The following is a 57,671-nucleotide window of genomic DNA, read 5'->3' on the forward strand; positions in this document are numbered from 1 at the left end:
ATCAACTGCGTCAGCGCATGATTTAACCACATCGAATTTACCAACAGGAATCGACCATGTTTGAAATGAACAACTGGCATATTCGCAATGAAAACCCCGCCAATTGGAAAATCGAAGATCAGAAGCTTCTTGTCCAAGTCTCTGAAGGGAATATTTGGGGAGCCGGATCACCGGAAGTGGATAATATGTTTATCTATCCACTCGGGCAAGATAACGCTACTGCGGGAAACTATACCGCCCAAGTTGCTATCAATCTGATCCCGAAACGGACTTTTGAGCAAGGCGGACTGGGTATTATCTGGGATACCGATAACTACATCAAAGTCAGCAAAGAGATGTTCAATGGTAAGCTTTCGCTGGTGTTTGTTATCGAGAAAAATGGACAACCTTCCATACTGCAGATTATTGATTACCCTGCAGATGATGTCGTTGTAAAAATTGAAAAGCATGATGGCTTGGTAACCGCTTCATATGCTGAGTCCTTCGGTGGTTTTTGGACAGTCGTTGGTACAGCTAACGCCCTTGATGGTAAAGAGGAAGGACTCATGCTGTACACTTTCGGTGGCTCGCAGATAAACCCTTCTACCGCTAGCTTTTCAAACTTTGTGTTAACACTGAAGTAGGAGCCTATACTAGAAGCCCCAAACTCAAGGTATTAAAGATAGCGAGTAAGGTTCAAGCGACAAGCCTAGAGGCGATTTTCAGCCTCTAGCCTCTGATATTGATGCAAGCTACACTATGCTGCATCTGAGCCGTAATGATTAATACAGAAATGAACAAACCCACTTCCCTTTGGCAACGTTTCAAATCAGCCGCCGCTGATGTCCTTGATTTCCAATCTCGTGTGTGGGTTGTCAATATTCGCAGTAGTACCCTTCAAGATGAGTCATTTGTCGTCAGCGAGGACAATTTCAAACAGCCATTACAATGGATGAAGAAGAAACAGTTTGATGAAGAGATGCTAGAAAAGGTTGAGGTGATGAAAGTCTCTCAGGTATTGGTATTTCATATTGAGGGCGTAAGATACCGGCTACTTCGGGTGAAATAGCCGAGTTAATTGATATTTCACTCATTCCTTCTTGCCGCAAACACTAAGGCAATACCGCCTAAAATAAGCAAGGTAGAGATCGTTGTGGCAAGCGTAATTTGCTCGCTGAGAACTAGCCAGCCCCCAATGCTGGCAATTGCCGGCACCGAGAGCTGAACGACGGAAGCTCGCAATATTGAAGCCTTGGTAGGACTGCATACCAAATCGCATAGCCGATACCTGAGGCGACCGCGCCTGAAAGCACAGCCAGCAAGAGACCGTGTGGTGAGATATCCACAATTTCAGGCGATAAAGGAATGATAATTCCCCCTGCCACTGCAATACCTCCGCCCAGCAATGAGGCCAATAGAAAACTGATTGACATGGTTAATAATGAAGGACGATCACTCACACGCTTGCCCAAAATAGTGAAAGCAGCCCAGCATATCCCGGCTAACACCATCAACACGGCAGAGCCAATATCAGGCCGGGTAGCATTCGGGATAAGCAAATAACCAAAACCAGCCAGTGACACAACCAGCCCGCCCCACTCCCAAAGGCTCATTTTATTGCCACTGAAAAGATGAAACCCAATCATGGTGAACTGGACTGACGCAAATAAGATTAACGCCCCCGTGCCAGTCGCCATATTCACATAAGAAAAGGAAAAGGCTGCCGCATAACCAAATAACATGAGTGCCCCAAGAAGGTCGGATTTTCTCCAATTAGAAGGGCTGAATAATGAATTGGAATGCAGGACTAGGGTCAACACAGCTAGGGTTATTGCGCCTGATATCAATCGAACTAGGGTGAAACTAGCGGCATCAATGGCTCCTTCAGCTAATGCCAAGCGACACAATATTGAGTTGCCCGCAAAGGCCAGCATAGCGCAGGTTACATATAGCGCCGTTTTTAGTGGAGAATTGTTCACTGCCGAGTTCCGCCTATTGAGTGTTCGATTAACATCATAGCGGATTTGCGATGCCCAAATAAAACAACCGGCATTGCGCCGGTTGTTTTTTACTTACCTAGATAAGGTTATTTTTTGCCGTTCTTGTGTTTGTACTCCAGCGTCACAATAATTGGGTCGTGATCAGACGACGAGTAAATGTTGTCTGATTTTTCCAGGTCACCGGTGTACTTGCTGCTGTACTCAAACAAGTTACTTTCAGCGGCATTAATATGCCAAGCTTCAACTGCTAGTACCTTATTCGCCAGTGATGGACTCGCCAACGCGTGATCCAAACTACCTAGCTCACCTTCATAGCTGTAGCTATAGTCTGTTTTGTGCTTTAGGTTAACCAGGCCATAGCCTTGTTCGACTAACTGCCCTTCTTGCTCGAACACTTTTCCATCCAGTGTGGTGTAAGAAGCTGTGTAGATTTTGCCGCCACGGTCAGCTTCATCGAATGAAGTTAGCGTCAAGATTGGGTCTTCCATGCCATAAGAGTTCAAATCGCCCATCACCAGAACATCACCTTTGATGTCTTGAACAGCTTCACCCAAAACTTTAGCTGCTGAAACGCGGAAGTTATTACAGCTACCCTGTACGTCTTCATCTTCACCGAAAATGAAATCATCTTCCCAACACGTCGAGCCTTTTGATTTAAAGTGATTCACAATTACGGTTAGGTCATCTTTAGCACCAGGGATATTGAACTTTTGCATCATGGCATGACGCTGATAAGCACTTTTCACACCACCTTCATCCAGTGGTGCATGCTGCTCAGGAAGCATTATCTGGCGTGCTTTATTCTTCGCCTTAACTTTATGATGGCGGTAGATAATACCCACAGTGATTGCGTCAGTACCAAAGTACTCAACGCCTTCAAAGCCAGGTTCATCTTTAAACGTCAGGTCTGATTTATGCACTTTTACCGCGCGGTAGTGATCTTTTTTATCCGCTTGCACATCGTTTAATGCATTCACTAATGACTCAAGTGCACTGTTCTCATCAAAACCGTTATTTTCCAGCTCCATCAAGGTAACAATGTCAGCATCCATCGCGACGATTGCATTAACAAGCTTGGCCTGTTGAAGGGCAAATTCATCCACTGAAGGCGCACCACGGTAACAGTTATCGTTAGGCCCAACCGATGCTTCAGTACACATCGGGTTCGGGTTGCCCGATACCGCATATGAGGTGAAGTAGTTGAGAACGTTAAAGCCTGCTACCTTCAAACCCTCTTCATATGACGTAGCTGGCTTACCTGTCCTTTCATTTTCTGGCTCGCGCCCCAAGTAACCGCTGTTGATAGTATTGGTTGTCACCAATCGGTATTCACCGTAGCTGTAACCCACCATTGCAGTCAGGCCGTTGAGCTTATCGCCCATACGAAGATATCCATCTACAGGGTTAAAATTATCGAACCATGGCACTTCACCATCCTTGGCTTTGTAATCCGACTCAACATAAACACGGCTGATCGCATTTTCGGCAGCCACCTGCTCGGCAGCGTCTGTCTCTGCAGCATAAAGATGCGTCGGGTTATATAGCGGGGTGTTGTGAGCCAACATCAGGTTATTACGGTATGAGGCATAATCGAAACTGAAGTTACGCGTAATCACCAGTGGGCTATCAGCATCAAGCAATACCTGCATACCCTCATGGCGCTCCAAAGCGGTATGAAGGTCTTCCTCTTCCTTCACTCGAAAAGCGGTCGGCTCTGGGATTGGGTTATTAGTGCTAACGACATTGAATGCATTATCACGAACATCTAGCTGGGTATTGCCGTAGTATTCTTTAACGGTCGCTTCAACACAGACCTCGGCTCCTGGCTGAATATCATTTGGTGTTGTACCGCCACCCAAGAAAACAAACACACCGTCAGACGTATTTTCATTGCCATCGCCATAAAGATCTTGGAAGTAGAAGCCTTTGTATATACTTTCACCTCTTGCGGTAACAACACCACGGACAAAATATTTTTCTGGGCTTTCAAAGCTACCTTCCGGCACGAGTGGGCTTCTGTCACCATCACCTTGTACGTCATAAATTGGCACAAGATTGTCGGTATCACACACAAACGGGTTCGGTGGCGGCGTTGAGCCATCACAGGCTTCAAGACCACTGCAGCCTAAGCCATCAAAGGTATCGGTTGGAAACGTCACCCATTCAGCGTTGACATCAAAATCACTCTCGACATCTGTTCTGCCTGAAGTGACAGCAGGCTCCCTGCGCAGCGTGACATCTTTGGCAAAGTCTTCACGAACACCAAGTTGCCCTAGGCTATCTATCAGCGCTTCACCATCGAACAAGGCGACAACATCATCACCATTAAAACCTAGGCTTCCTGAGGACTGATCACCGACGTCCTTAATATCCGGTGCCGCTGAACTGTGGTACAGCACATAGCTTTCACCACCCGCTAAGCTCACATCATTGAGGTTGATGGTTGTACCAAATGAACTCGCACCATTCATCGCCAGCCGAATGCTATATTCTGAGAGGTTAATTCCAGCATCAGATAAATTAGTGACTTCGATCGCTTTATTATAACTTTTGCCTTCAACGTATTCTGTTATTAACAATTGCGCAGAAACAGAAGATGACATCAAAGCCAGGGCAACCGCACCAGCTAATGTGTTGATTCGTGTCATGTGTGAACTCCAATATAAATAAAACCCTAGGCTACTAAAACCATAGATTTTCCAACTGATAGTGTTATGCTCAGTGAATAATTATTTAATTAGGATAAATTTGAATTAAATATCAAAAATATCATTTTGAGCGAGCCTATTTTTATATATCAATGTTACAAATAACAATTTTAATGAATTAAAAATGTAGTTTTTATTCAACTTCTGACTCAGGTGCACAAGGTTACATAGATGTACAAATACTGCTCGCAAAATCAGAAGGATACTATTGATATGTCACATAAAAAATGCCAGGAAGGAATTAGAATTATCATCGGTACAGAAAACAGGGAGGCAACCTGGTTACACTGTCACAGAAAAAGCATACTACTAAACTATATACTCAGTAATATGCTTTATACATGGGGAGCAAAGCCGCCAGTAATTTTATGTAGACGGCCTTTTCACAAATAATGGAAGTACTATTTATAGGGCTTTTTCAATAGCATCTATCATCACAGCATCAGTTGGATTAGTTTGGCTTGAGAAAACAGCGACTACCTCACCCTGCCTGTCGACAATATATTTATAGAAATTCCATTTTGGTGAAATACCTGTTTCTTTTGCAAGATGTTGAAACACAGGATTCGCCTTTTCACCTTTAATATGGGTTCTCTCAACCATAGGGAATGTCACCCCATAATCGAGATAACAGACCTTGGCAGTATTTTCTTCGCTGCCACGGTCTTGATTGAAGTCGTTAGATGGAAAACCAATAACAGAGAAACCTTGCTCCTTGTAGTCCTGATACACCGCCTCAAGTTGTTCAAACTGTGGCGTGAAGCCACACTGGCTGGCAGTATTGACAACAACAAGTACCTGCCCCGCAAATTGCTCACACAGTTTGACTGATTCATTTGAGTTCAATTTATTAAATTGCTGGTCAAACCAAGCACCACATTCTGCTTGCGACGCTGACTTTGCCTCTGCCCGGACTGTTTGTGAATAAAAGGCACCCGCCGCAAGGCATACACCCAAGATACACGCTGTCATTGATAGTCGGCGGGACTGATTAACAGGTTGCTTCTGTTCGATACAACGGCTCTGATTCATAACTCGCTCCAAAATCTCCCTGATGGAAAATGTGACAGTAAAACATGTATTTGAGTACGACAATTCCTTACTGCATGATCACTATCCGTTCAATAATTAATCATATACCCTGTAATCCCTTTAACCCTACCGCAACCTCCATTACACTTGCCCTGTTAAAAATGCAGTTACACGCCGAAGGACAGTTCGAATGCCTCAAGTAAACATTGTTCCAAACCCTCAAATTGCCATCATCTTCAAAGGTTGGGCAGAAGACTGGGCCAAAGAAGGTCAGACTAACCAAAAAGACATGGCCAACAAGTTCCACACTGTCTATAAAATTGCGGCAGACATGTTCATCAAAGGCGGTGAAGTGGATATGGAGTTCTTGTCGGCGCTGTTCGAAGATTGCAAGCAGAAGCTTGAGAATGCCCAGGCAATGAATGAGAAAGTGAAATCAGCGCTGAGCGAAGACGATGAGCGCGCACAAGCAATCATCCAGAAGATCACCCATACCGCGCAAGATGCGGCCCATGTCGTTCGCTACCTTGGCCAACTTCTTAAACCAACTGCTTAAACCTATTGCTTAAGACAGGGCTCCGCCTCCCGGTTTAAAATTAAAAAGCGATACCAGCACAATGCCAGTGTCGCTTTTTAATCGCCTCAATAAAGTGAATCTCTCCACTTAGCCAACACGTTTATGTGCTCTGGGCCAATACCACAGCAACCACCAATGGTTGTCGCTCCCGCGTCTTGCCAGCGCTTGGCAAAGACTAGGTAGTCTTCAGGTGATAGCTCACGCATTGCCTGCAATGTATCGTTAGCCTCATGATCTGACTTTATCGGGGTAAAGTTATTGGCATAAGCCCCTATCTCCAAATCCATGCCATGTGCCTCTATTACCGCTTTGGTATCAATGATCGCCTGCTCCATCACTTCTGGAACAGAGCAATTGAAAAAGATACCTTCGCCACCCGCTTGGCATACATGTTCAGCGGCAAGTTTTACTGGCTCGCCAGAACGCAGTCTCGCTTCACCTTCCGCATCATCAAGGGTAAATGCGTAGTAGCAAGGTTTATGGGTTTGACTGAGAACCTTTTGGATAGTTTTAAGCTCTTCGACGCTGGAAATTGTCTCAGCGATCCAAAGATCAACATGCGGTTCTTGTGCTTGGAAAAGAGAACTAAAAATATCTTCGGCTTCAGAAGGCTTGAATAGATCTGGCCGATAACTGCCAAATGCAGGCGGAAGACACCCCGCGACCTGCACGGCCTTTTTACTGTCTACTGCAGCAGATTTGGCAATCTCAGCAGCCTCACCCGCCAAGCGAGGGCCATCAGATGCGTACAGTTCTCCGCCCAAGTGGAAAGGGACACACGCGTAGCTGTTAGCTATGATAATTTCAGCCCCACTTTCGATAAATCGATGGTGTGCCTGAAGGACATGTTCTGGTGACTCAATAAGTGCCTGGGCACTCCAAAGCGGCTGAGAAAATGGCGCGCCAATGCGTTTGAGCTCCCTGCCCATTCCGCCATCAAGTATGGTTAGTTTCTTCATCATCAGCCCTATACAACTTAGCTATTCCTATATGCTGTATTGAACCACAATATCCACCAAATGTGTTTTGAATCTTGTTCACAGCCAACATGAGGTAGTTACAACGAGCATAAAAAAACCGAGCAGGTCAATTAGACGTACTCGGTTCTATTATTTTAGTTATCCAATACAAACGCTTATGTTTGCCGGGCTATTTGTTACATTATTTGCTGCACTATTTACTGTTAAGGGCGTAAGCAGTGTTCAACTCTTCCGCCAAACGGTAGCCCGCTTGAGTTAAGCGCTGTTTTACCAGCTCAGTCCCTTTCTGGTAGTAAGCCTCTGAAGGCTTGGCGTCTTTTTCGACACTGTAACCAAAGTCGGCTAACGCGTAGCTTTCCTTAACCCACAAATCAACACCAGCCACCTGACCTAATTCCATCTTCCCCTTCGGGAAATCTTGCTGCAGAGAAGCTGCAAAGTCGTGGATGTTATGGGCTTCATCTAGCATCCCCATACCGCTATCCCATAGGTGATGGAGATCTTTTTGCGGCACATCCAAGGTATGCTTGTTGGCACCCAAATCCGTAACGCATTCACTCTCGCTCAAGCTTTGCGAAATAGAGTGCATTGGCTGGTGTGAGTCACCAGCTACATGGCTCATGAACATTAAGCTCGCCGCTTGCGGATTATGCTTGAAGTCTTCGAACAGGTATCTTGCCACCAGCTTGATGTTCGGGGTATGAACAAAATCACACTGGCTGCTCGCTGGGTATGCCTGGTTAATGTAATGCCATGCACCTGTTTCTTTCTCTTCCCACTGGTTCAACGTGGCAGGGATTGTCTCTCCCATTTGCTGCCATACCTGCTCGGCAGGCACTTTGCGGATTAAGTCCGGCACCATGGCGAGTTTGGCAAACTGACTCGCCCCCTCAAAGCTGTCCATTTTCTGCTGAACATCCTTTGGCATTGACTGGTAAGCCTTACCCGCTAGCTCATCCACCTGCACTTTCACCGCATCATCTAGGTTCTGGTAAGCGATTTCCGCAACAGTGACATGCCCTTGGTAGTTCCAGGCCAATGCTGATGTCGGAGCTAGCGCCAACGCTGCCATTGCAGAGGCAACAAGAGTGATATTTTTCATAGCTGACCACATTTACATTTTGTTACATTCGGCGCTACTTTGCTCCTCAGCGAAGTGATGGTCAAGCAAATATCCGCAATAAGCATTTAATTGAGCACGTAATCGATTAACACCCCTCAAAACGCTCACCCCTTAACCAAAATGATCTTGCTAACATCAACTAGGATTATTCTGATAATCACAAATGACTGTAGGCAAGGCATGCAACTGGATAACTTCGATTTAAATTTACTCAAAGTGTTAGTCGTCCTGTTACAGGAAAAGAACACCCGCAAGGCTGCCGAACGCTTAGGGATCAGCCAGCCAGCAGTAAGCCGTGCACTGGTCAAAATTCGCAGCCACTTTGATGACCCATTGTTTATCCGCCAGCCAAGAGGCTTAAAACTGACACCCAAAGCACAAGGGTTAGAACAAGAATTGCCAAGGGTGTTATCCCTACTTGCTAGCACGCTAGAAGGCGATGATTTTAAACCCAGTGAACTAACTGGCACGTTTCGTATTGCTCTGCACAGTTACTTATCCGAGAGTCACGGTTATGCACTCTTTCAAGCCTTGACTAAAGACGCGCCAGAGCTTGATATCGAGATCCACAATTACAGCGCCGCCACAGTGAACCAGCTTATCAACCAGGAGCTAGATGCCGGGCTAAGCTTCTACCCTACTGGCGTCCCCAAGGCACTCAGGCAAATCCCAATTGCTGAAACCTTGATCGGCGCGATATGTAAAAGCAGCCATGAACAGGCAGGGAAAGCCGTCCCTATTGCCTCGATGTTGGACTACCCTATTACCGGATTGATTTTGCCGGATTTGAACAACCAGTACATGCTCATCCAGCAGCTGTTTCCTGAAGGTTCGATTCTTAAACCGAAGTTACGTAGCCAGTATCTCAATAATGTATTGAGTTATATTGAAGAGAGAAATGCAGTTTGTATCTGCCCGAAAACGTCATTGGCGAGCCTTTCAGCAGACGATTTCTCATTTATCGAGTTTGCGGGATTAGAAGAAACATTAACGATGAAAATATCCCTGACGTTTAACAACAACCAATTCCGAAGTGCCAAGTATCTGTGGCTGGAGGCGTTGGTAAAGTCGGTATTTGAAGACTCAGGCGCGGCTGGGTAACCAGATATATAAACAAAAAAGGAAGCACATAGTACTTCCTTCCCTAATTACGTTTTTCATCTTTGGGCGTTGTTCATCTTTGGCCTTTCTTCTCGTCATCCCATCAATCTTGTTTCAGGAAACCAATGTGACCATACCATCCAGAACACACCATTTTGCGTCGGCACTTGGTCAAGACGTCCCCATTCGGAGTCTGTTTCGCCCTTGAAGTTAACCTCATTGAAATCCACCCGCTGACCGTCTTTCTCCAAGCTAAAGAGGCTCACGATGTCATACTCACTGCTGTATACAAGTACATAGGGCTTACCTGCCATTTCAAACTCATAGATGGGGTTTTGTTTGGCAAAATCATGGGTAAACGCAATTTGCTCACCATCGTTATCAAAACCCCACACCTGCTCTTTGGCATTCAACCTATCATCTGCCAAGTCCAAGGTTGGGAAAATAGGCCCCCGCTCTGGATCGAACTGCTTTTGCAGCGGTTTATCAAAGGCTTTGACCAGTAACTTATCCATCCAGCGCTCATAAGGGTAAACAAAAACCTCTGCATCTGGGTAAATTTCCTGGAACGCCTCCCATGTCATCATGGTATTCGGGTATTGCTTGATATTTGATTCACCAAACTCGGTTTCCATGGTTATTTGCTGGATAAGATCCCCCGAGTTACGGTCGACCATCACCAGGTTGTTATGGGTTTGGATAAGAATGCCCAAATCTGATTTTTCACCATGGCCAATATCTTGGTCGATAACCACTGGCAGGTTACTCAACCCACAGAAGGTCATTGCGACATCTTTGCCGCCAATATTGTCCCCAGCGATATGGGGGATACCCATGTACTCGCGTGGGTATCCGCGCACGTCTCCATTGATCTCAACCGCATAGATAATATCTTCTTTGCGTAACTGGTTATTGGCCTCGGCAACGGTTACATAAATCGCATCGGTTTGCTTAGGCGGAAACAACAGGCTCAATAAGAAGTTTGCTGCAATGATACAGACCAGTACCCCTTTGCTTGCCCAACGCATCTTACGGTTGGTCCACAGCCTTGCTTTCGAGTGGATATACCAAAGGTAGCCAAGCAGTATCAAGTTCGCGGCGACGAAGTACTCGCTGTGCTCATAGTACGCCACGGTCCAACTACGCGGTAAGTTCAAGCTCTGCCCTGGCTCTGTCATCACAATTGCAGAGAAGATGGAAAAGAACGCTGTCACAACTGCAACAACATAAAAATGGATTTTGTTCATCTTTCGAGAATCACTCATGTATCGTCTCCAACAGCCTGAAGTGAAGTAATGAGTGCATTCTAAGGGAGGTGAAAAAAGCAGCAATTACGCTACCTGTATCGCTGATATACCAAACTTGATATATCAAAATGGAAATTTGAATAGCCAAAAAAAAGCGCTACAACTGTAGCGCTTTATCAATATGAATTAGATCTTGTCAACTAGACTAGCTTTTCGGAAGCCTAGCTAGTTGTTTTACAGAGCTTAACCGCATTACCCAATACGTTAAGGCAAGTCAGGCGACCTACACCGCCCGGTACTGGCGTGATGGCGGCAGCTGATAGGTGGCCATCATGATGCTTGATGTCTCCCACCAGCTTGCCATCAATGCGGTTGATACCGACATCAATGATCAGCTGACCTTCGATAAACTGGGTATTGTCCAACGTACCGTGATAACCCGTTGCCACCACAATGACATCGAACTTATTCCAGTCTACCGCTGCCAAATCTGAGCGGCTGTTGAAACTAGACACCGTGCTCTGGCGGTTAATCAACTCGATTGCCAACGGTTTACCCACGATATTACTGCGACCAAGAATAGCCACCTTCAATCCAGGGAAACTGAACTCCCCGCAATGAAGTTCAATGATATCGATAGCCGCTTGAACGGTACAAGGTAGAACAGGGTTCTGACCCAACACCAGTTGACCAAGCGCTTCAGAGCCAAAACCATCCACATCGACTGCTGCCGGTAGGTCTGGTGCGACTAATCCATTTGGAAGAGGCAGTTGGAATAAAATCGGATGATCCGCCTTAGCGGCCAAGCCATCGAGATCTGCCTGTGTTGTCCCCTCTTCATGAAGGACAATGTGATGGCAAGGCAATTCCAGCGCTTCAAAAAGGCGTACCTTGTTTCTCACATAGACCTTACTTGCTGGATCATCACCGACAGTAACGATAGTCAGTTGAACGGGAATGCTCTCTGCGTCGATTTTCTCTTTAAGCTCAGCCATTTTGGCTTCGTAAAGTGTATTAATTACTGCTTTCATACTACTTACTGTTTGTGACGAATCTTTTGTTTATAACCAACTGATTCTACTTCAACATTGAGATAGGACAATTAAAATGTGTTTCTCATCACATAATTGCCCTATCTCTGTAGATTATGCAGTCGCTGGCTGTGCTTCCAGAGCTTCTTGCTCTTTTGCGCGCAGTACTTTGGCAACGTGTGCTTTCATCACAACAGAAATCACTAAAGCTACAGACAAGATACCCACGAAGATATACATGGTCATGGTGTAGCTGCCTGTCAGGTTACGAACGAATGCAGCCAGTGATGAACCAGACAGACCCGCTAGTGCCCATGCAGTCAGTACGTAACCGTGGATAGCGCCTAGCTGCTTAGTACCGAACAGGTCGCCAATGTAAGCAGGAAGCGTTGAGAAACCACCGCCGTAACAAGTCATAATGATGAACACGACAATCTGGAATGCAATAGCGTTAGACAGCGAAGGCAGCATGAAGAATGCGCCAATCTGGATAACGAAGAACAGCATAAATGTGTTCGGACGCGTTAGGTAGTCAGAAGCCGCAGACCATAGTAGACGGCCAAGCCCATTAAGAAGACCCATCACACCAACCATAGTTGCCGCTTCCATTGCTGTCAGACCAGCAATTTCCTGAGCCATTGGTGATGCTGCAGAGATAATCGCGATACCACAAGTGATGTTGATGAAAATCATCACCCATAGGCCCCAGAACGTTGGAGTACGTACTGCATCGTTAGCACTTGATTGGTTCAAGTCTGCTGCTGGTTTCTTAGCTGGCGTACCGCTTTCTTTGGTTTCAACCATAGATGCTGGTTTCCAACCTTCTGGCGGACGTTCTAGGTACAGGGATGCAGAAAGCATAACAACAAAATAGGTTGCACCCATGATGTAGAAAGTCGAAGACAAGCCAAACGCACTGATCAGCGTTTGAATTACCGGGCTAGCAATCATAGAGGCAAAGCCGAAGCCCATAATCGCAAGGCCTGTTGCTAGACCACGGCGGTCTGGGAACCACTTAATAAGGGTTGATACCGGCGTAACATAACCCATACCAAGGCCGATACCCGCTAGAACACCGTAGCTAAAGTACAGCATGTATAGGCTTTCCATCGCTACTGCGATACCGGCACCAGCAATACCTGTACCGAAGAAAGTTGCTGCAATCATACCAGTGAAGCGTGGTCCTTTTTTCTCAACCACATGGCCCATAACGGCAGCCGACGCGCCCAAGAAGAAAATAGCGATACCAAAGGTCAAGGAAATTTGCTGCAAATCCCAACCAAACGCTTCATGAAGCGGATTAGAGAATACGCTCCACGCATATACAGAACCGATGGAAATATGAATACCTACCGCCGCGAGTGCAATAAGCCAGCGGTTTTTCACTTGTGCTGTTTTCATTTTTGAGTTACCTAAAATTCGAAGACAGACATACCCTATATGAAATGATTTGTGAGAAAAATAATGGCAAAATAACGTCCTCATTTCTAAAAGTTAATGCTGAAATAAAGATTTTCAATGCCATACAAAATGAAATTGGGCGATTTTTTAAGAATAAAAAACACATCGAAACACCCACCATAAAACATTGATAAAATTGACAATTAATGATTTTTTTATGATTTAACACACTTAGAACAACTCGGTTAAACCGCAGTGTTAGATCGCCTGCACTTACATAGTGCAATCTAACTTTTCATTCTTGGAATGATTGATATCCTGAATTTAACCTGAAGTTTGTCTAAATATTAATCATGATTCCTGATTATAAAAAATATAATTTTAAAATAAATTGATAGTGAATTGACAAAACCCTGAAAAACGAACGCTATTTTGCTGGTTAAATATTTACAGCCCCCTAATAACGAACAAAGAGTTCCGAACAAAGCAAAATAATGAGGTGAGTGTATGGATCAGGCAGAAGGGTTACGCAGCATTTTTCAGCGTCAGCAATGTATCCAGCGTGTTCGCGGATACCACAAACAAATTCGAGAAGCGGTTGCCCATGGTAAAACGCAACAAGTCAGCCAGTTGCTCAAAGGGCTTGAAGCAGCCCAACTTCAACTTGAAGCGACTTATGATCAAGCACCACGACTAGTTCACTGATGGGTAAGGATGAAGGGACAGTTTTGTGCTCCCCTTCACCTTACTGATAATGAGATTCTTATATGCTTAACCTCTTTACCCAAACCAAGAGAATATATGATGGATCTCTTACTACTTAGTAACGGCAAAATTGCTGGCAACACCAAGGTGATGGAATTCGCCCTACCTGCGATTACAGACGTCTTCACCCGCAAACAAGTCAAAAACGTACTTGTTATCCCTTACGCGGTTATTCGCAGTAGCCACGACGACCGCACCGCTATGGTCGCAGAGTCACTAAGCCACCTTAATGTGAATGTCACAGGTATTCATCGTGCAGAAGACCCTGTAGAAGCCGTTCGCCAAGCAGACGCCATTGTTTGTAGTGGCGGTAATACTTGGGTATTGAATAAGACGTTGCATGATCTTGGCTTGATTGGCCCTATTCAGCAAGCAGTTACTCAGCGCGGTGTGCCTTATGTTGGCTGGAGTGCGGGTGCCGTTATTAGTGCCCCAACAATCCGTACAACCAATGATATGTGTATCGTATCAGCAGCTATCACCCCTTCCCTTGGCTTTGTGCCATTCCAAATCAATGCCCACTACATTGATGCGACGATTGAAGGCCACATGGGTGAAACCCGTGATGAGCGTATTGAAGAATTCCTAGTAGTGAACCCTCACCAGTCTGTTATCGGTATTCCTGAAGGTTCATGGCTAGCGGTATCTGGCGATACCATGGCTTATGAAGCCGCTAACGGCAAACCACTGCACTGGTTCAAGCTCAACCAAGAACGACAGTTGATTCAGGTTGGCTCTGATGTCACTGAGCTTATGGGCTTAGACGGCTAATTGCTATCTTAGGCTATTATGTGGCACATAAACTAAAGCACAGAATACAGGAACATCTCTTCCTTTATCCCTGTGCTTTTTTGTTTTTCAGCGCTAATCTAAAACAAGGGATTAGACCCCAAATACACTTGCTTTCGACACATCCACCACATAGTGACATGACAACAGGTTGCGACCGATGAGCAATTTATCGGACATCAGGCTTCTGTCTTTTAAATTAACTTCAACCTTGTAGTCGCGATCATCCAAGGTTAAATCGAGCTGGATGCTATAACGCAACTCGGAGCCAAGAGAGTTCTGTATCTGTCGAACATGGGTGATTTTTTCACGCATGTGAACCGTTTCCCCTCGTTCATTCGCCGTGATGAAATTCACCATCTTGCCAATGTTTTCTTCGGCATCCGGCGAGAAGTCTTCTATTTCAACGTTTGTTGCATGAATCGAGGTACGCGTTGCACCCGTATCGATGCGAGAGCGGAAATTCAAATTAGCGGCTGGAGAATAAAAGTTTTCCTTCTGGCCGATGACCAGTTTGTTCGTTTGTTCATAACCTAATCCATCGATACTGCACGATTGTGTGTAGTCATTTGCTAATACCGCTGGCGATAGCATTAGCGTTGAGACCAATACCGCTCCCAAAGCGATACCCTTGCCTGTTTTCAACGTTTCGACCTTGCATCCTTTCTTTATTAACATGACAACTCCCTTCCATGTTTTTCGTTATCCTGTAGCCATCATTACAAAGCTGTTTGACAGCAACAAGTACACGAAAAAACCATTTACAATTATCCAAACGCAAAAAAACGCAGCTATTGCTAGCTGCGTTTTTTACTATTGCTGAGTCTTATTCTTTTTTAGGCTCTATTTATCTTCCTGACTTATTTACCTGTTACCTATTTACCTGTTACCTTTAGCCTTACTCGTCATCCAACTTAACAAACAGCGTTGTTAGCACGAAAGACAGAGCGAACACACCACACACACCCATTACTGCCTGGATGAAGTTCTGTGTACCGGCAAACAAGTAAGCTGGCAGACTAAATACTGATGACAGGATGTAGCTCGTTAGGTGCGTATCAAGCGTTACAGAGATTGCACCGAACACACCCGCAGCCAAACTCGCTGTGAACATCGCCTTGGTGTACTTGGTTAGAACACCGAACAATGCTGGTTCAGTAATACCTAGGATGGCCGTTACACCTGAGCCCGCTGTGATTGAAGATTGCTCTTTAGATACGTTCTTGCGCTGCTTGTACCAGATAGCCAGTGTTGCACCCGCGATAGCCAAGTTACCCAGACACATGATAGGCATCAGTAAGTCCTTGCCGTATAAAGCGAAGTTGTTCAGGCTGATTGGCGTCATGCTGTGGTGGATACCAAATACGATAGTAATTGGACGTGTCAGGCCAAAGATGAAACCTGTCAGTGTTGGCGAAATCTCAAGTAGAGAGCTAACTACCCAGCCAGCGCCGTTACTTAGCCACATGCCTAGAGGGCCAACAGCAGATAGCGTCGCAGTTGCGGTTACAGCAAAGGCAAGCAGTGGTGTAAATACCGGCTTAGCAACGGTTGGAACAATGCTGTCTACCAGCGGTGTGACTTTTGATAGCAACCACACTGCCAAGATAGCCGGAACGATGGCACCGCCGTAGTTCATTAGCTCAATTGGCACCACGCCCAGAACTGTCAGTTCAGCTGCATCGCTCGCAGCTTTAAGCGCAGCCGCTTTATCAGCAAGCTGAGGCGATAGCATCGCAGCAGCAACGGCCAGCGCGATGTACTCATTGACGCGGAACATTTTAGCTGCCGAGAATGACACCAGCATTGGCAAGAAGAAGAACACAGCCACAGAGATTGAGCGGAAGAAGTAAACCGTGTCAGAAGTTTCAGAAATAACATTGGTTGCGATAAGGCCAGATAGCAGGCCCATCAACATACCCGCACCGGCAATAGCAGGTACAACTGGACCGAAGATACCCGCCACGACGCGCATGACGTTCTGGAACAGCTTGCCGTCATCTTTGCTCTTTGGCTTGTCTTCATCGCTGACTGCAGCGCCGCTACCAGCCATAATGGCTTGCAGTGCTTTGTGCCACTTCTCAACTTCTACACCAATGATGATTTGGATTTGGCCTTCGGCAAATACGACACCCTGAACCCCTTTAATGGATTTCAACGTCTCTTCCGATGCCTTCGACTGGTCGGCAATTTTCAGCCTCAGTCGTGTCATACAGTGCGTAGCATCAGTAATATTGCTGATGCCACCCAATGCATCAATCATTAGCGATAGTTTTTCCGTCATTGCATCTTGTTTAGATGATGCAGATGTCTTTTTTCCAAAACCACCCATCGACTCACTAATTTGCATATTTAAATAACTCTCTTTAAGAAAAGAAATCTAGTGGAATAGCTATCTTTTATAAAACAAAGATATTCACACTTAAGATATGTCTTATAAATTAATCACTCATGATTTCATTTATTTTGAGTTAAACACTCATATTTGAATATCACGCCGTACGAATTTATTTTCTTTTCCTCCTGGCCCTGAGACAGTGCATCAGCTTGCACATTTAAAGCTCTGTTCAACACCTGAAGTTCCATTTGATGAAGCAAATGATATAGAACCAATTCGAAAATCCAACGGACGAAACTGAGAGTTAAATCACGAAAATTAGGACATTTAGCGCTAAATCAATTAATTTTCTGCGATTGGTCTGTTTTTGGGTCCTGTTTAGCTAAGTTACCGTACCAATTAAATTTATTAAAAAAATAGGGGTTGAAATAACGGTTTTTCAATTGGTATATATAAAAATAGATTCCGGCTCAGATGAGAAATTCATTGTGAAAAAAACATTAATCACAGATGTTGAATGCATTATTACTAAACCTGATCGTCATAATTTAATTACTGTTATCGTCCATACTGATCAAGACGTTACAGGTTATGGCTGTGCCACTTTCCAACAGCGTCCATTAGCTGTCAAAACCATGGTAGATGAATACCTCAAACCACTGCTAGTCGGTAAAGATGCGAACAACATCGAAGACCTGTGGCAGATGATGATGGTCAATGCTTACTGGCGAAATGGTCCGGTGATCAACAATGCGGTATCCGGTGTAGATATGGCCCTGTGGGATATCAAAGCGAAGCTGGCCCTAATGCCGCTTCACCAACTGTTTGGTGGTAAATCTCGTGATGCGATTCCTGTTTACACTCACGCGACTAGCGACACAATGGAAGGGATTTACGAGCTTGTTGATGGCTTCTTAGAGCAAGGATACAAACATATCCGCTGCCAGCTTGGTTTCTACGGCGGTGTTCCTGAGAATATCCATGCTACCGAGAATCCAACCGAAGGCTCATACTACGACCAGGATCAATACACTGAAAACACCCTGAAAATGTTCAAGGAGTTACGCGAGAAGTATGGTAACCAGTTCCATATTCTCCACGATGTGCACGAACGCCTGTTCCCGAACCAAGCGGTTCAGTTCGCTAAAGAAGTCGAGCAATACAAGCCGTACTTTATTGAAGATATTCTGCCGCCAAACCAAACCGAGTGGCTTGATAATATCCGAAGCCAAACCTCAGTATCACTGGGCCTGGGTGAGCTATTCAACAACCCAGAAGAATGGAAGCAGCTAATCATCAACCGTCGCATTGATTTCATTCGCTGTCACGTATCGCAGATCGGTGGTATCACCCCAGCCCTTAAGCTAGCACACCTCTGCCAAACGTTCGGTGTTCGCCTTGCGTGGCACTGCCCGCCAGATATGACACCGATTGGTGCCGCAGTGAACACACATATGAACGTTCACCTGCATAACGCTGCAATTCAGGAGCATGTGGAGTACAAAGAAAACACCCAGCGTGTTTTCCCTAATGCCCAAGAGCCACGCAACGGCTACCTGTATGCATCAGAAGAGATTGGTATCGGTGTAGAAATGGATGTTGCAGCAGCAAGAGATTTCCCGGTAACTTACCGCCCGCACGAGTGGACCCAGAGCCGCCTGCCTGACGGAACTATTCATACGCCGTAAACGGGTTTTCAGATCCTAGATTTTAGATTTTAGATTTTAGATTTTAGATTTTAGATTTTAGGATCTAGGTTCTAGGTTCTCTTAAACAAATAGCTGGTTATTTCTTCCTGAAATAACCAGCTATTCTTTTTTACCCCTGAACTTAATATTCTCGCGATTAAACGGGATCACATAAGTACATTGGTAATCAATATCTATCACCTCACTGACAATAAACACCTCACCCGTTGATAAAAATCCCCGGTTAGTGATCTTCATTGCCGCAATCCCCTTTTTACAGCCCAATAATTCCGCTTCTTCTTTAGAAATATTGATCGCTTTATAGCTGGTTAAATACCTGTCGATTTGCAGGCCAAGATCCAAGGTATGGTTTTGCAACGAACTTTCGATAATATCATCGTTCATTTTGGGAAAAAGTTTTACTGGCAGCTTGGTACTCTCAAGCTGGACAATTTTCCCATTGACCAAACGCAGGCGCTTAATGCTCCAGATATAATCATTTTCATCGCTCAAGAATGAGTTTTTGTCGTGATAGTCAGTGATCTTCTTGTTCAGGCTGACTTTCTTGTACGACATCTCCTCGAAGCTGTTTTCAGTAATTGAGTTATAAACCAGCGGGTTATTGCGGTTAGCCTCTTTGACAAAATGCCCTGCCCCCTGGCGGACAAACACCGCACCGATGGCCTCAAGCTTATTCAGTGCTTTGCGTACAGTAAACCGAGACACCGCATAGCTTTCTGCCAGCTCCCTTTCGGCAGGCAATTTATCGGTGATCACACCTTGGTAAATCTTGCTCAGGATATCTTGAACGACAAATTCAAATTTCTTCATAGACGGAATAGCTAATACCAGAAAGCTTAGAGGGCTTATCTCTATTTTATTCAAAGCCCTTAGACTATTCAATTTAGGCAGGTAATCAAGCCAAAGGAGATCGAAGCATCGGGATCATTACAGGGAAATCTCCAGCATATACATGCTCCATTACTTCAAACCCATGCCGCTGGTAGAAACGTATGTTCGATGGGTTTGAGCACACCAGATAAGCCATGTCACCCTGCCTATCGCACTCCTCAGTCACTTCATTCATTAGCAATGTTCCCGCCCCCTTCCCCCTTGCCGTCAAATCAGCGCCAATTAGCGGTAGATACCAATGCGGTGAATCTGGCTCGAACGGTGACAGTTTTTCGTATAGCAAGGCAACCGTCTCCTGCTGTTGAGCTGACATTGACTCTTTAACTAGTGCATCTAACCGCTCTTCATCCGAGCTCACACCTGGCGGTAACCATAAAGCACCACAGCCTTGGCTGAACATCGCCGTCCCCATATCAAATGCTTTATCACCACAAGCCATCGACCAATCGGGCATTACACTCAAATAGGTATCGGCATCAGGCCAGCACCAACGAGCTGTAGGATCGTCTGCAAACCCCATTACAATTGACGCAATTACTTTAGACTGCTGCTGAGGTGCAACACTATAAGGGAACATCCATGTTTGCTTACTCATTCTTCGCCTCTAACCAATTGATAGTATTGGAGCATGTATCACTAGACTACTGTGTATCGGCAACGAAAAACAAGCAATAAAAAACGGCCTCAAACCAAGTTTGAGGCCGTTTCCCTACATTCATTATTGCTATTAATCGCTACGTTCAGTTCTTAGTCCTTTCACCAAACTCACGCACATTAGCAGCAATACAAAACTAAACGGCAAGGCGGTAGTCACCACACCAGACTGGAAAGCCTGAAGCGCTTCCGAGCCACCAATCCATAACATAGAAGCAGCAATTGCCCCTTCTACCGTCGCCCAGAAGATACGCTGAGGAACCGGCGCATCGACTTTACCGCCCGCAGTAATACTGTCGATTACCAGCGAACCCGAGTCAGAAGAGGTAATGAAGAAGATCAATACCAAGGCAATCGACAACACTGAAATCACCGAGCTGAACGGCAATGCATCGTAAACATGGAACAGGGTTAGCGAAATATCGTTAAGGCCATTGGCACCCAACTCGCCCACTTTGTTCACCACCTGATCGATAGCAATACCACCGAAAATCGACATCCAGATAATCGTCATCAGTGTTGGTACAAAGATCACCGCGAACAGGAACTCACGCACTGTACGCCCCTTAGATACGCGGGCAATGAACATACCGACAAATGGCGACCATGAAATCCACCAAGCCCAGTAGAACACAGTCCAACCATGCATCCACGTTGTGTCATCACGGCCATGCGGGTTACTCAGCTCAACAATATTACCAAAGTAGGCCATGATGGTTTCTGGCAAAGCGACAGTCACCACATCAAAGCCAACATATGCCACAAACACCAAGAGTACAAAAGCACATATCATATTGATGTTACTGAGCAGCTTGACCCCGCCATCAATACCGCGGATCACCGAGAAGATCGCAATCGCTGTAACAAAAGCGATAACGCCCATCTGCATGCCGATACCGCCTTCGGTACCGAACACATGGTTGATACCACTGGTTGCCTGCTGCGCACCAAGGCCCAGCGAGGTTGCCAGGCCAAACAATGTCGCCAATACCGCCAGGATATCGATAACATGACCTAGCCAACCCCAAGCCCTGTCACCAAAGATTGGATAAAACACAGAACGAATCGACAGTGGTAAGCCTTTGTTGAATGCGAAGAACGCTAGCGACAAGCCGACAATGGCATAAATCGCCCAGCCATGAACACCCCAGTGGAAAATGGTTGCGCCCATTGCGAGAGCTTTGGCATCTTCGGTATACGGCTCGACATTAAATGGCGTGCCAAACCAGTTGGTAAAGTAAGCCGTCGGCTCTGCTACCCCCCAGAAAAGCAAGCCAATACCCATGCCTGCTGCAAACAGCATTGCTAGCCATGAAACTCTTGAGTGCTCCGGCTTGGCATCTTTACCACCAATACGGATTTTACCCAACGGTGACACCATCAACCCCAGAGTGAATACAAGGAAGAAGTTAGTCAGCCACATGAAGAACGCATCAAAATCGTTGAGGATCCCATTTTTTACGCTGTTAAGCGCACCTTGGGCTGTTTCTGGGTCGATGAAAAAGAGTGCGGCAAGGAAAAGTAAGATCAGTCCTGCACTGGTGCCGAAGACAGGGTTATGTATATCAAAACCCCACTTTTGAATGTTGTCCTGACCTACCTGATAGTCGGTGGTCTCGATACTATATTTCTTTAGTACACTATCCATAATGCTCTTTAAACGCTTTGTTTTTGATGCTTTCCTATCCACGAAAAACATCTTTGAATTGTCAGTGATAAAAAAACAATTTAGACCACTAAACAATTTTTAATGTCGGCACAGGTTAACAGCAATTGATAAACAATTCAAATACAGCAATATGATGGTTTTTTGTACTAAATGTTTCATTTTGGGTGATAACGATTGGTACGGACACTAAACATTGGACAAAAAAGCATGCTTTCAGGCGCTTGTTTAGCGTTCGAAAGGTTTTGGGTTATAGCTAAGTTTTTAGAGTGGAAAACCTTGGCTATTTGTACGAGCCAAACAGCCTCAATTGTTACTTTAAATAATTGCTTAGAGGTTTGATTAAATAAGGGAATTGAATTGTAGAGGTATTAATACATTTGGAAAAAACAGATTAATTGAGGCCTGTATTAACCGACAAAAATATCGTTTATTTTCAAGCCATTAGTTTTAGTGACATGATGTTAAGCGAGGAGATACATCACCACTCCCCCACCAGCAAGCGACTCTTAACGCCTTTTATCTGCAATCCCATCGCTTCAAACACATCTTCGAAATTGCGGCATTGTGGTGGTAAGTTAGGAAGAGAGAGCACTGCTTCATCGAAGAAACGCGTTTGCTCTTGTTCTGTTTGCCAGGCTGCTTGCCACCAGTCCAAGATGCGTTCTTTTGAGCTGTGCAAGCGTTTGGATTTAGGCACCCTATCTTTTTTATTTAGATTTTCTGTTGTGGTTGTTGGTAGCAAGTTCCAGCGGTCATTGTTTGGCCAATATGCGAACGGAAGGCAGTGATCGACATGGTACTGTTCGCGAAGCTTAGTACCACTCCAGACACTTTGGATTTCGGTGCCGCACTGGAGAAGGGCATCGACTTTTTTGCGCACTTCTCGGGTGTCGTGATCTTTATCGACCCAAATCAAGCAATCGTAATAGGTTTGCAGGTTAATGTTTCTCAGCCGATTATTCTCAAACCGCTTCATTTCAGTAACCCACTGATTAACCACCAAAGGTTCAATCCAGCTACTATAGAGTCGCAGACAATCCCATAGGCTCTCGTCGAGCACAAATGTACCGAAACTGGCCAAGAATTCACTATCAATAAATAGAGAGCTTAATGATTTCCGTTTCTGGCTTGGTGCAACCATCTCGAATAAACGATTATCTTTCGGGCCTTGATAGATAAATTTAACCGGACCACTTTTAATAGTTGCGATTGTTGCTATGAGTGTTTTCTGAAGGGCTTTGGCATCTTCCCCGGTAAACAGTGCCCCTATAGCAAGGTCATCCGCAGACAAATGGCGCAGTTTATGCCAGCCATCATCTTTCACAAAACCTAAACCTTTGCTGGTATTACTGTTTTGCTGGATGCCTTGAATACCTTCAATTTCAATATCAATAAGGCGTTTGAATTGGCGAATCCAATAAAGAGCAACCAACCCTTGAGGTAAAGCAACCTTGCCATCTGTTCGATCTAGAACAGCTCCAGGGTGAGCATCTGCAATTCGCAATAAAGTACGTAGTAATGCCAACTTATATGTTGCCGCTTTTGCATCATTGACAATGATGTGGCGCACTTTGGTGAGATCACCCGAACCATCGTCCGGCAGGTTTAACACTAACGTTTGCCACTGGACGCTATTACGCCCCATCGCATCTTTATTGAGGTCAGTTTTCAGGCAAACATGCAAAGCGCGCTCTTTCGCCAGCTTTTCGATTTCCTCAGCTGAAACACCATAGTTTTTACGACCATCATCAAAGTCACCGTGGCGGAGTGTGATGATCAGCTTACCGTTGGATGCAAGCAGATTACTGAGTTTTCTGAAGGTGCGTTCACGTTCAGATGGAGGAATATGCATCCAAACCGCTGAAAGCAGAATGAAGTCGAAACGGATCCCAAGAGAAATCACTTTTTTCAGTTCAGGAAGACTGTCGTCCAGCCAAGCAACTTCCTTTGATTGTGTGTGCGCTTTTCCTATGTCACGCAGTGCTTCAGCAGGCTCAACCGCGTATACTTCACAGCCTTGTTCTGCAAACCACAGTGCATCTCGGCCACTTCCAGCACCGATATCTAATACACATGGGGATTTGCTATCTACATCAGCAATAGGCCAGAAACGCTGCCAGCTAGAGTGAACATTCTCGAAAGCTAACCCTTGGTAATCATTCGCGAGACGGGCAGCATTGTTGTGATAAAAACTGTGATTCATGGAGTCAGCTTGGAAATTATTTTCATCACTTTAATTTAATACTCAATAAGTTAAAGTGATTGAAGTCATTGTTAGAATAGCTTCCATGCTACAGGTTGTTTATTTTATGCAAACTGAAGAGATTCAGTTGTAAGATGCTGGTATTCGTTAAGCTGAGCCAACATCCCCGCAGGTACACAATCGCCAGCACAGTAGTCTTCAATAGTGGACAATTCACTGATCACCAGCAGCAAGACTTCCATCGCTACTGCGATATCGATCTGTGCAAAATTTGCCAGCGTTTTCCAGCTACGACGGTATTGGCCGTCTGCTGTTAAGACGAGTTCGCACACTTTAAGGCTGATTGGCTTGAAGTTGTCATCACCGCAAGACGTTTCATTCACGCCGAAAAAGTCTATTGGCATCACTGAACCCATGCGAACCTTGGCGCTGACTTTGGTAAGCGTATCTAGGCTCAAGTAACAGTCGCGTTCGATCCCTTCACTGATCATCAATCCTTCAACATACACCAACACGCCTTGAGCAAGGTGGTCGTCCAAGCATACCGCCCCATTGTTCAGCGAGACATAAGCTTGTTTTAATTGATGTTTTGTCAAGTTCACGGTTGAGCACCTTTATTTATATTGTCAGAACCAGCTAGCCCTAGGGCTTATCAACTTGTTTCAGTGAATCAGAGCCTTTATTCACATGGAAAATTATGTTTCAGCGCAGTATTGTCCACATAAATAGCAAAATTTCACCACTAATTTTTTGTGGACTATAGAGCAAATAATCGTTCGCTGTTAATTCACTCAAAGCAAAGCATTTTTACGCCTTCAAGTGATGCTTTATACCACTAAGAGGCTAAGTACCACAAATTTATACACCTACTCAAAACAAGTACAATCACTTTATCTACTGATTTTAATTATGTAAACCTGTTAATTTAGACAGCTTATTACTGCTTTTGATTATGTAATTGTTTTTCTTCAGCTTACTTTCTTCAATCAACTGTCATCTTTATAAATAGTCTTGCTTCTACTGATTTTCGGTATATATTATTGGCAAGCCAAAGTACTGGATAAATACACATGACCTCATACAACACTGCTGGAGTATCACACATGGATGTCGAGACGAAGCTCAATGCCGTTGGCTCGGCGCAACGTGAACGGCTTGCTTTTATAGACTTCGCCCTTTACTTCCTTGGTGAGGTCACGCGTAAAGACTTGATTGACCGCTTTGCTGTCGGCCATGCTGCGACCACTCGTGACTTTGCGCTGTACAAAGAGATCATGCCGGACAACCTGAAGCTGGATATGCGCTCTAAGAAGTACTACAAACAGCCAGGGTTCGAGCCGATGTTTAATCTGGACCTGAAGAAAACGCTGGCCACCATTTCTTTAGGTTATGGTGATGGCTTCTCTGGCCATCAAGATTTCCCTATCCAGTGTGAATCCCCGACTTCGCTAACTGTTCCGCGCACGCCTATCATGGCAGCATTGTGTGAGGGTATTTACCGCAATAAGCTATTAGAGATTGAATACATCTCTACCTCTAGTGGTAAAGGTACACGCGTGATTGCGCCTCACAGCCTTGTTGACTCTGGTAACCGTTGGCATGTCCGTTCTTTTGACCGTAAGAACGAGCAATTCATGGATGTGGTATGTAACCGCGTGACTTCGGTAACGATTTTGGATGAAGAGCCTACCGCTGATGAGCGTGTTGAAGCTGACCGCCAATGGCAGAAGTATATTGAAGTCGAGTTGATCCCCCACCCGCACCAGGGCAACCCGGAAGCGATCGAACTGGATTACGAAATGGAAAACGGCAAGCTCGTGATTGAAGTACGTGCTGCGCTTGCTGGCTACCTGCTGCGCAAATGGGAAGTCGATTGCAGCGAAGATGGCCGTTTACATGAATATGTCGGTTACCAGTTGGCACTGGCTAACCCTCAGGCGCTATACCAAGTTAATAGCGCCACGCTTGCGCCGGGGTACCGCTCGTCGATGAGCTAACAGGCCAATCTGAGTCATAATAACAAACCGTCCGAATGGGCGGTTTTTTGTTTGGCTAACTAATACGTCTAACTAATACATTTGGATACCTACCATGAACACAAGTTACAAAAGCATTAGATAGTTACATAAACACCCCCTTCAATTTTCCTGCTTGTACATATTGCTAGACTACGCCCAAACCACAACAACACGTACAACAGGTGAAATATGTTTTCCAATAGCACCATGACTCAAAGCGACAAGCGCATGATGAATGTGATTTTTGCGCTATCTGCAGCCGTGATCCTGCTGGCTACCGCGCAAAACCATATGCCAACTGGCATCATCGGCGCGATTGGCGTAATGGCCGTTGTCGGCTACATCTTGAATGTCGCCGGTGATAAAACCCCTATCGTGAACCAGTTCTTCGGTGGCGGTGCCATTGTTATCATTTTTGGCTCTTCCTACATTTTCCACAGTGGCCTACTTCCCCAAGAAACCACCGAGGCGATTACTACCTTTGTTAAAGGCGGTGGCTTCCTGTCTTTCTTCATTGCCAGCTTGGTAACCGGCTCTATCTTGGGTATGGACACCAATGTATTGAAAAAAGCAGCGCTTAAATACATTCCGGTTATCTTAGGCGGTGTGGCATGTGCGTTCTTGTTCGCCGGCATTGTCGGTGCTGCGCTAGGCCATGGCTTTATGGAATCTGTGATGCTGATTGCCCTGCCAATCATGGGCGGCGGTATGGGCGCGGGTGCGGTACCTTTGGTTGAGATTATGTCGGGCAACACTGGTATGTCTGCGGAAATGCTACTGTCAAAGATGGTTCCAGCACTGGCTATTGGTAACGCGATCGCGATTGTGATGGCGGGCCTTTTGGATAAAGTCGGCAAGTTCTTCCCGTCTCTGACTGGTAACGGCCAGTTGATGCGCGGTAAAGCCGAAGAAAAACAGGAAGAAACAGAAGAGCAGCCAATTTCTATTAATGTGCTCGGTGTCGGCGCCCTACTGGCGATCACTATGTACTTTGTCGGCTCAATGCTCAGCAGCGTGATCAGCATGCACACCTACGCGCTAATGATTATCTTCGTTGCCTTAGTCAAAGTGGCTGGCTTCATGCCTCGCGAGCTTGAGCGTGCAGCACACGGTTGGTACAAATTCGTGGTCGATAACCTCACCCCAGCCCTGCTTGTAGGTATCGGTGTGGCATATACCGACCTTAACCAAATCATCGAGTCCCTGAGCCTGGTTTACTTTCTTATGGTTTTCGCCACTGTTCTAGGTGCTATTGTTGGTACCGCGATCATTGGCCGTCTTATGGGCTTCAACCCAATCGAAGCGTCTATTACCGCGGGGCTTTGTATGGCGAACATGGGTGGTACGGGTGATGTGGCAGTACTGGCGGCCAGTAAGCGCATGGAGCTAATGCCATTTGCTCAGATCTCTTCCCGAATTGGTGGTGCGTTTATGCTGATATTGGCCACCATGATTATCGAGTTACTCAAGTAATTCCAAATCATCACAATGAAATGCCGGGTGAGTGAAGCTCCCCGGCATTTTCCATTTCTTCAATATTTGTTTTGAGCTATTTGTCGATGATCACCTTAGATAAAAGATATCTAGCACAGTATTCTCTCCGCCATTACAGTTATAATCCGTGCCAAATCCTGTGCTTAGTCAAACTACCCGTTCAATGAAACTCAAAAGCTACCTTGCCCTCACCACACTTGCGACAACTTCTTCCATTGTTGTGGTGGTGACAACCTTTATCTTCTACCTGCTGCAGAACGCACACATAAACGGCATTGAAGAAAGAGGGCTGGAGCTGGCTCGGGTACTTGCCCATGATCCGGTCGTGATTGAAGCCGTCAAAGCCAAAAACAATCAGCAGCCGTTCGAACTGCAGCAATATATCGAAGATATTCGGGGCAAAACTGATGCCTCGTTTATTGTGGTGACAGACCAGCAAGCCCTGCGACTCACCCACCCAGATACAGCTAAAATTGGCCTGCACTTTAACGGTGATGATATCTACCCTTCTCTTAACCAAGGGGTCGATCACACCAATGTCGCTTCTGGCACATTGGGCAAGGCGATTCGTAACTTTTCACCTATCACCGATAACGGTCAGATCATCGGTGTGGTGAATATCGGCTATATGTACGATCGCAGTATCGGCATCTTGATGGAGCAATTTGGCAAGATTGGCGGGCTGATAGCAATTGTTTACCTGCTTGGTGTCACTATCACAGGCGCCTTCGTGTTCAAGATGAAGCGGACATTTCTCGATTACGAGCCTGAGATCATCGTCCATAAGTTCCGCGAGCGCGAGATGATCCTCAACAGCATTCGTGATGGGATCATTGCGATAGATAACAACCACTGTATTTCTACCATGAACCACAGTGCCAGCAAAATGATTTCAATGGGAAAGCTGGGGCCGCATGATTACATCAACCAGCCGTTATCTTCATTCTCGACGACCTTGAGCCATTTGGTGTTATCAGATAAAGACAGCTTTCACCAAGGGCACTTCAGCATTGGCAAGCATGCCTACCGTGCCGATATCTACCCTATCAAGCACAACAAAGGAATACGCGGCCATGTAATTGTGTTCTATGCCAATCTCAACCAGGATGAGCTCGAACGCGAAATTGTCTACCTGAAAAACTATGCTGAGTTACTGCGTAGCAAAACCCATGAGTATTCCAACAAGCTTAATGTTTTGTCCGGCATGCTACAGCTTGGTAACTTCGATAAAGCCGTCGATTTTATCCAGCAAGAAACCGACAGCTATCAGTCGATTATCCGCAGTATTGTGACCTCAGTGAATGACAGTGCCATCGCCGGACTATTAATGGCCAAGTTCAACAAAGCCTCGGATCTCGGGGTCACCTTCACCCTTGATGAAGATACCTGTCTGTCGAGTTATGAAAAGGCGGTATCTGAAAAGCTGGTGACCATCATCGGTAATCTTATCGACAATGCCCTGCTTGCTGCCTGGCAGAACCGCAACCAAAAGCCTGCAGAGATCCAGCTCTACCTCAGTGATCGTAACCAGCATATTATTATCGAGGTGCAGGATACAGGTGATGGTGTACCAGACGAGATCTGTGACTCGATTCTCGAGTTCGGGGTCAGCAGCAAGCACGATGACCAACAAAATGGGGTTGGGCTATACCTTGTAAACCAACTGGTTGATTACTTCCATGGTAGTATCGACTGGGAACGGACAGAACAAGATACCACCTTGTTTAGCCTGTACTTAGACAAACAAATAACGACACGTATATGACAAAGACGACGGTGATGGTGCTAGAAGACGACATCCGCGCCAGCTATACCCTTGAATCCACCATTAACCAGCACCCACAGTTTTCTGTGGTAGCGGTTAGTGAAAGCTATGCTGAAGCCATCATGCAGTTCGAGGCTTTCAAGCCTGATTTGATATTTGTGGATATCACCCTGCCTGATGGTAATGGGCTAGCCTTCATTCGCCAGCTTCGCAGCCAAAACGTTGCTAGTAGCTTTATTATGACGACGGCCGAGCGAGAGGCTGCAACGGTTGAACAAGCCGTTCAGCTTGGTGTGATGGATTATTTGGTAAAGCCAATCCGCATGTCGCGGGTCAATCAGGCTTTGGAAGATTACCTCAAATACCGCCAGACCCTGACGACAACAGCCACTGTCGATCAAAACGATATCGACCAACTATTTCGCAAATCAACTGCTGCCCCTGTACGAAATACGCCCAAAGGCATTGATGCGACAACTTTAGCCAACTTGAAGCAATTATTGTTATCAGAACAGCTGCAAGATTTCTCAGCCGATGACATTGGCAAGAAGATGAATGTTAGCAGGGTCACTGCAAGACGTTACCTTGAGTTTTTGGAAACGGAAGGGATGATAAAGCTAGTGCTGAATTACAAAACAGGAGGCAGGCCTCAACGGCTCTACCAACTGTTAGGCTAATAACCGGTTAATTACTCTGGTTATTTTAAACTGGCTATTTCGGAATATTGAACGATTTCTCACCCATACAGGTAAACGTGAAATAGCGGCTGCGTTCATGGAAAGAAGAGAACCCTTTACCCCGGCAGTAAGCACCGTTTAGCTCGTGCATATAGGCCAAGGTTTCTTGATCTTTGACTGAAAAGTAGCTGTTGTTTTCACAGACGACACGGATCTTACCGTCATCACCCTGAGCGTATGACTGCACATTAGAGCCACATAGGGTAAAGCTGGCTTCGACAAACTCATCAGCACGCTCATCAACAGATTTGGTACATCCTGCTATTACCAGGGGTAAAAAAGTCACAATGAGTAATTTTTTCACAACCGGTCTCCTACACACTTATTGGTAAATGCCCAATAATCAGTGTAGTGCGAGATTCTACTTACTGTGTTTCAATTATTGTATAAAAGACTTTTTTACCCAGTCGAATAACAAAATTATCCGTTGATTTGTCTTTTTTTGCCTTTCGGTTCATCGATACGGCGGCGGTGCCAGATTGAATAGTGACGCAGTCCTGCTGGGCCATGAGCGATAACCACTGACATCACCAAGATGACAATAAACAGTTCAGGCTTGTGTTGCGGAATAATAAAAAAGCTACTGAGCAAACCCAGTTTTACAAAGGTGAGAACACCTTTGAGTTGGATCAGCCATAAGCGCGATTGTCGAATTTCCAGCCCTGTCATTATCACACCTGTCACCATCGCCATTATCCACCAATGCAACCACAGTGACTTCTCAACACCATACAGAAATCCAGCGGCACTGCCGGCAATACCCAGGATATGCATCGCCCTGATTGCAGTTTTACTCAGGCGTTGGATCCAAAATCGTGTTTCTGACATACCAAACTGCTCTTGCTGAGCATGCTTGCCCTGTTTTGAGCCTGAAGACTCTTGTGACGGCGATGTTTTGGCTGATGTTGAGGTGCTATCAGAAGGGGATTTCGAAGGTTGGTTCATGGCATTTACAGGGTATTCAAACAATGCGGTGAAGAATACCCTTAATAGCCGTAATTAACTAGGGGCTTTTCGTTCAGATAATTAGCGAGACGCCTTGGTCAGTGTGGTAATTTCACCATCAACAACCATATAGCAGTCCATACCTGCAGCCAGTGCCGCTTTCACACCCAGCTCTGTATCTTCAAATACCACGCAATCTTGCGGTGCAACACCAATACGCTTGGCTGCTTCAAGGAAGGTATCAGGATTCGGTTTGTGGTTAACTACATCATCGGCAGTAACCAGTGCGTCTAACATTGGTAGAATACCGGTTTGATCCAACAGTGGCTCGGCATTGAACATACGACTGCCCGTCCCAACTGCGACTTTCTTAGTGCCTTTGTTATCAAGCAATACTTGATATACCGGCTCTATCACTTCGCCCTTATGGGCGATCTCATCGTAAAACTTGTATTTAGTATTCGCTAAGCGCTCTGTATCGAAATTCTGGCGAAAGCTTCGGTTGATCTCATTGGCAATTCGAATGCTAGGCATGCCGCCTAAGTTGTAAAACCAATCACGATCAAAAGGTATCTCATGAATCGCACAGGTCTTTTCCCATGCTTCCAGGTGTGCTGGCATTGAATCAACCAACGTACCATCCATATCGAAAATGATACCCTTGTAGCTTGATAAATCCATGTTTCTCCTTGTTTATTTAGCTTGTCTTTTAAGTATTGGTAACCTCCAAGACACCCGTGCATCCTAACGACACTATATGTCACTTATATTGCAATAAGCTGTTGATGTAAACCTTAATGCCTGTTGATTCTGAAATGGCTTGGTTGGTTTTTAAGCAAAATCATCTCCAATAAGCATAAAAAATAGTAAAACCTTCCCCAGCCCGGTATACATTCAATTATTTTGTATATATATTCAAACAATAAACATTGATATTCACCGTGCCTTTTTTGATATTGGACGTACAGCTAAGGAACGCTACATGGCTCAACCAGACATAACCTCTCTTATCCCAATAATTATTACTCTCGCTTTATCCCTCACAACACGAAACGTTGTTATCGGCTTGTTTGGCGGTGTTTTCAGTGGCGTTGTAATGCTAAACGGTATCTCACCGCTTGATACTTTCGGCACTCTCGTTAAAGACTACTTGGTACCTCAACTGACCGACAGCTACAATGCAGGCGTCATCGTTCTACTTGTCTTCATTGGTGGATTTGTTGCTTTGATGGAGCAATCCGGTGGTGGTCAGGCATTTGCTGCAAAGGTTACTCATTGGGTGAGTACTAAATGCCGTGCGCAGCTATCTTCATGGTTTGGTGGTATTTTTATTTTCTTCTCAGACTTAGGCACACCGCTAATTGTTGGCCCAGTTTTCCGTCCACTGTTTGATAAGCTAAAATTGTCGCGCCAAAAACTGGCTTTTATTATTGATTCCACTTCTTCCCCGGTCGCGATATTGATCCCTTTTATTGGTTGGGGTGTGTATATCATGGGCTTGCTGCAAAAAGAGTTCACGGCTATGGATGTCGCCATTACTGATTGGGAAGCCTTCATCAAGGCTATTCCTTTCCAGTTCTATGCATTTCTGGCTATTTTCATCGTACCGCTAGTCGCATTTAAGAAGCTCGATTTCGGCCCAATGACTATTGCGGAGCAACAAGCGCAGCAAGGTATTATTACCGGAGCTAGCAGCGAAACCCTCAACACCTTTACGCATAAAAATGCAAAAGCCTCTTTTGTATTTGCGCCATTGCTCGTTATGGCATTGGTATTGATCATGATGCTGGCACCGTTGGGCTTCCCGTTTAAGCAAGTGTCAGGCTCTGTCTTTCGGGCTGCCCTTTCTAGTGCCTACTTCTTTGCAGCCATTACCTTAATTTCATTAATGGCGTTTTATGGAGTACGCAAGCTCAGTGACAGCATCAGTGTATACCTCAAAGGCATGGGTAACATGATGCAAGTAGCAATCGTACTTATTCTGGCATGGACACTCAGCAGCGTAGGCAAAGAATTAGGCACTGCGGCCTACATTGCCGAGCAAGCTCAGGCAGGCTTTCCTTATTGGTTGGTCCCTGCTGTCGCCTTCTTGTTAGCAGCAATTATTTCTTTCGCGACAGGATCATCATGGGGCACCTTTGCCATTATGATGCCTTTAGTGATCCCGACAGCCATTGCTATTGATGCCCCACTTTATGCATGTATTGGCGCGGTGCTATCAGGCGGGTTATTTGGTGATCACTGCTCACCGATATCTGAAACCACCATCTTGTCATCGACAGGCTCTGGGTGCGATCAATTCGAACACTTCAGAACGCAGCTACCTTATGCACTGCTTAATGGCTCAATCGCCTTAGTCAGCTTCATCGCTGCAGGATTGTTGCAAAGTCCTGTAGTACTAGCTGTAGCCCTTATTGCACAGGCTTGTTTGGTATATCTACTATCAAAGTGGAACCGCAACCAGAAAACGGTTCAAGTCAGTACAAGCTAGTTAGCTAAGCTCTTTTCATAAAGACGTTCAACATAACTACACAAATAACAGTGCAAACAGCCAGCATCACTCGCTGGCTGTTTGCGTTTCAGCTTTCGTTAATCACACAAGCATGATGTCACACTTTGACATAGTACTAAACGATGACTGAACCGCATTCATTTTGACGGAATAGTCCTATAACTAGGCAATCGAAGGGGGTATTCTTAGCGTGTATGGTGGAATGTTCAGGAGGTAAGGTTGATGAATGTATTGAATCTTTTGGGAAGCGCTATCGCAATAGGTAAAGCTTTGGCCGGCCTTGTATTATTTCAATGTGCCATTGCAGCCGCGCTAAGTATTGGCCACATCCTTACCGCCCCATTTAAACAACTATTAGCGACCATGTCGAAGGTAAAAAGGAAACATAAGTGAATCTATTCGGATCAGCAGTTGATATCGCATTTCGAGTGGCCCAAACAGGGATCGCTGGGATCGGCTTGTTTATCATAGTGATGACTTTCGTTGGCGCTGGGATCGCACGTTGGTTAGGTCGGGATTAGTCTCCGAGACTGAAGTAACTTCTTCTTGTTGTGCTGTTATTTTACATCTAGCTCTACCAGCCCCCACTTTTTCGCCACTCGATCGAAAAAACCCTGAGTTTGCTTGAGCTCGATCCAATGGTTCACGTAATTGATCCAAACCTGATCTTCTTTTGGCAGGAGCATAGCTATCGGTGTCGGTAAGCGCATCCCATCGACCTTAGCAACACTCAGCTGTGGGTAGCGTTTGACTAACGTCGCCGCTTCGATATTCGAAGTCACAATCGCTGTGGTTTTGTTATCAAGCAGATATTGATGGGTAAGCTTGGCACTCTCGCTGGCATGTTTTCTCGCATTTGGCAGCAGTTCTTCAACAAGACTTTGCTGCACCGTACCCGCAGTCGTCGTCAATATCACTGAAGAAGCATTAAAGTCGCTCCATTTCCTGAATCGCTTAGCATTCGCTTTCGTGACCACAGGCACAAATGCCAAGTGATAGTAGGTATCACTGTAGCCAGCTAATCTTGCGCGGTGCATGTTCAAGGAGGCGCTGCCCGTCATGTCGTATTTATCGGTAACGACACCGTTAACCAGCTTCTTCCAAGTCGTCGGCACGTATTCCACCGTGACACCTAAATCCTTGGCAAGCTCAGTGGTGATATCAATGTCGAAGCCACGGTAAAAATTTGTGGCAGGATCCCGTATAGTCATCGGGCTCCAGTCCCCTGTCGTTCCTACCCTAAGTGTGCCTCGGTCGATAATTTCTGTCAGCCGACTTTTGGCTGCATGGGTCATCCCTGAGAGCAATGACATCAAAATACAAACAATTACCGCTCCACTTTTGATGTACCATGCTTTCATAGATGCCTCTGATATCTATTAAAAATAGTTATATTTTTAAAGATAGCAGTAATTTGTTTTGGCAAATTTAAGCGTTAGAACTTTTATAGCCTTGTAAAAACATTGAGACACATGTTCTTAGGTACTCACGACGTTCCTGCTCTGTTTCCTGGCTCTCCTGACCAAGGTAAGCCCAGTACACCACCTTCCCGTGGCACATGAGCAAAAATTGCAATGCAGCATCGGCGCAGTTCAGATCCGACCTTAATACTCCTTTTGCTATCAACTGACCTAGATAGCCCGCCACCATCTCAGTGGTATTTCTCGGACCGGCATTGAGATATACCTTTGCCAAATCAGGATGGGTATCACTTTGCCGTACCGCTGTTTTGTAGGTATTTAATGCTTCATCACTTAACAGCATATTTTGAAAACGCCAAGCGAACTCCTCGAGGACTTGTTCTGGCTCTCGCGGATCATCCAACAGGCTAATATCAAGCTGATTAGCCGTGCATTTGGCACGAATACAGGTATCAAACAGATCGTCTTTAGTTTTGAAATGCGAATACACAGTTTGCTTGGAAACCTGCGCCCTGACAGCGATGGCCTCCATGCTTATCCCATATCCTTGCTCACAAAACAGATCCGTTGCGGCCTTTAATATTTGTTCCCTTTTCTGGGCACTTCTGGCAGTTAACACACGCTCACCCCTAATTAACAACTATATAGTAGTTTTAATACAATCAAACTGGACAGTCTAGTTCTGATGGTATATTTTTTAAACATATGGACTGGACAGTCTAGTTTTATACCTATACGAAATAGGTATCACTACTTAAGGCAGGGCAAGATGAAAAGGACAACAATAGCCGGTATCGTGATAGGTTCCGCATTGCTAGTAGGCTGTAACACCTCAAGCACATCACCTCCAGAACAGCAATTCAATCAGTTGCTGAGTGTAAATACGATCACATTAGACCCTTCCGATCACTACAGTGTTGAGCGTGAGTACGTCGGGATGGTACAAGCAGGGCAACAGGCAAATTTAGGTGTCGAGCTAGGCGGTAAAGTCGCTCGTATATTGGTCGATGTTGGTGACAATGTTAAAGCGGGTGAGCCTCTTCTTATTTTAGATACTCAACTTTTGATCACCCAAGCTGATGAACTTCGTGCTCAGCAGTCACAAATCACTGCACAACTGGATTTGGTTGAAGCGAACCTGAAGCGACAGCAATCATTGAAGAAAAAAGGCTTTAGTGCCGACTCAGAAATTGATGCCCTAAACAGTCAGCGTAATGCACTACGAGCCAACTACCGTCAGTTAACCGCGTCTCTAGCAGCTAATCAGTTAAGGCAAGACAAATCTACAGTCTATGCGCCTTATGATGGCACTGTCAGCGCACGCCATGTTTCCAAAGGTGATGTGATCAATACTGGCTCACCGACACTTACCCTTCTTGCTTCCACCAGCAAAGAAGCCCATATAGGTATACCCGCCAAACAACTCGGTAAATTAATTAGCCACAGTGATTGGCAACTGCGAGTCGGCCCTGACAGTTACCCTGTCACTTTGTTAAATCCAGGAGCTCGAGTCGACAGTGGTTCCCGTACCGTGAAGTTACGCTTCGCCCTTCCCGAATCTGCTGAGGTCATAGACGGGCAGCTGGCCTATCTACAGTTCAGTGATGTGCATGATAAACCTGGATATTGGATCCCGCTTTCTGCGATGACCGATGGCCTTCGCGGAGTGTGGAACGTGTTTGTGATGAGCGATGAAGATAACCAGCATATTGTTGAACGCCGTTCCATCCAAGTGTTACACGCTAATGCTGAGTATGCCTACGTCACTGGTGCTCTAACTTCTGGTGAACGATTGATTTCAGACGGGCTGCATCGCCTCGTCCCCGGTCAGGCAGTTCAACCAGTAAAAAAGTTACCACTTCCATTGAATAACCGCGATGAGGCCGCGCTATGAAGATGGAAGCCATAATCAGTAATACCCGCCTGTTGGTATTGGCGATAGCACTCTTGGTTGTTGCAGGTTTCTCTGCCCTTACCACCTTACCAAGAGCCGAAGATCCGGTCATTCACAACCGTCATGCCAGCATCATCACCCACTTCCCAGGAGCGACTGCAGAACGGGTCGAGGCATTGATCACCGAGAAGATCGAAACCGAACTGCGTCAGTTGGAAGAGATCAAAGAGCTCTCATCGGTATCCAGGCCGGGTATATCGGTTATCCGAATTGAGCTCAACGACGAAATCACCGATTCAGAGCCGGTATGGTCGAGAACTCGAGATAAACTCTCGGATGTGACGCCTTCACTGCCAACAGGCGCTTCCGTACCCGATCTGCAAAACGAGCACGGCTATGCCTTTACTATGATCACGTCACTGACCTGGCAAGGAGATAGCCAGCCAGATCTACTCACGTTACGCCGTTACGCCATCGAGCTTGGTAACCGCATGCGCATAATGAGCGGGGTTGAGTTTGTCGATGTCTATGGCCTGCCCGATGAAGAGATTCAAGTCACGTTAGACCCTGCCGCTACCAGTGCTCTCGGGCGCTCAGCCATTTCTTTATCACAAGCTATTGATCAAGCAGATGCCAAAAACTCCGCCGGTGAGTTGGTTAATGGCAATAATCGCTTTGCACTGGAGGTCTCAGATTCTCTCGATACCCTAGACAGAGTGCGTCGTGTCCCTATCGCAATGGATGACAATGGATTCCTAATTCGAGTTGAGGATATTGCAGAGGTTGAACGAAAAGCCGCCTCTCCACCGTCTGAAATTGGCGTAGTAAACGGTAAGCCTGCGATTATTGTTGCCGCTCGGATGCAACCATCGCTTCGTGTTGATCAGTGGACTGTTCGGATGAATCGGCTGCTTGATCAATACCAGCAGCAGTTACCTGCCAATGTATCCGTTGATGTCATTTTCGAGCAGCAAAGTTATACGGAAACTCGCCTTTCCGATCTAAACCAAAGCTTGCTGCTTGGTTTTTCGATCATTCTAATCGTACTGTTGCTGACCTTAGGGATCCGCTCGGCGATCATCGTTGCAATCTCGTTGCCTTTAACGAGCCTTGTTACTTTATCGATGATGAAATTCACTGGGCTACCAATTAATCAAATGTCGGTAACCGGCTTGATTGTTGCCCTCGGGATTATGGTCGATAATGCCATCGTGATGGTCGACACCATTCAACATTACCGCCAACAAGGCAAAGCCAAAATCGAAGCCGCTATGCAGGCTATCCGCCATCTGTGGATCCCTCTGCTCGGTTCGACACTGACCACTGTATTGGCGTTTGCGCCGATATTCCTGATGCCAGGCCCTGCCGGTGAATTCGTTGGGGCTATTGCGATCACCGTGTGTTTCTCCCTAGTTGGTTCTTACTTGATTTCCCATACGCTGGTTGCCGGTTTCGCTTCCCGCCTTTTGCCTTCTATCAATCAGGGGCAACGCTGGTACCATACCGGTATTGTTATTCCGGCGGTGAGCAAGCGTTTTGAAGGCTCGATTCGATATGCCATCAAACACCCGCTGATCACTGCTGGGTTAGTTTGTATTTTGCCATTCACCGGTTTTTGGGCGGCAACAACCTTAACTGAACAGTTCTTCCCGCCTTCTGACAGGGATATGTTTGAAATCCAGCTGTTCTTACCCCCTCAGGCCAGTATCTACGCGACGTCAGAAGCGACCAAGCAGGTTGATGAGATCATGACGGAGTATGAAGGTGTTGAACGGGTAAGTTGGGTTGTCGGCGGTAACTTCCCTTCGTTCTATTACAATCTGGTTAGCCGCCAACAAGGTGCACCCTACTTTGCACAGGCTATGGTCAAAGTACGTGACTTCGAGCTAGCCAATACCATGATCTCTACCCTACAGGCTGATCTTGATAAGCAAATGCCCAATGCACAGATCCTAGTACGTAAGCTTGAACAAGGTCCTCCTTTCAATGCTCCGCTGGAAGTGCGTTTATACGGCCCTAACTTAGACAGGCTCAAAGCCATTGGTGAAGACATTCGTCTAATCATGGCAAGCACACCTAACGTCACCCATACCCGTGAAACCCTGCAACCCGGCACCCCCAAGGTATGGCTCAACGTTAACGAGGAGGCCAGTCAGCTAAGTGGTTTGTCTCTTAAAGATTTTGCTGATCTACTCCAAGCGACTTTCACCGGACGTTTAAGTGGCAGCATTATCGAGGCGACGGAATCCATCCCTGTACGTGTTAGGGTCAGCGATGAAAGCCGAGAGCACATGAGTCAGTTGAGCAGCCTACCACTTCCGGTGAAATCTGAGAGTGATTTGATGGGCTTGCCTGTCTTTGCGATTGCTGATTTATCACTAACACCAAGCAGAGGAGCCATACCCCGCCGTAATGGCCAGCGTGTGAACGTGATTGAAGGCTATATCCGAGCAGGCGTGCTACCACAAACCGCTTTGGTACATTTCCAAGCAGAGCTCGAGAAATATCGCGCAAGTATACCTAGTGGTTACAGTATTGAGTTTGGCGGTGAGTCCGCAGAGCGCAATGAATCCGTCGGCAATCTGATGGCTAACCTGACTATGGTCATTACCTTGTTAATCATGGTCGTTGTGTTGTCTTTCAACTCTTTCCGGTTGAGCTTGGTGATTTTCTTTGTCGGTATTCTTTCGGCAGGATTGGGGCTATTGTCGGTGGCAGCCTTTGGCTACCCCTTTGGCTTTACCGTTATCATTGGCCTGCTGGGCCTTGTCGGCTTGGCGATTAATGCTGCCATCGTGATTCTGGCTGAGCTAAAAAGCAGTCCAGAAGCGAGCAAAGGTAACCTTGATGCCATTGTTGTCGCTGTGATGAGTTGTACCCGCCATATTACGTCGACGACGATTACCACGATCGGAGGCTTTATGCCATTGATCCTCGCTGGCGGAGGCTTTTGGCCACCCTTTGCAGTGGCTATCGCAGGCGGTACCCTGCTCACTACCCTCGTCTCGTTTTACTTTGTCCCTGCCGCATTCAAGTTGGCGGTTAAGTATAAGCCTCTCGCTGCTCGCAGCGTTGATTTAAGTAGTGCCACGGCAAGTTAACCACTGAATGATGGTAAAGGCAAAAGCCAGCCCAACAGGCTCATCTGTTGGGTTGGCTTTATGTTATTGGCAATGTTGCTGCAGGTTGCTGTAAGACGCGGCGAAATTCTTGTTGGGGAAGTATTCGTTGTTGATCAGCAAGCTCTTGCTCTTGGCCCAGTTATGGGCAAAAGAGCCGTTGCCATAAGGGATATCGTAAATTTCGAAATGCCTTTCATCTCGGGTATAAATGAGATTGGCAGCCATCCTGCCCGAGCGTTGTAAAGTATTCTTGTAGTACTGGAAGTCACTGTTACAGCTCTTGATCACATAAGAGCCCTTCTCACTGCGCACGCTGATGTAATAACTAGGCGTATTAGCAAATTTCTTCAGCTGCCAAATACCTACTTCACCACTGAGCTGGATGACAGGGATAATTTTCTTTTCAGCCGATTGGGTATTATCCGCCGAGACAGTTTGATTGTTTGCTTCTTCTTCACTCACATCTGGATCATGGTGAAGTAAGCGCATCGTTGGTTTACTCATTGTTTGAGGAGGCGGATTTATGCTGTTCCAAACACTCATCAACGGCTCTTTGCCTGGCCCCATCGCCAACCATACCAGCCCGACAGGCACACCCAGCATCGCCAAGCGCCCCCATATACGGCTTCTGCCGATGGCTTTGATTTGATTGGCAACAGCAGGCGTGAGCTTCTGCGATGCAGCGACAATCTGGCCTGGAAGCTCAGATTTGACGAGCTCTTTGCTATCACTGCGCTTTTCGCGGCGAAGGCTTTCAAGGTTTGATTGCAAGCGGCGGTTTTCCCTACGCAACGCCTGCATATCCTCTTCCATCAACTGTTTATAGTTTTTCTCATCTTCTGATGGCGATTTTTGCTTTGCCAGTTTTTCCTGGGCAGCTTTTAGTCTCTTATCTAAATCATCGTTTCGCCGTTGCAACTCCAAGTTTGTCGCTTCCAGTTGCTGGCATTTTTTTTGCCAAATAATGCTTTGTTCATTCGATTTCAGATAGACAACCTGCACAGCCTCATCGTGCCCATGCCCTGACACAACTTTTTCATACGCCTGGCTGACCAATTGCATAATTGACTTTGACCCACCCTTATCAGGATGGCAGCGGCTTGAAAGCTGCTTATAGCGTCGTTTTACGTCGGCCAAAGGCGTATTCTTATTTACACCCAAAACATCAAAGTACGTTGTCATTCCATTTTTACCACGAGATTCTTTTTTGAACTAACATCACTTTTATTATATGCAGATTATCTCATATATTACTAAGCTAAAAATTGCTTTTAGCGTGTTATTTATACCTCTTGGCGATTTAGATTAACGGTTTGAAGAAGAAATACTATCGGCATCTAGCGAGAGAAATTGAGAATGTGCGTTCAATGAAATAATAATAAAAACAAAACAACCTACTAGAGAAGATAGCAGGCTGTTTTTTATGCAGTTAAATTGTCAGTTCAGGTGTGTAAGTTATGTTTTCGCATTCTGAACTCCCCTGGCGAGCAGCCCATGTGCTTTTTAAACACCCTAGAAAAATAAGACACATCCTTAAAGCCAGCAGAATGGGCTATCTGAGAAATCTTTTCTCTATCAGAACTCAACAGCCCGCACGCTAGGTCTAACCGCTTCTTGATAATGTACTGCTTCAGTGTCACGCCCATAACATTGTGGAACAAGCGCGAAAAGTAGGTCGGCGAGTAGTGGCAGGCATTGGCAAGATCTTCTTCCCGCAGTGGAGAGCTAATGTTCTCGTCAATGATCTTTAAGGCAGGCCTTATCGAAAGCTCACGTTGTTCGTAGCCCTGTACCGGCTCGGCTATAACATTATGAGTGTGCAACCTACTAAAGCAGGCATCTATCTCCTGTTTGGTTGCGTTGGCGGCAATCACATCTTCACCGCCTGCACGGAGTACATTCAAAGCCAGGTCGGCATCCAAACTATGGTACACCACTACGACCTTGGTTTGCGGGAAACGGCTTTTAACCGATTGCAACAATTCAAAACCATTCGACGTTGAGTCTACGACTTCAAGGAAGATCAACTCCTGACCTGTCATGGTTGATAACAGTTCAAAAGGCGAGACGTCCACCACATCATGTGACATCTTAAGGTTTTCTTTCGCTTCTGCCACTTTATCGAAGTGGCTACAACTAACCCAAATCACAGCTTCACCTTAATCTATTAAGAAAATTACAAACGTTCGTCTGTATAAACTCTCCTTGTCATAAAACTTCGTCGTGTTTTTTATAATTTTATGTCCGTCAAAAAAGTGACGTTACATAGGTAATTAACGTCTATAAACCCAAAAAATTCCAGACGGCAAATTTGTTGCAACATTAATGCTGTTTTCTCAAAAGATTCTGCTAAGCGGACGACTTCAACGAGTTAAAGCGGATATCACCCTATAAACCTTGATCTTTTATAACCAAATAACCACATAAAAATTATTTATATTCTAATTAAATCTATTATTTTTTGCCGTATGGTAGTTTCTTAAATTTACCTATTGCCCTTTTTCATCATGCACACCGCAAAATTATAGCGCTTGAGGTCATAAGCAAGAAAAAGACCATATCAACACATTTGCACAAAAGCCCTCTCACCACGGACGATCAACCTCACATAACTTTAATTCCAGCCGCCTTCATCCCCCAACTTCTGACATTTTATTCTGAAAGGGAACAGATCCAATGGATGGAGTGGAGGTTGAATGACTAAAGGCAAATTGATAGGTGCAAAAATAAAGCATGCAGTGTTGGCTTTTGTTTTTACAATCATGCCTTCATATAGCTTTGCTCAATCACCGCATTTGGCTCTTTATTACCCCGACTGGCAAATCTACAAAACAACATCACCCGTAATCAGCGAATTAGCCATCAACGATGCCACCCACATCGTCTACTCATTCCTGGCTGTCTGCGGACCCGTAACAAAATCACCTAAAAAAGTTCAGCAGCTGATGGAACAGCGCTGCGAAGGGAAACCCTTGGGTCATGTCGTGATTCTGGATGAGCATGCTGCGCTTAAGGTGAGGCTTCGTGGGAAAACCTCTCATCAAGCATACTACCGCGGGAACTTTGGCCAGCTTAAATACCTCAAGGAACAAAAGCCTGAATTGACCATTATTGCCAGTATTGGAGGATGGACACTCTCAGAGCCATTCCACACCATTATCACTAACCCTCAGTATCAGGCCAACATGGTCAATAGTATCTCCGAGCTTTTAAAGCGATACCCTTTTTTCGGAGGGATCCAAATAAACTGGGAGTACCCAGGCGGTTACGGCTTATCTCGGCTAGGCCATGATAATAGAGAGCAAGAAAAGCAGGGCTATACCCAGTTATTACGCGATACCCGTCATGCGCTGGATCTGCTCAGTAAAGAACAGCGCACCAACTATGAGCTATCCATTACCTTCAACGCGAGCCAAAAACACCATGGCAGCATCGACTGGCCACAAGTTAGCCCGTTGCTAAATACCGTATACCTAATGAGCTATGACTACCATGGCCCGTGGAGCACCCGAGTTGGGCATCACACAAACTTGAATGAAACGCCTTTAACACCCAAAGGCTTGTCTGTTTCCAGCCAGGTAAACCACTTACTTGCTCAATCAATACCTGCGAACAAGATTCTAGTCGGTAGCCCTTTTTATGGACGAGGTTGGAAGGGCGTTGATAATGCTAGCAAAACCAGCTTGGAAGCATTGCAAGCAACACCTGAAAATGGCCTGCCCTCTTCGCTTACCGAATCAGGTTTTATTAGCTTCAAAGATCTATCTCGGCACTTTTTGGATAAAAACGATAGCGGCTACCTTTACTATTACGATCAGCAAGCTGAAGCAGCAGTGCTCTATCACCCAACCTCAAAAGATTACATTTCTTTTGAATCTCCACGCTCTGCAAAAGCAAAAGCTAACTTTGTTAAAGAGAACAAACTAGGCGGGATTTTTGTTTGGGAAGCCTGCGCCGATCATCAAAACCAACTGCTTGACGCTATTGTCAGTGGGTTGGATAGCACATCAAATTAGCAATGGCAGATCCCCCCAATACCAATGAAATCGCACGCATAATTATCTAGCACGTCAATTTATCCTGCTAAATTTTGTTAATTTTTTTGAAGACAATCGCTTTTTTATCTATTACTATGTCCCGGCAAAATTGAGTTCCGATGAAGACAGCAGGAGAGTGGCAAGTACTTAGTCTAACGACGAGTATCGAGCCCGCCGAAGAAGTAAGCTCACTATCCCGTTTGCAGCCACTGCAAACAATGGTCAGTAAATCTTTCAGGCACCTTCTTAGTCAATTGCTAAGTAAGGTATGGACTGTTGTTGGAGGAGCCTCTGGAGAGATCCGTTAAATCGGACGCCGAAGGAGCAAACCTGATTTCAGGTGAAACTCTCAGGCAAAAGGACAGAGGAGATAAGATCAACAGCACAGAAAGTAACACCAACATTCTGATACACCATACAACGGTATAACTGTTGTTCTTTATCTCTTCCTTTGATGTTTAAAGGTAAAGAGAAAATGAACCCACTATATAACTTCTTACAGACTATCGATAACCTCGTTTGGGGCCCACCACTACTTCTTTTGCTAGTAGGTACAGGTATTTACCTGACAGTACGCCTAGGACTGATCCAAATCCGCTACCTACCCCTCGCTTTGGGCTACCTGTTTAAGGGTAATAAAAACAGCAAGGCTGACGGCGACGTCTCTAGCTTTGCCGCGCTATGTACGGCTCTTTCCGCCACTATTGGTACCGGTAATATTGTCGGTGTTGCAACGGCTATTAAACTCGGTGGCCCTGGTGCGCTGTTCTGGATGTGGCTTGCCGCTTTATTCGGTATGGCAACCAAATATGCAGAGTGCTTGCTGGCGGTAAAATACCGTGAAGTCGATGCCAATGGCCAAATGCTGGGTGGCCCGATGTATTACATCGAAAAAGGGACTGGCCAAAAATGGCTAGCACGCATGTTTGCCGTCTTCGCCTTGGGTGTTGCCTGCTTTGGTATCGGTACATTCCCACAAGCCAATGCGATTGTCGACGCCGCCTACCTATCGTTTGAGATCCCACGTGAAATCACCGTGCTTATACTCACCATTCTGGTCGCTGTTGTGACGCTTGGCGGTGTGAAGTCTATTGCCAAGGTGGCAAGTAAAGTCGTTCCTTTTATGGCGCTGTTCTATATCATTGCTTGTGTGATTGTGCTTGGCTCTCAGTACAGCGCTATTCCAGAAGCGATTCAACTTGTTGTTCAATCAGCCTTTACCGGCCATGCCGCTACCGGTGGTTTCGTCGGCGCAGGGATCATGCTTGCTATTCAATCGGGTATCGCACGTGGTGTGTTCTCGAATGAATCGGGCCTGGGTAGTGCTCCAATGGCGGCGGCGGCGGCAAAGACTGACTCTTGCGTTGAGCAAGGTTTGATCTCAATGACAGGGACTTTCTTCGACACCATCATCATCTGTACCATGACCGGCCTTACCCTGGTGGTTACCGGTGCATGGCAGAGCGATTACGCGGGTGCCGCGATGACCAGTTATGCTTTTGCCAGTGGCCTGGATTCAAGCTTTATTGGCCCTATGATGGTCACAATTGGCCTGATGTTCTTCGCCTTTACGACCATTCTTGGCTGGAACTACTACGGTGAACGCTGCATTACATACCTATTTGGTGTAAAGGCAATTCTGCCATACAAGATCTTCTTCCTGGTATTGATTGCAGCCGGTGCCTTTATGAATCTGGATATGATTTGGCTGATTGCCGACATCGTCAACGGTTTGATGGCAATCCCTAACCTGATTGGCCTGATCTTGCTGCGTGATGTGATTGTCTCTGAAACCCGCGAATTCTTCCAGAACCTGACACCACCGCCAGCAAATCTGCAAACAGCCTAAGTTGAAAGCAGTCTCAATTGATAACAGCCTGAGCTGATAACAGTCTGATCACTTAACAGACATGTGTCAGTAGAGAAAAGAAAACACCCCGTGCAGAGTTTGTCTCACGGGGTGTTGTTATTCTAAGCGGCGGGTTAACTGCTGGTATAAATCAAAACTGCTGTCTTCAAGCCGGCAGTCTACAATTTTGTCACCTTGATGTTTGAAATAAGCCATACCCGTCATCATGACTTTTTGTTTTTTTGCCGGGATCTTTGCCCACCCACCACAATATAAAGCGTGGCACTGATAAACGACGACCGTTTTGTTTTCGTCTTTTATTGTATCAATAATGCGGAAAGTCACCTCGCGGAACCTCTGCCCCCACACCGTAATAAAGTTGAGGTATTCGGTATGGCTCAGGAGATAGCTTTTTCCACCCGGCACGTGGAAGTGAAAAGGATCGGTGGCTAACTCCTGCAGCTTTGTACTGTTTGCGTTAGACCACACGTCATTAAACCATTGAAGAACCCACTTCTCATCCATGTGATATTACTCCAAGTTCACTGCCTATTCTTACATAGCATAGAACTTATAGAGACTTCTATCTAATCATCCGCCTTTGAGATGTGATCATTAAATAAATCTAGGTTGGTTGTTCAATACCCAAATTTTAGCTCGCTCATCTTGGGCTGAAGTCGCCAGCTTTTCAGCAACCTTACGCCAATACTCCCGAGCATCCTGATTCAGATCCACTATGTTGTTTTCACTGAGATCGAGGGCTGTCTCTATTGCCAATTGCTCATACTGCTCTTGGTCAGAAATTTTCCATGACTCAATTAGCAAATCTTTGGCCTGCTCCTGCTGCTCGTTATAAGAAAGATAACGCGCCTTCTCCTTCAAATAATATGCTCTTGCCCTTGGCTCAGCAGCATCCAAATACACTTCGGCTTGTTCCAAATAATATTTAGCTTGCTCGAAATCCTCACGCATGACAAAAGTACGGCCTATTTGACTGAGCAACTCACTCAAAAATGTTTTATCAGCGCTGCTTGCTGCCATGTTCAACATAGAAAAGTAGGTTGATGCAGTTAATTCAGGATCGTCTTCATTCCAAAGCGCCATATAATCCGGAAAATTGAAATCGGCATAGCGATGGCAATATGGGACTTCTTCTTGGGCTGCATATGCCGATACTGTCGATAAAGAAAGAGGAGCGCAGAATAGTGAAAGGGATAACAGACCCATTGGGCGTAAATTTAGCATAACAGTTCGAATGCAAATAAAAGAAAATAACTGCTTATACTATATGCGGAAAACTCCGCACTACGCCCAAAGAGTTTAGAATCTGGAATGATTCTCACATCACGTAACGCTTATGCCGATAGCGCAAGGCGTGAAAATGCTGCCTGGTAGTGAGTTAGATTCGGAATATGCGGGTGATTACCTGATACACTCCCCACTTCCACGTAATCATAGCCAAGCTCTTGCGACGCATGCTTGTTGCGCTCGCCATTGGCGAAAACCACCCGGCGTTCAAACACAACCCCTGAATCTTGTTTGGCACGAAATGCTGCCAAAGCCATGATTTCAGTTCGGCTTAATGCATCGGAAGATGAAGCAAAGGTCACATTGCTGATATCGATACCTGCTGCACGAAGCTTCATTTTCGCCGTAGATGCCCACCCGCTGGTGGCAATGGCAATATGGGTGCCCTGTTGCTCTTGCATCTGGCTTAAGAACGCCTTGGCCCCAATCACTTCGCTCACTATCTCAGGGCACTCTTTAATTGCCTTGCGGACTAGCTCGGAAAAACGGCTTTCGACTTTACGATGGATAAGTGAACGGCTCTCGGAGATGCCATGCTTGGTGATGAGCTCATCTAGCACCCCGGCATCGGTAAGGTTGGAGTAATGGGAGAGATCTGGGTCCATTTCAATACCCAGAACGTCTTTCACTGCTTTGACATAGCAATCTAGTTCTAGGTTTTTGGAATCCACCAGCGCCCCATCAATATCTAATAAAAACAAATTTGCCATTTTTTATCCTTATGACTCGCTGTACTCGACGCAAGATAATGCGCTTGTAAATAAAATGTTGCAACCTTTTAACCCACTTAATCTGTAAAAGCTTGTTTCAGATCAAGCCTTATTTGTCAGTATCTTAGTATGCGATTCAAACACCGCCCCATTGATTGTTCAATTATCAACCAGTTCAAATTGCAGCAGTCGACTCAACAGTTGCGCAAAGTGTAATCATGAAATGTAACAATCTCATTAACATCATCACATATTTGACCCAACATAGGGTTGCGATCCGTATTATCCTTTTGATGCAATATCAAAAACTAAAAACAATGTCGTAAACCTGTGAGCAATAAGAAGGTCGTAATATGAAGAAGACAGCGAATAGAAGGAATTTTCTCAAGCTTGGGCTTGCCAGTGTCATTGGTATGACTGTCGGTAAGGATTTGTTAGTCAAGCCTGCCCATGCGGCAGATTTGCCTCAACTGACTGAAGACGATCCCCAAGCGAAAGCCCTTCAATACGTCCACGAAACACCAGATAGTGAAAAGAACTGTGCTAACTGCGCCTTAATCCAAGGTAATGATGGCGACGAGTGGCGCCCATGCGGGATCTTCCCGGGTAAAGCCGTCAATGCCAACGGCTGGTGCAGTGCGTGGATGAAGAAACCTTAAGCTTAGCTTTTCCTACAAAGCTAATACTTAAAGAAAAGGCCTGCTATCAACATATCCAAGCTAAGTGGATGATGATAGTCAGGCTTTTTTAACGGGCATTTATGTTAACTATAAACGCCTTACTTGAAGCACTGCTCAGCCCAACGGGCCAAACCTGCAGTTACAGAGCCAAAGTAACTACCACTAACAACCGGTGTCGATGGCAATTGTTGCTCAATACAAGCACGCAGAATTGGCGAGCGCGCTGTGCCGCCTGTCATATACACCACATCAGGTTTGATACCACTTTGTTCAATGGCATCTGTCACCAACTGGCTAATGTGAACGCGAGGCGCTTCAATTGCATGGGCCATTTGCTCTTGGCTCACCTCAACTTCCAGCAAATCAGATAGGTGTGATAGAGCCAATCGATGCGATGCAGTGTCTGACAAGGCAATTTTGCACTCTTCCGCCTTGCGGACAAGCTGATAACCCAATGTCTCGCGGTAAACCTTGAGCAAGTGCATTAATTTCTCAGGCTCTGCGGCATCCCGCTGTAGCTGTTTCAAGACGGCAAGGTTCGATGAACCATAGAAATCGGTTTGAGCAACGACGTTATTAATAGCAATCGGGTTCCAGAACTGGCCAATTGGCATATCGATGCCTTTCTGGGTTTTGGTCCCCAGCCCTAGTAACGGCATGATCTGGCGAAATGTCAAATAGATATCAAGATCATTACCACCTACACGTAAACCGGTGTGAGCGAGCAAACTGTCTGTTCTATCTGCTTTACCTGCCCAGCTTGGTCCCATTTGGATCATTGAGCAGTCAGTAGTACCACCACCGATATCGACCACCAGTACGGTTTTATCTTCTGTCAGGGTGCTTTCATATTCTAGACCTGCGGCCACAGGCTCAAACTGAAATTCAATATGTTCGAAACCAGCACGCTTGGCAGCCTGGCGCAGAATGGCTTCTGCTTGTTGGTTCGCTTTTTCACCGCCCGTCCCTTGGAAGTTCACTGGACGGCCTATCATGGTACTGGTGATCGCCTTATCAAGCTGGGTTTCTGCTTTTTGCTTGATATTGCGCATCATGGCACAAACCAGATCTTCGAAGAATCGGATCTGCACATCACGCAAACCATTTGCGCCCAAGAAAGATTTTGGTGACTTTACGTAATAGACTTCTTCTGGGTCGTCCAGGTATAGATCTAACGCCGCCTGACCAAACAGCAAATCACCTTGCTCGACAATAATGTCTTCTTCGCGATTGAAGTTTATTGCTCGGCGCAGTACTTGCTCACCCAGTTCATCAACTGGCTGGACGCCCATATGGCGGTAAAGGTATTCACTGACCGCCTCACGCGTCGGCGCACAGAGTGTCGAAGGAATAAAACTGTTTTCGCCTTCCAGCGCCAGCATGCGTGGCTGCCCTTGCTCCATCACTGCCACTGAGCAATTGGCTGTTCCATAATCAAAACCGATAAACATGTTATCCTCCGAACCAAGAAAAGCCGGACATCATACTGAAATTAGCCATTTGTTCAATAACGAGTTTATGACAGAGTTGGGCAAACCAAACCCACGCTAGAGTGGGTATACCTTTTCGAAGCGTTCCAACACCAAATCGGACGACTCGGTAAACTCAATATCTAGGCTGGCTGCATATTTCGTGAAAAACGTTATATGGGCATCTCGCCACCATTGGTATGATAGGTCTCCTTCCCCTTCTAGCGCCGCAAACTCCGGTGTAACTTCATTGAAAGGACAAATAGAAACGTCTTTGAGTTTGATGATACAAACCGGCTCCTGTGCCCAATTGAGCACGACAGATAAGCGTCCGACTTTTGGCAGTGGCTCTTCCTCAACATCATAACCTGCTTTTAAGCTGCAAGATGCTCGCTTGATACCAGCATTGATCAACCTCGCACACTCATTGGCATTGTATTCATCAGCGCAAAAATACTCCGCAATAACCTCAGGTATGACATCTCGCTCTTCGTGTGTCAGTGTTGCTAAGTATTGCTCGAGATATTCCTTTTGTGTTTTGTTCATGCGCCCTGCTTGTTCACTTGGTTTGTACAATTAGATAGAAAAGGTCATCAAGTCGTCACTGTCATATCGCTCAACACCAGCATAACCAATTTTCACTGACAGCTGAGCGGATAACTTTAAAGCAACCTATTCCCTTATCTCGCATCTGCATTATCTAGACCTAAAACCAGCCCAAAGTTTACAGCAATCATAAAACGAACCGAACAAAACCGGCTAATACTATATTGCAGATCTGAAAATCTACAATACCTCGTTAGCCGGATAAGATAAGTAGTTCAACCGTTGGGGCGCAGTCTAGTTAAAACATTCAAATGCACTTGCTTAATTCGTACCTATACGGCCTTATTCAAATGCCTTTGATACTTTCCGTTTCCAATTCGGTGAAATATCGCAACGTCTTTACTTTTAATTCCTGTGTGGCTGGCGCATCGCAGGCAATAACGGTTTTAGGGTGCAGTTGCAATGCCGATACCGTCCATAGGTGGTTAACCGACCCTTCTACTGCTGCTTCCAATGCCAGGGCCTTATTGTGGCCAGTGATGAGAAGCAGAATTTCCTCGGCGTCCAACAAGGTGCCGACACCAATCGTCAGGGCTAATTTGGGCACCTTGTTGATATCCGAGTCGAAGAATCGCGAATTGGCGATACGGGTATCTTCGGTGAGTGTCTTCACACGAGTCCGCGAGGCCAGCGAGGAGGCTGGCTCGTTGAAAGCGATGTGGCCATCATTGCCTACCCCGCCCATGAACAGGTTAATCTTACCGTAGGATTTGATCTTATCTTCATACCGCTGGCATTCCGCTTCGTTGTCACCGGTATTGCCGTCGAGCAGGTTGATGTTCTCTAGCGGAATATCAATATGGTTGAAGAAATTCTCAAACATGAACGTGCGATATGACTGCGGGTGCTCCGCCGTGATCCCGACATACTCGTCCATATTGAAGGTAACGACATGCTTGAAGCTGACATCCCCTTCGCGGTGCATTCGGATCAGCTCTCGATAGGTCGCCAGCGGCGTACCGCCGGTCGGCAGCCCGAGAACAAATGGACGCGCTGCGGTCGGTTGATAGTCATTGATGCGCTTGGCAATATGTTTTGCCGCCCACTTGCCAACCTGGCTGCAATTTTGTAGTGGTATCAATCGCATTGTGCTCTCCTGAAATATATTTCTAACAAGGCTTTATCAGCCATGTCCTAATAATTAGTGATATTAAATTCTTACTGCGGCAATAAGAGGCGCTTTCGGTTTAAAACCGTTTTAGCGATAACATTCAGCAAGATTAAAAATGTCATTACCAATAGACTGTGCCCCATCCAGAGCGGAGCGCCTGTTAAATAAAGATACTGATAGGTTGCCGTCGTGAATGCTGCCATCGGAAAGGTAAAGGCCCAAAAAGCCAAACTAAAGTTGGTCGTAATAATTTTTCTTATATTGAGCAATAGCGCTATCGATGCGATAACCGCCCAGGCATAGAAGCCCGCACCTACGGCCGATAATCGAATCGCATAAGTTTGCTGGCCCAAGAAAAACATTGATGGCGTCGCCATCATAATAAAATACGTCGGATATAACGGTTTGACGATAAATGCTTTTTTCACTAGCCGTGAAAGTAGAGCCAGATAAATCCCTCCCCCAACCAACGTACCGACTAAATACATAAAGTAGCTGAATCCTTTAAACCACTCAGGTGCAAAGATAGCACAAACCACATTTGCCAATGGTGGGATCAAGAATGTTGGATTAAACGTTGTTTGCAGGTTTTCGTAATCATATACCCAGCGGGCAATGATAAAAATAAAAAGCGGGACTTGAATTACCGCGCCAAGCACCCAAAGAGCAGGGCTGTTAAACAGCCCAGAAAGTAAGAACAGGGAAATCGTACCACATGAGAGGAAATTGCGGCTGACCACATTCGCCATTTCATCAATATATTGCGTCGATTTTGTCATATACCTTGCGAATAAGCTCAAGGTAAAGACCAGCAGCATGACCATGGCACCTACCGCTACCGCAGTAACGGTAGGTGCGAGAACGCTGATCCCGGATGCTTTAGCAGCGGTAGCCAGTCCAGCAACACCCATCACTGATGACATCAGGGTTACCGGCAATCGTAGAAACGTGTTACTAGACATCATCTACCTTAAGCTTTTTTCATTAGCAGGCTGATAGATTCAGCTTGGGTGCCAACAATAATCTGCAGGTTCTTCTCGCCCACATGGACAATACCCAGTGAACCAAGCGCCTTGATTTTGTTGTCACAGACCAGCGACTTGTCTTTAACAGAAAGACGCAGACGGGTGATACAGGCATTGATTTCCGTCAGGTTGTCCTTACCGCCAAGTGCCTCAACATACGAGTTAGCAAGCTCGCCCATATCGGACACCGGCGTCGCTTCAGCCTGCAGTTCAGACTCGTCTTCGCGGCCCAGCGTCTTCAGGTTGAACTTAAGAATCGCAAAGCGGAAAGTAACAAAGTAAATCAGACCGAACACCAAGCCCTGCGGTACCAGCATATACCAGTTGGTTGCCAGTGGGTTTTGCGCCTGAAGCACTAGGTCAACCAGGCCGGCAGAGAAACCGAAGCCGGAAATCCACTCCATTGACGATGCGATATACAGCGATAGACCCATCAGGAAGGCATGTAGAGCAAACAGCATCGGCGCGGTGAACATGAACGCAAACTCAAGCGGCTCACTCACACCGGTAAAGAAAGAGGCAAAAGACGCCGCGATAACCAGTGAAGCAACACGTGTTTTATTCTTCTTGTGGGCTGTGACATACATTGCCAAGCCAGCAGCTGGTAGACCGAACATCAGTACAGGGAAGAAGCCTGCCATGTAACGTCCCGTCACACCCGGTTGCGCCGCACCTTCGGCAATAGATTGAGCACCGCCCAGGAACGTAGGCATATCGTTGATACCAGCTACGTCATACCAGAATACTGGGTTCAGCGCGTGGTGAAGACCGGTTGGGATCAGCAGTCGGTTGAAGAAGCCAAACAGGCCTGCACCGATAGAGTCCTGAGCATACATCCAAGCCCCGAAGTTGGTCATGCCAGTGAACATGCCGTTCCAGATTTCCATCAAGACTCCGGAGATAAAGATACCCGCAACAGCCGACAAGATTGGTACCAGTCGCTTACCGCTGAAGAACGAAAGCGCTTTTGGCAGTTGCGTCTCGGAGAAGCGGTTATAAATGGCTGCTACAACCACACCGACAACGATCGCCACAAACTGGTTGTCGACCTTATTAAATGCCGCCGGAATATCAGCAACATCCATACCTTTGATCATGGCCATGGTTGACGGGTCAAGCAGCGCCATCACCACCAGCCAACAGACCAAACCGGAAAGTGCCGCCGCACCATCACGGTCTTTCGACATACCGAAAGCAATACCGACAGCAAACAAAATAGGAATATTCTTAAGGATTGCACCGCCGGATTTAATTAAGAAGGCTGCGATTTGGCTATCATGACCCCAGCTGACGGGATCAACCCAGTAGCCAATACCCATTAGGATCGCCGCTGCAGGTAGGGCTGCAATCGGGATCATCAAGGCTTGTCCAACTTTTTGCAGATATCCAAAAACGTTGATTTTCATTATTTGATTCCTTTGAAATCGATGAGTTCTATTTCTTCCGCCTGCAACCAGATTTTAATTTCTTCTGATAACAGGACACTCAGTTCATGTTCACGTTGTGTTGTATAAGACGATAGGCTGGCAAGCTCATCGTCTGAATAACCTGGGTGGGCCATAATTTCGACGGTAGTCTCGTTGTCGCTACCTTTTAATTCGCGGATGGTCTCTTTCAAACCTTCGATATTGGCTCGATCGCCGTAGAACCGGGCACTGAATTTATCCGTTGTTTTCACTGCAAGCGCCTGGAGATCGTCGATATAGTAATCGGCTCTGCGAGACGCCAGGCCCACTTCGTTGGCAAACTTAATAAAGCCATCTCTCAAGTTGGGCAAAAACGCGGCAAAGTGATGGGAATCGAAATGATCAATGTCGACACTATAAGACTTTGCATTCAGATATTGATTCATCGCCTCGATATAAACGTGCTCGGCATTAATTTGCTCGGCATGGTCCGTTAGGTATTTGCGGCTATGAAATTCACCGTTGCCATCAACTAGACTTGGAATGTCTTCCGGTTTTGAAACCGGCTTGCCCAATGTCAAATTAACGTGCAGCCCGATATTTTCCAGCTTGTGTGTATGGATCAAATCAATCGCATCGGCAGTGCCTATCTGATTCACCATCAAGGTCGTTGATGTCACGACCCCGTTATTCATAGCTTCGACTATGGCGGCATTGACCCCTTTGGTCAGGCCAAAGTCATCGGCATTAATGATCAGTTTCATGTTTACCCCTGTAAAATCTCGAAGCTTTCAGGTTTAAATTGAGGTAACTGATGGGCGTTTTGGATAAGCGTATCTTTAAGCGCACGCTCAAGCTTCACACCTGTCCCGACAATCGGGTTGATCGTAAGGGCGCGTAGGCCGGTTTCGACATCGCCTTTCATTGCCGACTCGATTGTCAGCCTTTCGAAGGTCTTCATGGTCTGAAGCAGGCGAAGCGTGTCTTCCGGGAATGCCGCGACGCTAAGCGGGTGAGCGCCCGACGAGCGGATCATCGCGCTGACTTCGACCGCACAATCGTCCGGCAAGCCGCTTATCGCACCGTTGTTGATGGTGTTGACATGCATAATCTCGCCGGTGTTGTTGTGGATAGCATTCATGATTTTGCACGCCGACTCTGAATAGTACTGGCCACCACGAAGCTCGAGCTCTTTCGGCTTTTCGTTCAGGTTTTCGTCTTTGTAGACCTCAAATAGCTTTTCTTCGATCGCTTTTACGACATCGGCACGGTTTACCGCTTCGCTGTTTTTGGCGATTTCCTTTTCGAGGATATCTTCACTCGCGTAGTAGTAACGCAGGTACGAGCATGGCAGCATGTTCATATTCTTCAGCAGGGCCTCTGACCAGCTGAACTGCGCGATGTTTTGTGGACGCATCTTGTCGTTGCCCGCCAACACCTCGTCGATAACAAACTGCATTTTGTCCTGGTTTTTATGGATGATTTGACGCGCCCACACCAAGTGGTTCAAACCGGCAATCTGGATAAAGAAATCATCACTGTCGGCGTCCAGCAGCTCCATCGCACCGCGTTCCATATTGACCGGCACATTACACAGGCCGATGGTTTTGGTTGTGCTGTTGCGCAAAATGGCCTCGGTCACCATGCCCGATGGATTGGTGAAGTTAAGAAGCCATGCGTCCGGGCAAAGCTCTTCCATTTCGTAGGCTATTTCTAGCGCCACAGGAATGGTGCGGCAAGCGTTGGCATAACCGACAATGCCGTTGGTTTCCTGGGCAATCATGCCATGCTCGGCCGCAATGCGTTCGTCGCGGATGCGGCTTTCCAGGCAGCCCGCTCTAAACTGCGAGCAGACAAAGTCCGCGTCTTTCAATGCATCGGCGCGATTGGCGGTCAGGTGGATCTGCATCTTGCTACCGACTTTATCAGCCATACGATTGGTCAGACCGTAGATGATTTCCGCTTTCCACCAGCTCTCTTCGATATCAACCAGCCACAACTCGCCGATTGGCATCGTTTCAACGCGTTTTAGCAGACCTTCTACTAATTCAGGTGTGTAACTTGAGCCCGCGCCGATTACGGCAACTTTCAATAACTTTTGCATGTTTGATTACCATCTAGTGATTACATGCATTAGTTTTTCAGAGGCTAAGAGGATTAACAAATCATAAAAAGTGCGATATAAATTAAACTAGTTAATCCATAGCGGTAATAGAACATGCTCCGAGCCAGTGCCAACCACAATAATATTTACCTGTTCCTCGCCACTGCCGAGACCCTGAGTTTTACCGAAGCAGGGAAAAAATTTGGTATAACTCAAGGAGCTGTGAGTTATCGGATAAAACAGCTCGAAGATGAAATCGGCTGTAAGCTGTTCATTCGTCAGGTCAGGCGCATTGCGCTGACCCCCGAAGGTAAACAACTGTATGCTGCTGTGAGTCAGTCCTACGAAGTCATTGATAATGTGATCTCTGATCTGAAAGATCCGACGCCTTCGGGTGAATTGCGCATCGGCGCCTCCCCGTCGTTCTCATCGCGCGTGCTCATCCCCGCCCTGCCGAGCTTTCTCGAACAATATCCGCAAATGAATATTCGCGTGGTCACCTCGAGTGTTTCGCAGACCTTCAACGACGAGTCGATGGATTTGGCGATTGTCTATGCTGACAGGATCAGTGAGTTCCATACCGAGCCAGTGATACGCGAGAGTATCGTGCCCATCTGTAGTCCGGCCTATGCACACAAACACCAACTGTCCTCCTCGAACCAGACTTTATCGGGACTGACCCTGATAGATAACGTCAACTCATCAAACTGGATGCAGTGGCTAAATGATGGCGAGTACGTTGCCAGCAGCAACAACCGCTTCCTAGTCGATGACTTCCACAGCGCTCTCTCTGCCGCGACGTCGGGGATCGGCCTGGCCATCGGACGCTGGACCTTGGTCAAGGATCTGATCCAATCGGGTGAGCTAGTTGCGCCTTATCAAGCTGTGCTGACAAACAAGCACTATTGGTTGGTTTCGGTAAAGGGAATGGAACACAGGGTGAGCTACAAACTTTTTGCAAGCTGGGTGAGTAACGAAGTGTTTGGAAAGTATTAATTATCACTGATTAGGCAACAATATTGTTTCTTGTTAGCGATCTACCCGCCATTTTCATCCATAATTACTGTTTTAATTCCCAATACAAATATCAGTATGAATACACTAACTAAAATTTTTGCCTCTACCCTCTTTCTTCTAGTGGCCCTAACTGGGTGTAGTGAAAATGAGATGCCTAAGGAAGGGGTAAAATACACTGTCGTTGAGACACCAACTGAAGGCGTTGCTGATGTCGTAGAAGTGTTCTCGCTCGGCTGTGGTCACT

Annotated in this window: 53 protein-coding genes, 1 pseudogene and 1 riboswitch (2 of these 55 cut by a window edge); of the genes and pseudogenes, 22 read left to right on the forward strand and 32 right to left on the reverse strand. The window is 46.0% G+C overall.

Annotated features, from left to right (window positions below; genetic code table 11):
• The 3 genes from ACXAGQ_RS26230 to ACXAGQ_RS26240 form a co-directional block, all read left to right on the forward strand.
• Positions 1–26, forward strand: the final stretch of a protein-coding gene (locus tag ACXAGQ_RS26230) for a B12-binding domain-containing radical SAM protein (RefSeq protein ID WP_475257915.1). It extends 1,003 nt beyond the left edge of the window; the window shows 26 of its 1,029 coding nt (coding positions 1,004–1,029); the start codon falls outside the window, past its left edge; the stop codon is at positions 24–26.
• A 30-nt stretch (positions 27–56) separates the two neighbouring features.
• The gene (locus ACXAGQ_RS26235; protein WP_475257917.1) at positions 57–623 is read left to right on the forward strand and encodes a DUF1349 domain-containing protein; all 567 of its coding nucleotides are present in this window, start codon (positions 57–59) and stop codon (positions 621–623) included.
• A 134-nt stretch (positions 624–757) separates the two neighbouring features.
• Complete coding sequence (locus tag ACXAGQ_RS26240; protein WP_475257919.1) at positions 758–1,048, forward strand: hypothetical protein; 291 nt, start codon at positions 758–760, stop codon at positions 1,046–1,048.
• A gap of 112 nt (positions 1,049–1,160) precedes the next feature.
• On the opposite strand, the gene ACXAGQ_RS26245 is transcribed toward ACXAGQ_RS26240, so the two are convergent.
• The 3 genes from ACXAGQ_RS26245 to ACXAGQ_RS26255 form a co-directional block, all read right to left on the reverse strand.
• Positions 1,161–1,913, reverse strand: a complete 753-nt coding sequence (locus tag ACXAGQ_RS26245; protein ID WP_475258086.1) for a DMT family transporter — start codon at positions 1,911–1,913, stop codon at positions 1,161–1,163.
• A gap of 152 nt (positions 1,914–2,065) precedes the next feature.
• Positions 2,066–4,627, reverse strand: a complete 2,562-nt coding sequence (locus ACXAGQ_RS26250) for an ExeM/NucH family extracellular endonuclease (RefSeq protein WP_475257920.1) — start codon at positions 4,625–4,627, stop codon at positions 2,066–2,068.
• A gap of 465 nt (positions 4,628–5,092) precedes the next feature.
• Positions 5,093–5,659, reverse strand: a complete 567-nt coding sequence (locus ACXAGQ_RS26255) for a glutathione peroxidase (protein ID WP_475258088.1) — start codon at positions 5,657–5,659, stop codon at positions 5,093–5,095.
• A gap of 250 nt (positions 5,660–5,909) precedes the next feature.
• On the opposite strand from ACXAGQ_RS26255, the gene ACXAGQ_RS26260 reads away from it, so the two are divergent.
• The gene (locus ACXAGQ_RS26260; protein ID WP_475240560.1) at positions 5,910–6,275 is read left to right on the forward strand and encodes a hypothetical protein; all 366 of its coding nucleotides are present in this window, start codon (positions 5,910–5,912) and stop codon (positions 6,273–6,275) included.
• A gap of 86 nt (positions 6,276–6,361) precedes the next feature.
• On the opposite strand, the gene ACXAGQ_RS26265 is transcribed toward ACXAGQ_RS26260, so the two are convergent.
• Positions 6,362–7,255 carry a homocysteine S-methyltransferase family protein gene (locus ACXAGQ_RS26265; protein ID WP_475257922.1) on the reverse strand — a complete coding sequence of 298 codons (894 nt, stop codon included), beginning with the start codon at positions 7,253–7,255 and terminating at the stop codon, positions 6,362–6,364.
• Between the two features lie 214 nt (positions 7,256–7,469).
• Complete coding sequence (locus ACXAGQ_RS26270) at positions 7,470–8,378, reverse strand: S1/P1 nuclease (RefSeq protein WP_475257924.1); 909 nt, start codon at positions 8,376–8,378, stop codon at positions 7,470–7,472.
• A 201-nt stretch (positions 8,379–8,579) separates the two neighbouring features.
• Here ACXAGQ_RS26270 and ACXAGQ_RS26275 point away from each other — a divergent pair, with 201 nt between their 5' ends.
• A complete protein-coding gene (locus tag ACXAGQ_RS26275) occupies positions 8,580–9,500 on the forward strand; it encodes a LysR family transcriptional regulator (protein ID WP_475257926.1) in 921 nt (306 codons plus the stop codon).
• A 95-nt stretch (positions 9,501–9,595) separates the two neighbouring features.
• Here ACXAGQ_RS26275 and ACXAGQ_RS26280 read toward each other — a convergent pair whose 3' ends face one another.
• The 3 genes from ACXAGQ_RS26280 to ACXAGQ_RS26290 form a co-directional block, all read right to left on the reverse strand.
• Positions 9,596–10,765: a DUF3179 domain-containing (seleno)protein gene (locus ACXAGQ_RS26280; RefSeq protein ID WP_475257928.1), complete on the reverse strand. Its 1,170-nt coding sequence runs from the start codon at positions 10,763–10,765 to the stop codon at positions 9,596–9,598.
• A gap of 203 nt (positions 10,766–10,968) precedes the next feature.
• Positions 10,969–11,778, reverse strand: a complete 810-nt coding sequence (locus ACXAGQ_RS26285; RefSeq protein WP_475257929.1) for a tetrahydrofolate dehydrogenase/cyclohydrolase catalytic domain-containing protein — start codon at positions 11,776–11,778, stop codon at positions 10,969–10,971.
• 114 nt (positions 11,779–11,892) lie between these two features.
• Positions 11,893–13,179: an L-lactate MFS transporter gene (locus tag ACXAGQ_RS26290; protein ID WP_475240548.1), complete on the reverse strand. Its 1,287-nt coding sequence runs from the start codon at positions 13,177–13,179 to the stop codon at positions 11,893–11,895.
• Positions 13,180–13,686: 507 nt separating this feature from the next.
• Here ACXAGQ_RS26290 and ACXAGQ_RS26295 point away from each other — a divergent pair.
• Together ACXAGQ_RS26295 and pepE are read left to right on the forward strand one after the other, a co-directional pair.
• Positions 13,687–13,884: a hypothetical protein gene (locus ACXAGQ_RS26295; RefSeq protein WP_475257930.1), complete on the forward strand. Its 198-nt coding sequence runs from the start codon at positions 13,687–13,689 to the stop codon at positions 13,882–13,884.
• 99 nt (positions 13,885–13,983) lie between these two features.
• A complete protein-coding gene (gene pepE / locus ACXAGQ_RS26300) occupies positions 13,984–14,715 on the forward strand; it encodes a dipeptidase PepE (RefSeq protein ID WP_475258089.1) in 732 nt (243 codons plus the stop codon).
• Positions 14,716–14,826: 111 nt separating this feature from the next.
• Here pepE and ACXAGQ_RS26305 read toward each other — a convergent pair whose 3' ends face one another.
• Together ACXAGQ_RS26305 and ACXAGQ_RS26310 are read right to left on the reverse strand one after the other, a co-directional pair.
• Positions 14,827–15,411 carry a putative ATP-dependent zinc protease gene (locus ACXAGQ_RS26305; RefSeq protein ID WP_475257932.1) on the reverse strand — a complete coding sequence of 195 codons (585 nt, stop codon included), beginning with the start codon at positions 15,409–15,411 and terminating at the stop codon, positions 14,827–14,829.
• A gap of 220 nt (positions 15,412–15,631) precedes the next feature.
• Positions 15,632–17,017, reverse strand: coding sequence for a PTS transporter subunit EIIC (locus tag ACXAGQ_RS26310; RefSeq protein WP_475258091.1), 1,386 nt, complete (start codon positions 17,015–17,017; stop codon positions 15,632–15,634).
• Positions 17,018–17,559: 542 nt separating this feature from the next.
• Here ACXAGQ_RS26310 and ACXAGQ_RS26315 point away from each other — a divergent pair.
• A complete protein-coding gene (locus ACXAGQ_RS26315; protein WP_475257933.1) occupies positions 17,560–18,759 on the forward strand; it encodes an enolase C-terminal domain-like protein in 1,200 nt (399 codons plus the stop codon).
• A 120-nt stretch (positions 18,760–18,879) separates the two neighbouring features.
• On the opposite strand, the gene ACXAGQ_RS26320 is transcribed toward ACXAGQ_RS26315, so the two are convergent.
• From ACXAGQ_RS26320 to ACXAGQ_RS26340, 5 genes are all read right to left on the reverse strand, one after another.
• Positions 18,880–19,590 carry a GntR family transcriptional regulator gene (locus ACXAGQ_RS26320; protein WP_475257934.1) on the reverse strand — a complete coding sequence of 237 codons (711 nt, stop codon included), beginning with the start codon at positions 19,588–19,590 and terminating at the stop codon, positions 18,880–18,882.
• An 85-nt stretch (positions 19,591–19,675) separates the two neighbouring features.
• Positions 19,676–20,266 carry a GNAT family N-acetyltransferase gene (locus ACXAGQ_RS26325; RefSeq protein WP_475257935.1) on the reverse strand — a complete coding sequence of 197 codons (591 nt, stop codon included), beginning with the start codon at positions 20,264–20,266 and terminating at the stop codon, positions 19,676–19,678.
• 132 nt (positions 20,267–20,398) lie between these two features.
• Positions 20,399–21,973: a BCCT family transporter gene (locus ACXAGQ_RS26330; protein ID WP_475257936.1), complete on the reverse strand. Its 1,575-nt coding sequence runs from the start codon at positions 21,971–21,973 to the stop codon at positions 20,399–20,401.
• 499 nt (positions 21,974–22,472) lie between these two features.
• Complete coding sequence (locus ACXAGQ_RS26335) at positions 22,473–24,197, reverse strand: class I SAM-dependent methyltransferase (protein ID WP_475257938.1); 1,725 nt, start codon at positions 24,195–24,197, stop codon at positions 22,473–22,475.
• Between the two features lie 104 nt (positions 24,198–24,301).
• Positions 24,302–24,799, reverse strand: coding sequence for a hypothetical protein (locus tag ACXAGQ_RS26340; RefSeq protein WP_475257940.1), 498 nt, complete (start codon positions 24,797–24,799; stop codon positions 24,302–24,304).
• A 468-nt stretch (positions 24,800–25,267) separates the two neighbouring features.
• Here ACXAGQ_RS26340 and ACXAGQ_RS26345 point away from each other — a divergent pair, with 468 nt between their 5' ends.
• The 4 genes from ACXAGQ_RS26345 to ACXAGQ_RS26360 all read left to right on the forward strand — a co-directional run bounded on the left by ACXAGQ_RS26345 (position 25,268) and on the right by ACXAGQ_RS26360 (position 30,151).
• Entirely contained in the window at positions 25,268–26,194 is a 927-nt protein-coding gene (locus tag ACXAGQ_RS26345) for a WYL domain-containing protein (RefSeq protein WP_475257941.1), read from the forward strand.
• Positions 26,195–26,404: 210 nt separating this feature from the next.
• Positions 26,405–27,688: a 2-hydroxycarboxylate transporter family protein gene (locus ACXAGQ_RS26350; protein WP_475257943.1), complete on the forward strand. Its 1,284-nt coding sequence runs from the start codon at positions 26,405–26,407 to the stop codon at positions 27,686–27,688.
• 184 nt (positions 27,689–27,872) lie between these two features.
• Positions 27,873–29,474 (forward strand): ATP-binding protein, encoded by a 1,602-nt coding sequence (locus ACXAGQ_RS26355; RefSeq protein ID WP_475257945.1) that lies wholly within the window; start codon positions 27,873–27,875, stop codon positions 29,472–29,474.
• Entirely contained in the window at positions 29,471–30,151 is a 681-nt protein-coding gene (locus ACXAGQ_RS26360) for a response regulator (protein ID WP_475257947.1), read from the forward strand. Before ACXAGQ_RS26355 ends, ACXAGQ_RS26360 begins: the two co-directional genes overlap by 4 nt.
• Positions 30,152–30,185: 34 nt before the next feature.
• On the opposite strand, the gene ACXAGQ_RS26365 is transcribed toward ACXAGQ_RS26360, so the two are convergent.
• The 3 genes from ACXAGQ_RS26365 to ACXAGQ_RS26375 all read right to left on the reverse strand — a co-directional run bounded on the left by ACXAGQ_RS26365 (position 30,186) and on the right by ACXAGQ_RS26375 (position 31,837).
• Positions 30,186–30,515 carry a hypothetical protein gene (locus tag ACXAGQ_RS26365; protein WP_317521324.1) on the reverse strand — a complete coding sequence of 110 codons (330 nt, stop codon included), beginning with the start codon at positions 30,513–30,515 and terminating at the stop codon, positions 30,186–30,188.
• A 116-nt stretch (positions 30,516–30,631) separates the two neighbouring features.
• Complete coding sequence (locus tag ACXAGQ_RS26370) at positions 30,632–31,156, reverse strand: hypothetical protein (protein WP_475240521.1); 525 nt, start codon at positions 31,154–31,156, stop codon at positions 30,632–30,634.
• A gap of 81 nt (positions 31,157–31,237) precedes the next feature.
• Entirely contained in the window at positions 31,238–31,837 is a 600-nt protein-coding gene (locus ACXAGQ_RS26375) for an HAD family hydrolase (RefSeq protein WP_475257949.1), read from the reverse strand.
• Between the two features lie 301 nt (positions 31,838–32,138).
• On the opposite strand from ACXAGQ_RS26375, the gene ACXAGQ_RS26380 reads away from it, so the two are divergent.
• Entirely contained in the window at positions 32,139–33,647 is a 1,509-nt protein-coding gene (locus ACXAGQ_RS26380) for a Na+/H+ antiporter NhaC family protein (RefSeq protein WP_475257951.1), read from the forward strand.
• A 410-nt stretch (positions 33,648–34,057) separates the two neighbouring features.
• Positions 34,058–34,189 carry a hypothetical protein gene (locus ACXAGQ_RS26385; RefSeq protein ID WP_475240516.1) on the forward strand — a complete coding sequence of 44 codons (132 nt, stop codon included), beginning with the start codon at positions 34,058–34,060 and terminating at the stop codon, positions 34,187–34,189.
• 36 nt (positions 34,190–34,225) lie between these two features.
• On the opposite strand, the gene ACXAGQ_RS26390 is transcribed toward ACXAGQ_RS26385, so the two are convergent.
• Together ACXAGQ_RS26390 and ACXAGQ_RS26395 are read right to left on the reverse strand one after the other, a co-directional pair.
• The gene (locus ACXAGQ_RS26390) at positions 34,226–35,029 is read right to left on the reverse strand and encodes a transporter substrate-binding domain-containing protein (protein WP_475257952.1); all 804 of its coding nucleotides are present in this window, start codon (positions 35,027–35,029) and stop codon (positions 34,226–34,228) included.
• 67 nt (positions 35,030–35,096) lie between these two features.
• Positions 35,097–35,708 carry a TetR/AcrR family transcriptional regulator gene (locus tag ACXAGQ_RS26395; RefSeq protein ID WP_475240513.1) on the reverse strand — a complete coding sequence of 204 codons (612 nt, stop codon included), beginning with the start codon at positions 35,706–35,708 and terminating at the stop codon, positions 35,097–35,099.
• A gap of 150 nt (positions 35,709–35,858) precedes the next feature.
• Between ACXAGQ_RS26395 and ACXAGQ_RS26400 the strand changes: the two genes are divergently transcribed.
• Positions 35,859–36,983, forward strand: a complete 1,125-nt coding sequence (locus ACXAGQ_RS26400; RefSeq protein ID WP_475257954.1) for an efflux RND transporter periplasmic adaptor subunit — start codon at positions 35,859–35,861, stop codon at positions 36,981–36,983.
• A 2-nt stretch (positions 36,984–36,985) separates the two neighbouring features.
• Positions 36,986–40,084 (forward strand): efflux RND transporter permease subunit, encoded by a 3,099-nt coding sequence (locus ACXAGQ_RS26405; protein ID WP_475258093.1) that lies wholly within the window; start codon positions 36,986–36,988, stop codon positions 40,082–40,084.
• 63 nt (positions 40,085–40,147) lie between these two features.
• Here the strand turns inward: ACXAGQ_RS26405 and ACXAGQ_RS26410 are convergent, their stop codons facing one another.
• Together ACXAGQ_RS26410 and ACXAGQ_RS26415 are read right to left on the reverse strand one after the other, a co-directional pair.
• A complete protein-coding gene (locus ACXAGQ_RS26410; RefSeq protein ID WP_475257956.1) occupies positions 40,148–41,287 on the reverse strand; it encodes a J domain-containing protein in 1,140 nt (379 codons plus the stop codon).
• A 260-nt stretch (positions 41,288–41,547) separates the two neighbouring features.
• The gene (locus ACXAGQ_RS26415) at positions 41,548–42,255 is read right to left on the reverse strand and encodes a helix-turn-helix domain-containing protein (RefSeq protein ID WP_475257957.1); all 708 of its coding nucleotides are present in this window, start codon (positions 42,253–42,255) and stop codon (positions 41,548–41,550) included.
• 546 nt (positions 42,256–42,801) lie between these two features.
• Here ACXAGQ_RS26415 and ACXAGQ_RS26420 point away from each other — a divergent pair.
• Both ACXAGQ_RS26420 and ACXAGQ_RS26425 read left to right on the forward strand, forming a co-directional pair.
• Complete coding sequence (locus ACXAGQ_RS26420) at positions 42,802–44,121, forward strand: glycoside hydrolase family 18 protein (RefSeq protein ID WP_475257959.1); 1,320 nt, start codon at positions 42,802–42,804, stop codon at positions 44,119–44,121.
• A gap of 302 nt (positions 44,122–44,423) precedes the next feature.
• A riboswitch (glycine riboswitch) is annotated at positions 44,424–44,517 on the forward strand.
• Between the two features lie 100 nt (positions 44,518–44,617).
• Positions 44,618–45,991 (forward strand): alanine/glycine:cation symporter family protein, encoded by a 1,374-nt coding sequence (locus tag ACXAGQ_RS26425; protein WP_475257961.1) that lies wholly within the window; start codon positions 44,618–44,620, stop codon positions 45,989–45,991.
• A gap of 117 nt (positions 45,992–46,108) precedes the next feature.
• Here ACXAGQ_RS26425 and ACXAGQ_RS26430 read toward each other — a convergent pair whose 3' ends face one another.
• The 3 genes from ACXAGQ_RS26430 to ACXAGQ_RS26440 form a co-directional block, all read right to left on the reverse strand.
• A complete protein-coding gene (locus tag ACXAGQ_RS26430) occupies positions 46,109–46,516 on the reverse strand; it encodes a nuclear transport factor 2 family protein (RefSeq protein WP_317521314.1) in 408 nt (135 codons plus the stop codon).
• 90 nt (positions 46,517–46,606) lie between these two features.
• Positions 46,607–47,236: a hypothetical protein gene (locus tag ACXAGQ_RS26435; RefSeq protein WP_475257962.1), complete on the reverse strand. Its 630-nt coding sequence runs from the start codon at positions 47,234–47,236 to the stop codon at positions 46,607–46,609.
• A 110-nt stretch (positions 47,237–47,346) separates the two neighbouring features.
• Positions 47,347–48,009: an HAD hydrolase-like protein gene (locus ACXAGQ_RS26440; RefSeq protein ID WP_475257964.1), complete on the reverse strand. Its 663-nt coding sequence runs from the start codon at positions 48,007–48,009 to the stop codon at positions 47,347–47,349.
• A gap of 353 nt (positions 48,010–48,362) precedes the next feature.
• On the opposite strand from ACXAGQ_RS26440, the gene ACXAGQ_RS26445 reads away from it, so the two are divergent.
• Positions 48,363–48,668: a high-potential iron-sulfur protein gene (locus tag ACXAGQ_RS26445; protein ID WP_475257966.1), complete on the forward strand. Its 306-nt coding sequence runs from the start codon at positions 48,363–48,365 to the stop codon at positions 48,666–48,668.
• 119 nt (positions 48,669–48,787) lie between these two features.
• On the opposite strand, the gene yegD is transcribed toward ACXAGQ_RS26445, so the two are convergent.
• The 7 genes from yegD to ACXAGQ_RS26480 form a co-directional block, all read right to left on the reverse strand.
• Positions 48,788–50,140: a molecular chaperone gene (gene yegD / locus ACXAGQ_RS26450; RefSeq protein WP_475257967.1), complete on the reverse strand. Its 1,353-nt coding sequence runs from the start codon at positions 50,138–50,140 to the stop codon at positions 48,788–48,790.
• Between the two features lie 96 nt (positions 50,141–50,236).
• Positions 50,237–50,704, reverse strand: coding sequence for an ASCH domain-containing protein (locus ACXAGQ_RS26455; RefSeq protein ID WP_475257969.1), 468 nt, complete (start codon positions 50,702–50,704; stop codon positions 50,237–50,239).
• A gap of 346 nt (positions 50,705–51,050) precedes the next feature.
• Positions 51,051–51,851: a glucosamine-6-phosphate deaminase gene (gene nagB / locus ACXAGQ_RS26460; RefSeq protein ID WP_475257971.1), complete on the reverse strand. Its 801-nt coding sequence runs from the start codon at positions 51,849–51,851 to the stop codon at positions 51,051–51,053.
• Between the two features lie 71 nt (positions 51,852–51,922).
• Entirely contained in the window at positions 51,923–52,840 is a 918-nt protein-coding gene (locus ACXAGQ_RS26465; RefSeq protein WP_475257972.1) for an SLAC1 family transporter, read from the reverse strand.
• Positions 52,841–52,845: 5 nt separating this feature from the next.
• The gene (nagE, locus tag ACXAGQ_RS26470; RefSeq protein WP_475258094.1) at positions 52,846–54,300 is read right to left on the reverse strand and encodes an N-acetylglucosamine-specific PTS transporter subunit IIBC; all 1,455 of its coding nucleotides are present in this window, start codon (positions 54,298–54,300) and stop codon (positions 52,846–52,848) included.
• A 5-nt stretch (positions 54,301–54,305) separates the two neighbouring features.
• On the reverse strand, positions 54,306–55,070 hold the full coding sequence (locus tag ACXAGQ_RS26475) for a ChbG/HpnK family deacetylase (protein ID WP_475257974.1): 765 nt from the start codon (positions 55,068–55,070) through the stop codon (positions 54,306–54,308).
• 2 nt (positions 55,071–55,072) lie between these two features.
• A complete protein-coding gene (locus ACXAGQ_RS26480; protein ID WP_475257976.1) occupies positions 55,073–56,410 on the reverse strand; it encodes a 6-phospho-beta-glucosidase in 1,338 nt (445 codons plus the stop codon).
• Positions 56,411–56,524: 114 nt separating this feature from the next.
• On the opposite strand from ACXAGQ_RS26480, the pseudogene ACXAGQ_RS26485 reads away from it, so the two are divergent.
• The 3 genes and pseudogenes from ACXAGQ_RS26485 to ACXAGQ_RS26495 form a co-directional block, all read left to right on the forward strand.
• Positions 56,525–56,713 (forward strand): annotated as a pseudogene (locus ACXAGQ_RS26485) (helix-turn-helix domain-containing protein); the annotation flags it as partial.
• A 27-nt stretch (positions 56,714–56,740) separates the two neighbouring features.
• The gene (locus ACXAGQ_RS26490; RefSeq protein ID WP_475258096.1) at positions 56,741–57,406 is read left to right on the forward strand and encodes a LysR substrate-binding domain-containing protein; all 666 of its coding nucleotides are present in this window, start codon (positions 56,741–56,743) and stop codon (positions 57,404–57,406) included.
• 96 nt (positions 57,407–57,502) lie between these two features.
• Positions 57,503–57,671 carry the beginning of a thioredoxin domain-containing protein gene (locus ACXAGQ_RS26495; RefSeq protein WP_475257978.1) on the forward strand. The gene runs 455 nt beyond the window's last position, so the window shows 169 of its 624 coding nt (coding positions 1–169); its start codon is at positions 57,503–57,505; the stop codon falls past the right edge of the window.

The sequence above is a fragment of the Photobacterium sp. ABD4_091 genome (assembly GCF_056160145.1).

Coding starts and splice junctions, on each gene's coding strand:
- ACXAGQ_RS26305 (WP_475257932.1), bottom strand. CDS start 15,411: ATGTTAATAAAGAAAGGATGCAAGGTCGAAACGTTGAAAACAGGCAAG.
- ACXAGQ_RS26455 (WP_475257969.1), bottom strand. CDS start 50,704: ATGAACAAAACACAAAAGGAATATCTCGAGCAATACTTAGCAACACTG.
- nagB (WP_475257971.1), bottom strand. CDS start 51,851: ATGCGATTGATACCACTACAAAATTGCAGCCAGGTTGGCAAGTGGGCG.
- ACXAGQ_RS26360 (WP_475257947.1), top strand. CDS start 29,471: ATGACAAAGACGACGGTGATGGTGCTAGAAGACGACATCCGCGCCAGC.
- ACXAGQ_RS26375 (WP_475257949.1), bottom strand. CDS start 31,837: ATGGATTTATCAAGCTACAAGGGTATCATTTTCGATATGGATGGTACG.
- ACXAGQ_RS26400 (WP_475257954.1), top strand. CDS start 35,859: ATGAAAAGGACAACAATAGCCGGTATCGTGATAGGTTCCGCATTGCTA.
- ACXAGQ_RS26245 (WP_475258086.1), bottom strand. CDS start 1,913: ATGCTGGCCTTTGCGGGCAACTCAATATTGTGTCGCTTGGCATTAGCT.
- ACXAGQ_RS26370 (WP_475240521.1), bottom strand. CDS start 31,156: ATGAACCAACCTTCGAAATCCCCTTCTGATAGCACCTCAACATCAGCC.
- ACXAGQ_RS26480 (WP_475257976.1), bottom strand. CDS start 56,410: ATGCAAAAGTTATTGAAAGTTGCCGTAATCGGCGCGGGCTCAAGTTAC.
- ACXAGQ_RS26295 (WP_475257930.1), top strand. CDS start 13,687: ATGGATCAGGCAGAAGGGTTACGCAGCATTTTTCAGCGTCAGCAATGT.
- ACXAGQ_RS26280 (WP_475257928.1), bottom strand. CDS start 10,765: ATGAGTGATTCTCGAAAGATGAACAAAATCCATTTTTATGTTGTTGCA.
- ACXAGQ_RS26325 (WP_475257935.1), bottom strand. CDS start 20,266: ATGAGTAAGCAAACATGGATGTTCCCTTATAGTGTTGCACCTCAGCAG.
- ACXAGQ_RS26355 (WP_475257945.1), top strand. CDS start 27,873: ATGAAACTCAAAAGCTACCTTGCCCTCACCACACTTGCGACAACTTCT.
- ACXAGQ_RS26445 (WP_475257966.1), top strand. CDS start 48,363: ATGAAGAAGACAGCGAATAGAAGGAATTTTCTCAAGCTTGGGCTTGCC.
- ACXAGQ_RS26475 (WP_475257974.1), bottom strand. CDS start 55,070: ATGAAACTGATCATTAATGCCGATGACTTTGGCCTGACCAAAGGGGTC.
- ACXAGQ_RS26250 (WP_475257920.1), bottom strand. CDS start 4,627: ATGACACGAATCAACACATTAGCTGGTGCGGTTGCCCTGGCTTTGATG.
- ACXAGQ_RS26285 (WP_475257929.1), bottom strand. CDS start 11,778: ATGAAAGCAGTAATTAATACACTTTACGAAGCCAAAATGGCTGAGCTT.
- ACXAGQ_RS26265 (WP_475257922.1), bottom strand. CDS start 7,255: ATGAAGAAACTAACCATACTTGATGGCGGAATGGGCAGGGAGCTCAAA.
- ACXAGQ_RS26440 (WP_475257964.1), bottom strand. CDS start 48,009: ATGGCAAATTTGTTTTTATTAGATATTGATGGGGCGCTGGTGGATTCC.
- ACXAGQ_RS26270 (WP_475257924.1), bottom strand. CDS start 8,378: ATGAAAAATATCACTCTTGTTGCCTCTGCAATGGCAGCGTTGGCGCTA.
- ACXAGQ_RS26260 (WP_475240560.1), top strand. CDS start 5,910: ATGCCTCAAGTAAACATTGTTCCAAACCCTCAAATTGCCATCATCTTC.
- ACXAGQ_RS26430 (WP_317521314.1), bottom strand. CDS start 46,516: ATGGATGAGAAGTGGGTTCTTCAATGGTTTAATGACGTGTGGTCTAAC.
- ACXAGQ_RS26290 (WP_475240548.1), bottom strand. CDS start 13,179: ATGAAAACAGCACAAGTGAAAAACCGCTGGCTTATTGCACTCGCGGCG.
- ACXAGQ_RS26310 (WP_475258091.1), bottom strand. CDS start 17,017: ATGACGGAAAAACTATCGCTAATGATTGATGCATTGGGTGGCATCAGC.
- ACXAGQ_RS26435 (WP_475257962.1), bottom strand. CDS start 47,236: ATGCTAAATTTACGCCCAATGGGTCTGTTATCCCTTTCACTATTCTGC.
- ACXAGQ_RS26345 (WP_475257941.1), top strand. CDS start 25,268: ATGACCTCATACAACACTGCTGGAGTATCACACATGGATGTCGAGACG.
- ACXAGQ_RS26425 (WP_475257961.1), top strand. CDS start 44,618: ATGAACCCACTATATAACTTCTTACAGACTATCGATAACCTCGTTTGG.
- ACXAGQ_RS26255 (WP_475258088.1), bottom strand. CDS start 5,659: ATGACAGCGTGTATCTTGGGTGTATGCCTTGCGGCGGGTGCCTTTTAT.
- ACXAGQ_RS26320 (WP_475257934.1), bottom strand. CDS start 19,590: ATGAAGAAATTTGAATTTGTCGTTCAAGATATCCTGAGCAAGATTTAC.
- ACXAGQ_RS26240 (WP_475257919.1), top strand. CDS start 758: ATGATTAATACAGAAATGAACAAACCCACTTCCCTTTGGCAACGTTTC.
- ACXAGQ_RS26390 (WP_475257952.1), bottom strand. CDS start 35,029: ATGAAAGCATGGTACATCAAAAGTGGAGCGGTAATTGTTTGTATTTTG.
- ACXAGQ_RS26465 (WP_475257972.1), bottom strand. CDS start 52,840: ATGATGTCTAGTAACACGTTTCTACGATTGCCGGTAACCCTGATGTCA.
- ACXAGQ_RS26405 (WP_475258093.1), top strand. CDS start 36,986: ATGGAAGCCATAATCAGTAATACCCGCCTGTTGGTATTGGCGATAGCA.
- yegD (WP_475257967.1), bottom strand. CDS start 50,140: ATGTTTATCGGTTTTGATTATGGAACAGCCAATTGCTCAGTGGCAGTG.
- ACXAGQ_RS26335 (WP_475257938.1), bottom strand. CDS start 24,197: ATGAATCACAGTTTTTATCACAACAATGCTGCCCGTCTCGCGAATGAT.
- ACXAGQ_RS26235 (WP_475257917.1), top strand. CDS start 57: ATGTTTGAAATGAACAACTGGCATATTCGCAATGAAAACCCCGCCAAT.
- ACXAGQ_RS26330 (WP_475257936.1), bottom strand. CDS start 21,973: ATGGATAGTGTACTAAAGAAATATAGTATCGAGACCACCGACTATCAG.
- ACXAGQ_RS26275 (WP_475257926.1), top strand. CDS start 8,580: ATGCAACTGGATAACTTCGATTTAAATTTACTCAAAGTGTTAGTCGTC.
- pepE (WP_475258089.1), top strand. CDS start 13,984: ATGGATCTCTTACTACTTAGTAACGGCAAAATTGCTGGCAACACCAAG.
- ACXAGQ_RS26420 (WP_475257959.1), top strand. CDS start 42,802: ATGACTAAAGGCAAATTGATAGGTGCAAAAATAAAGCATGCAGTGTTG.
- ACXAGQ_RS26410 (WP_475257956.1), bottom strand. CDS start 41,287: ATGACAACGTACTTTGATGTTTTGGGTGTAAATAAGAATACGCCTTTG.
- ACXAGQ_RS26380 (WP_475257951.1), top strand. CDS start 32,139: ATGGCTCAACCAGACATAACCTCTCTTATCCCAATAATTATTACTCTC.
- ACXAGQ_RS26350 (WP_475257943.1), top strand. CDS start 26,405: ATGTTTTCCAATAGCACCATGACTCAAAGCGACAAGCGCATGATGAAT.